53 protein-coding genes and 1 rRNA gene are annotated in these 57,357 nt (G+C 55.7%); 21 read left to right on the top strand and 33 right to left on the bottom strand.

All coding sequences use genetic code 11. From position 1 onward, the window contains the following. The first annotated feature begins 1 nt into the window (after position 1). Positions 2 to 334 (top strand): YceK/YidQ family lipoprotein, encoded by a 333-nt coding sequence (locus FHC52_RS13810; protein ID WP_021242679.1) that lies wholly within the window; start codon positions 2 to 4, stop codon positions 332 to 334. Here the strand turns inward: FHC52_RS13810 and FHC52_RS13805 are convergent. The 3 genes from FHC52_RS13805 to FHC52_RS13795 form a co-directional block, all read right to left on the bottom strand. Continuing rightward, entirely contained in the window at positions 331 to 1,560 is a 1,230-nt protein-coding gene (locus tag FHC52_RS13805; RefSeq protein ID WP_126288243.1) for a DUF3748 domain-containing protein, read from the bottom strand. The genes FHC52_RS13810 and FHC52_RS13805 overlap by 4 nt on opposite strands. Before the next feature lie 50 nt (positions 1,561 to 1,610). After that, on the bottom strand, positions 1,611 to 2,423 hold the full coding sequence (yidA, locus tag FHC52_RS13800; RefSeq protein WP_008500165.1) for a sugar-phosphatase: 813 nt from the start codon (positions 2,421 to 2,423) through the stop codon (positions 1,611 to 1,613). Between the two features lie 114 nt (positions 2,424 to 2,537). Beyond that, positions 2,538 to 3,563, bottom strand: coding sequence for an NAD(P)-dependent alcohol dehydrogenase (locus FHC52_RS13795; protein ID WP_008500166.1), 1,026 nt, complete (start codon positions 3,561 to 3,563; stop codon positions 2,538 to 2,540). Positions 3,564 to 3,672: 109 nt separating this feature from the next. Here FHC52_RS13795 and FHC52_RS13790 point away from each other — a divergent pair, with 109 nt between their 5' ends. Then, a complete protein-coding gene (locus tag FHC52_RS13790) occupies positions 3,673 to 4,608 on the top strand; it encodes a LysR family transcriptional regulator (protein WP_023293694.1) in 936 nt (311 codons plus the stop codon). Positions 4,609 to 4,642: 34 nt separating this feature from the next. Here FHC52_RS13790 and gyrB read toward each other — a convergent pair whose 3' ends face one another. From gyrB to dnaA, 4 genes are read right to left on the bottom strand one after another with little or no spacing between them, the layout of a single operon-like run. Further along, a complete protein-coding gene (gene gyrB / locus FHC52_RS13785; RefSeq protein WP_220420117.1) occupies positions 4,643 to 7,054 on the bottom strand; it encodes a DNA topoisomerase (ATP-hydrolyzing) subunit B in 2,412 nt (803 codons plus the stop codon). A 28-nt stretch (positions 7,055 to 7,082) separates the two neighbouring features. Continuing rightward, the gene (recF, locus tag FHC52_RS13780; protein WP_008500169.1) at positions 7,083 to 8,156 is read right to left on the bottom strand and encodes a DNA replication/repair protein RecF; all 1,074 of its coding nucleotides are present in this window, start codon (positions 8,154 to 8,156) and stop codon (positions 7,083 to 7,085) included. Then, the gene (gene dnaN, locus FHC52_RS13775) at positions 8,156 to 9,256 is read right to left on the bottom strand and encodes a DNA polymerase III subunit beta (protein WP_126288245.1); all 1,101 of its coding nucleotides are present in this window, start codon (positions 9,254 to 9,256) and stop codon (positions 8,156 to 8,158) included. Before dnaN ends, recF begins: the two co-directional genes overlap by 1 nt. 4 nt (positions 9,257 to 9,260) lie before the next feature. Then, positions 9,261 to 10,655, bottom strand: a complete 1,395-nt coding sequence (gene dnaA, locus FHC52_RS13770) for a chromosomal replication initiator protein DnaA (protein WP_010426558.1) — start codon at positions 10,653 to 10,655, stop codon at positions 9,261 to 9,263. A 599-nt stretch (positions 10,656 to 11,254) separates the two neighbouring features. On the opposite strand from dnaA, the gene rpmH reads away from it, so the two are divergent. The 9 genes from rpmH (at position 11,255) to FHC52_RS13725 (ending at position 18,774) form a co-directional block, all read left to right on the top strand. Continuing rightward, positions 11,255 to 11,395 (top strand): 50S ribosomal protein L34, encoded by a 141-nt coding sequence (rpmH, locus tag FHC52_RS13765; protein WP_000831330.1) that lies wholly within the window; start codon positions 11,255 to 11,257, stop codon positions 11,393 to 11,395. Between the two features lie 16 nt (positions 11,396 to 11,411). Then, positions 11,412 to 11,771: a ribonuclease P protein component gene (rnpA, locus tag FHC52_RS13760; protein WP_024907873.1), complete on the top strand. Its 360-nt coding sequence runs from the start codon at positions 11,412 to 11,414 to the stop codon at positions 11,769 to 11,771. Further along, positions 11,735 to 11,992, top strand: a complete 258-nt coding sequence (gene yidD, locus FHC52_RS13755) for a membrane protein insertion efficiency factor YidD (RefSeq protein WP_001307474.1) — start codon at positions 11,735 to 11,737, stop codon at positions 11,990 to 11,992. The genes rnpA and yidD overlap by 37 nt, the downstream gene beginning before the upstream one ends. A gap of 2 nt (positions 11,993 to 11,994) precedes the next feature. Further along, positions 11,995 to 13,638: a membrane protein insertase YidC gene (yidC, locus tag FHC52_RS13750; protein WP_008500173.1), complete on the top strand. Its 1,644-nt coding sequence runs from the start codon at positions 11,995 to 11,997 to the stop codon at positions 13,636 to 13,638. 72 nt (positions 13,639 to 13,710) lie between these two features. After that, on the top strand, positions 13,711 to 15,075 hold the full coding sequence (gene mnmE / locus FHC52_RS13745) for a tRNA uridine-5-carboxymethylaminomethyl(34) synthesis GTPase MnmE (protein ID WP_032654291.1): 1,365 nt from the start codon (positions 13,711 to 13,713) through the stop codon (positions 15,073 to 15,075). 111 nt (positions 15,076 to 15,186) lie between these two features. Beyond that, the gene (locus FHC52_RS13740) at positions 15,187 to 16,362 is read left to right on the top strand and encodes an MFS transporter (protein ID WP_126288247.1); all 1,176 of its coding nucleotides are present in this window, start codon (positions 15,187 to 15,189) and stop codon (positions 16,360 to 16,362) included. Continuing rightward, entirely contained in the window at positions 16,331 to 17,302 is a 972-nt protein-coding gene (yidZ, locus tag FHC52_RS13735) for an HTH-type transcriptional regulator YidZ (protein ID WP_008500176.1), read from the top strand. Before FHC52_RS13740 ends, yidZ begins: the two co-directional genes overlap by 32 nt. A 122-nt stretch (positions 17,303 to 17,424) precedes the next feature. Further along, positions 17,425 to 18,171, top strand: coding sequence for a 4'-phosphopantetheinyl transferase superfamily protein (locus tag FHC52_RS13730; protein WP_023293689.1), 747 nt, complete (start codon positions 17,425 to 17,427; stop codon positions 18,169 to 18,171). Between the two features lie 36 nt (positions 18,172 to 18,207). After that, positions 18,208 to 18,774: an NADPH-dependent FMN reductase gene (locus tag FHC52_RS13725; RefSeq protein ID WP_126288251.1), complete on the top strand. Its 567-nt coding sequence runs from the start codon at positions 18,208 to 18,210 to the stop codon at positions 18,772 to 18,774. Positions 18,775 to 18,865: 91 nt separating this feature from the next. Here FHC52_RS13725 and adeP read toward each other — a convergent pair whose 3' ends face one another. Next, the gene (adeP, locus tag FHC52_RS13720; protein WP_021242668.1) at positions 18,866 to 20,203 is read right to left on the bottom strand and encodes an adenine permease AdeP; all 1,338 of its coding nucleotides are present in this window, start codon (positions 20,201 to 20,203) and stop codon (positions 18,866 to 18,868) included. A gap of 165 nt (positions 20,204 to 20,368) precedes the next feature. Between adeP and yieH the strand changes: the two genes are divergently transcribed. After that, positions 20,369 to 21,034, top strand: coding sequence for a 6-phosphogluconate phosphatase (yieH, locus tag FHC52_RS13715; RefSeq protein ID WP_047748097.1), 666 nt, complete (start codon positions 20,369 to 20,371; stop codon positions 21,032 to 21,034). 31 nt (positions 21,035 to 21,065) lie between these two features. Here the strand turns inward: yieH and FHC52_RS13710 are convergent, their stop codons facing one another. The 21 genes from FHC52_RS13710 to asnC all read right to left on the bottom strand — a co-directional run bounded on the left by FHC52_RS13710 (position 21,066) and on the right by asnC (position 42,344). Then, positions 21,066 to 22,214, bottom strand: a complete 1,149-nt coding sequence (locus tag FHC52_RS13710; RefSeq protein WP_087450469.1) for an esterase — start codon at positions 22,212 to 22,214, stop codon at positions 21,066 to 21,068. Positions 22,215 to 22,374: 160 nt separating this feature from the next. Then, on the bottom strand, positions 22,375 to 23,100 hold the full coding sequence (gene phoU / locus FHC52_RS13705; protein WP_008500182.1) for a phosphate signaling complex protein PhoU: 726 nt from the start codon (positions 23,098 to 23,100) through the stop codon (positions 22,375 to 22,377). 26 nt (positions 23,101 to 23,126) lie between these two features. Further along, positions 23,127 to 23,900: a phosphate ABC transporter ATP-binding protein PstB gene (pstB, locus tag FHC52_RS13700; RefSeq protein WP_008500183.1), complete on the bottom strand. Its 774-nt coding sequence runs from the start codon at positions 23,898 to 23,900 to the stop codon at positions 23,127 to 23,129. 47 nt (positions 23,901 to 23,947) lie between these two features. After that, a complete protein-coding gene (pstA, locus tag FHC52_RS13695) occupies positions 23,948 to 24,838 on the bottom strand; it encodes a phosphate ABC transporter permease PstA (protein ID WP_008500184.1) in 891 nt (296 codons plus the stop codon). Then, positions 24,838 to 25,797: a phosphate ABC transporter permease PstC gene (pstC, locus tag FHC52_RS13690; RefSeq protein ID WP_008500185.1), complete on the bottom strand. Its 960-nt coding sequence runs from the start codon at positions 25,795 to 25,797 to the stop codon at positions 24,838 to 24,840. Before pstC ends, pstA begins: the two co-directional genes overlap by 1 nt. 128 nt (positions 25,798 to 25,925) lie before the next feature. After that, a complete protein-coding gene (pstS, locus tag FHC52_RS13685) occupies positions 25,926 to 26,966 on the bottom strand; it encodes a phosphate ABC transporter substrate-binding protein PstS (protein ID WP_008500186.1) in 1,041 nt (346 codons plus the stop codon). A 321-nt stretch (positions 26,967 to 27,287) separates the two neighbouring features. Further along, positions 27,288 to 29,117 (bottom strand): glutamine--fructose-6-phosphate transaminase (isomerizing), encoded by a 1,830-nt coding sequence (glmS, locus tag FHC52_RS13680; RefSeq protein ID WP_008500188.1) that lies wholly within the window; start codon positions 29,115 to 29,117, stop codon positions 27,288 to 27,290. A 224-nt stretch (positions 29,118 to 29,341) separates the two neighbouring features. Next, the gene (glmU, locus tag FHC52_RS13675) at positions 29,342 to 30,712 is read right to left on the bottom strand and encodes a bifunctional UDP-N-acetylglucosamine diphosphorylase/glucosamine-1-phosphate N-acetyltransferase GlmU (RefSeq protein WP_058653733.1); all 1,371 of its coding nucleotides are present in this window, start codon (positions 30,710 to 30,712) and stop codon (positions 29,342 to 29,344) included. A 138-nt stretch (positions 30,713 to 30,850) separates the two neighbouring features. Continuing rightward, the gene (locus tag FHC52_RS13670; RefSeq protein WP_006177560.1) at positions 30,851 to 31,270 is read right to left on the bottom strand and encodes a F0F1 ATP synthase subunit epsilon; all 420 of its coding nucleotides are present in this window, start codon (positions 31,268 to 31,270) and stop codon (positions 30,851 to 30,853) included. Positions 31,271 to 31,290: 20 nt separating this feature from the next. Further along, positions 31,291 to 32,673 carry a F0F1 ATP synthase subunit beta gene (gene atpD / locus FHC52_RS13665; RefSeq protein WP_003862362.1) on the bottom strand — a complete coding sequence of 461 codons (1,383 nt, stop codon included), beginning with the start codon at positions 32,671 to 32,673 and terminating at the stop codon, positions 31,291 to 31,293. 31 nt (positions 32,674 to 32,704) lie between these two features. Then, entirely contained in the window at positions 32,705 to 33,568 is an 864-nt protein-coding gene (atpG, locus tag FHC52_RS13660) for a F0F1 ATP synthase subunit gamma (protein WP_008500191.1), read from the bottom strand. Between the two features lie 51 nt (positions 33,569 to 33,619). Further along, positions 33,620 to 35,161 carry a F0F1 ATP synthase subunit alpha gene (atpA, locus tag FHC52_RS13655; protein ID WP_003862367.1) on the bottom strand — a complete coding sequence of 514 codons (1,542 nt, stop codon included), beginning with the start codon at positions 35,159 to 35,161 and terminating at the stop codon, positions 33,620 to 33,622. Positions 35,162 to 35,173: 12 nt separating this feature from the next. Continuing rightward, positions 35,174 to 35,707: a F0F1 ATP synthase subunit delta gene (atpH, locus tag FHC52_RS13650; protein WP_008500192.1), complete on the bottom strand. Its 534-nt coding sequence runs from the start codon at positions 35,705 to 35,707 to the stop codon at positions 35,174 to 35,176. A 14-nt stretch (positions 35,708 to 35,721) separates the two neighbouring features. Further along, positions 35,722 to 36,192, bottom strand: a complete 471-nt coding sequence (atpF, locus tag FHC52_RS13645) for a F0F1 ATP synthase subunit B (protein ID WP_003862370.1) — start codon at positions 36,190 to 36,192, stop codon at positions 35,722 to 35,724. Between the two features lie 48 nt (positions 36,193 to 36,240). Continuing rightward, positions 36,241 to 36,480, bottom strand: coding sequence for a F0F1 ATP synthase subunit C (gene atpE, locus FHC52_RS13640; protein WP_000429386.1), 240 nt, complete (start codon positions 36,478 to 36,480; stop codon positions 36,241 to 36,243). A 49-nt stretch (positions 36,481 to 36,529) separates the two neighbouring features. Then, positions 36,530 to 37,345, bottom strand: a complete 816-nt coding sequence (atpB, locus tag FHC52_RS13635; RefSeq protein ID WP_008500193.1) for a F0F1 ATP synthase subunit A — start codon at positions 37,343 to 37,345, stop codon at positions 36,530 to 36,532. Between the two features lie 8 nt (positions 37,346 to 37,353). Beyond that, positions 37,354 to 37,734 (bottom strand): F0F1 ATP synthase subunit I, encoded by a 381-nt coding sequence (gene atpI, locus FHC52_RS13630; RefSeq protein ID WP_008500194.1) that lies wholly within the window; start codon positions 37,732 to 37,734, stop codon positions 37,354 to 37,356. Between the two features lie 616 nt (positions 37,735 to 38,350). Continuing rightward, the gene (gene rsmG / locus FHC52_RS13625) at positions 38,351 to 38,974 is read right to left on the bottom strand and encodes a 16S rRNA (guanine(527)-N(7))-methyltransferase RsmG (protein ID WP_220420116.1); all 624 of its coding nucleotides are present in this window, start codon (positions 38,972 to 38,974) and stop codon (positions 38,351 to 38,353) included. A gap of 107 nt (positions 38,975 to 39,081) precedes the next feature. After that, complete coding sequence (gene mnmG / locus FHC52_RS13620; RefSeq protein ID WP_014072433.1) at positions 39,082 to 40,971, bottom strand: tRNA uridine-5-carboxymethylaminomethyl(34) synthesis enzyme MnmG; 1,890 nt, start codon at positions 40,969 to 40,971, stop codon at positions 39,082 to 39,084. A gap of 374 nt (positions 40,972 to 41,345) precedes the next feature. Next, positions 41,346 to 41,795, bottom strand: a complete 450-nt coding sequence (gene mioC / locus FHC52_RS13615; protein WP_220420115.1) for an FMN-binding protein MioC — start codon at positions 41,793 to 41,795, stop codon at positions 41,346 to 41,348. A 90-nt stretch (positions 41,796 to 41,885) separates the two neighbouring features. Further along, positions 41,886 to 42,344: a transcriptional regulator AsnC gene (gene asnC, locus FHC52_RS13610; protein WP_008500198.1), complete on the bottom strand. Its 459-nt coding sequence runs from the start codon at positions 42,342 to 42,344 to the stop codon at positions 41,886 to 41,888. A gap of 151 nt (positions 42,345 to 42,495) precedes the next feature. Here asnC and asnA point away from each other — a divergent pair, with 151 nt between their 5' ends. Then, positions 42,496 to 43,488 (top strand): aspartate--ammonia ligase, encoded by a 993-nt coding sequence (gene asnA, locus FHC52_RS13605; protein ID WP_023345140.1) that lies wholly within the window; start codon positions 42,496 to 42,498, stop codon positions 43,486 to 43,488. On the opposite strand, the gene viaA is transcribed toward asnA, so the two are convergent. Both viaA and ravA read right to left on the bottom strand, forming a co-directional pair. Beyond that, a complete protein-coding gene (gene viaA / locus FHC52_RS13600) occupies positions 43,489 to 44,940 on the bottom strand; it encodes an ATPase RavA stimulator ViaA (RefSeq protein WP_220420114.1) in 1,452 nt (483 codons plus the stop codon). Continuing rightward, positions 44,934 to 46,430, bottom strand: a complete 1,497-nt coding sequence (gene ravA / locus FHC52_RS13595; RefSeq protein WP_220420113.1) for an ATPase RavA — start codon at positions 46,428 to 46,430, stop codon at positions 44,934 to 44,936. The genes viaA and ravA overlap by 7 nt, the downstream gene beginning before the upstream one ends. A gap of 222 nt (positions 46,431 to 46,652) precedes the next feature. On the opposite strand from ravA, the gene kup reads away from it, so the two are divergent. The 7 genes from kup (at position 46,653) to rbsR (ending at position 54,590) form a co-directional block, all read left to right on the top strand. Further along, positions 46,653 to 48,521 carry a low affinity potassium transporter Kup gene (kup, locus tag FHC52_RS13590; RefSeq protein ID WP_021242659.1) on the top strand — a complete coding sequence of 623 codons (1,869 nt, stop codon included), beginning with the start codon at positions 46,653 to 46,655 and terminating at the stop codon, positions 48,519 to 48,521. 216 nt (positions 48,522 to 48,737) lie between these two features. Further along, positions 48,738 to 49,157, top strand: a complete 420-nt coding sequence (rbsD, locus tag FHC52_RS13585; RefSeq protein ID WP_023345137.1) for a D-ribose pyranase — start codon at positions 48,738 to 48,740, stop codon at positions 49,155 to 49,157. A 7-nt stretch (positions 49,158 to 49,164) separates the two neighbouring features. Next, positions 49,165 to 50,670 carry a ribose ABC transporter ATP-binding protein RbsA gene (rbsA, locus tag FHC52_RS13580; RefSeq protein WP_008503496.1) on the top strand — a complete coding sequence of 502 codons (1,506 nt, stop codon included), beginning with the start codon at positions 49,165 to 49,167 and terminating at the stop codon, positions 50,668 to 50,670. Positions 50,671 to 50,674: 4 nt separating this feature from the next. After that, positions 50,675 to 51,640 (top strand): ribose ABC transporter permease, encoded by a 966-nt coding sequence (gene rbsC / locus FHC52_RS13575; protein ID WP_021242657.1) that lies wholly within the window; start codon positions 50,675 to 50,677, stop codon positions 51,638 to 51,640. Between the two features lie 27 nt (positions 51,641 to 51,667). Continuing rightward, positions 51,668 to 52,558, top strand: a complete 891-nt coding sequence (gene rbsB / locus FHC52_RS13570) for a ribose ABC transporter substrate-binding protein RbsB (RefSeq protein ID WP_008503498.1) — start codon at positions 51,668 to 51,670, stop codon at positions 52,556 to 52,558. Between the two features lie 106 nt (positions 52,559 to 52,664). Beyond that, positions 52,665 to 53,594 carry a ribokinase gene (gene rbsK / locus FHC52_RS13565; protein ID WP_039267138.1) on the top strand — a complete coding sequence of 310 codons (930 nt, stop codon included), beginning with the start codon at positions 52,665 to 52,667 and terminating at the stop codon, positions 53,592 to 53,594. A 3-nt stretch (positions 53,595 to 53,597) separates the two neighbouring features. Continuing rightward, entirely contained in the window at positions 53,598 to 54,590 is a 993-nt protein-coding gene (gene rbsR, locus FHC52_RS13560) for a ribose operon transcriptional repressor RbsR (protein WP_021242654.1), read from the top strand. On the opposite strand, the gene mdtD is transcribed toward rbsR, so the two are convergent. Next, complete coding sequence (gene mdtD, locus FHC52_RS13555) at positions 54,556 to 55,989, bottom strand: multidrug transporter subunit MdtD (protein ID WP_021242653.1); 1,434 nt, start codon at positions 55,987 to 55,989, stop codon at positions 54,556 to 54,558. The two genes, rbsR and mdtD, sit on opposite strands and share 35 nt — an antisense overlap. Beyond that, positions 55,986 to 56,693 (bottom strand): FadR/GntR family transcriptional regulator, encoded by a 708-nt coding sequence (locus FHC52_RS13550; RefSeq protein ID WP_021242652.1) that lies wholly within the window; start codon positions 56,691 to 56,693, stop codon positions 55,986 to 55,988. Before FHC52_RS13550 ends, mdtD begins: the two co-directional genes overlap by 4 nt. A gap of 453 nt (positions 56,694 to 57,146) precedes the next feature. Here FHC52_RS13550 and FHC52_RS13545 point away from each other — a divergent pair. Further along, positions 57,147 to 57,357 (top strand): 16S ribosomal RNA (locus tag FHC52_RS13545); the annotation flags it as partial.

Below are 57,357 nucleotides of genomic sequence, written 5' to 3'. Positions count from 1 at the left end.
GATGATGAAAAATGTTCTGATAAAGCTGACGACGTTCAGCGGGGTAGTTTTACTTTGCGGGTGTTCGAGCGTGATGTCTCACACCGGCGGTAAAGAAGGAACATATCCGGGGACGCGCGCCAGCGCGGCGATGATCTCCGATGACGATACAAACTGGGGCACCAAATCCCTGGTTATCCTGGATATGCCGTTTACGGCTGTGGCGGACACGCTTCTGCTGCCGTGGGATTTATTCCGTAAGGACGACTCCGTGCGCTCACGGGTAGAGAAAAGCGAGCAGGAAAATCTGGCGACAAACGCCGTCATTCCGCCCGCAGAGATGCCGCCGCGCTAGTTCTGCGCGGTTTCCGCTAACCAGAGCTGACGGAAACCGTCCGTCTCTTCCATCCACACAATAAAGCGCCCGTCCGGGGAAAATACGACGGCATCCGCAGACGGCGGATTGCCGTGATCGGACGTCAAAAACGTCACTTGTCCGGTCTGCGCGTCACAGCAGGCGATCCGGTTTTCGAGCACAAACCCCAGCCGATCACCCGCCGGATGCCAGTTAAACGCAGACTGAATATCGCTCCCGTTACGCGTCAGCTGGCGCGGCTCGCCGCCATCAGGTGAGATCAGCCACAGCTGCACAATGCCGTTATCGTCGCGCATCAGAAACGCGACCTGTGTCCCCTCCGGGTTGCTGCGAACCCAGTGACGCGGCACGTTCACCAGGCCCGGATAGGCCCTTTGATGCGTAAAGGTCAAACGACGCTGCTTCACCCCAGCAGGCGGGGCTGGCAGGGTCTCTGCGGTGCCCTGAAGCGGCGCATCGCCCGCCCGTTTCCAGCTCTGTTCATCTTCTGGCAGGTTAACAATAAACAGTTCAGGCACTTTCTCGCCCGTTGCAGACAGGGTATCGCCGATAAACGCCAGTCTGTCGTTGCCCACCCAGCCCTCTTCGTAGGCGCGGTTAATCTCGTCGCTGCCCGGCTGCGGGTTGGGCGTCGTGCGGCTGACCAGCACGCTCCAGTAAGTCCCCGGGTATTCACGAGGATGGTTTCCCGGCGGATTCACCGGGCCATAAGGCGCTGCCACGCCGACGTTGCGTAAATCGAGCTTCGCATCGCGCACGTGCAGCACGTGGTCGTTATAGGTAAAGCTGACAAGCTGGCCGTTCGGGCTGAAGACATGGACGTGGCTGCCGCCGCGCAGCGCGCCCGGGGTGAACGGTGAAGTGATATCCATTGCGTCCAGGTTGCTCACCTGCCCGTGATGCGCAATTACCCCCTGGCGATGATGAAAATCGTAGTGCCACTCCGCATCCGGGTTTTTCGGGCCGTGGATAAAGACGTATTTCTCCTGCGCGGGATGAACGGTCACCACGCCAACGTGCGCACCGTCAGTGGCGCGATAAATCACCTCGACCTCGCCCGTAACAACATTAACCCGCTCGATGGTTTCACCGGTGAACGATGCACCTGACGGGCGCACGTCATAGACCAGCCACTGGCTGTCCGGCGTCCAGGTATTGATGTTAGTAAGCTGGTGGTTGCGGGAAGCGAAGGTGATTTGTTTCATGAGGATACCCTGATGCGCAGTTATCGCATCAGGGTATCGCAAGCGGGTGTTTAGTTCAGCACAAACTTCTCAATGGCGTAAGCCACGCCGTCTTCGAGGTTGGATTTGGTGACAAAATTAGCCACTTCTTTCACTGACGGAATAGCGTTATCCATCGCTACGCCCATGCCCGCGAATTCAATCATCGCGATGTCGTTTTCCTGATCGCCCAGCGCCATGATTTCGTCTGGTTTGATGCCCAGCGCGTCGGCCAGCGATTTCACGCCGGTGCCTTTATTGACGCGTTTATCGAGGATTTCAAGGAAGTACGGCGCACTTTTCAGCACGGTGTATTTCTCTTTCACTTCGGCCGGAATGCGCGCAATCGCTTTATCCAGGATCTCCGGCTCGTCGATCATCATCACTTTCAGGAACTGGGTGGCCGGATCCATCTTCTCGGCTTCGCAGAACACCAGCGGAATGGTCGCCACGTAGGATTCATGTACCGTGTAGTAGCTGATATCACGGTTGGCGGTGTAAAGCGTATTGCGATCGAGAGCGTGGAAGTGGGAACCCACCTCACGGGACAGTTTTTCCAGGAACCGGTAGTCATCGTAGCTTAGCGCGGTTTGCGCAACCGTACTGCCATCTGCGGCTTTCTGCACCAGCGCGCCGTTATAGGTAATGCAGTAGTCGCCGGGCTGATTCATGTGCAGCTCTTTCAGGTAGCTGTGCACGCCCGCATACGGACGCCCCGTGGTGAGGACCACATTCACGCCCTTTGCGCGTGCCGCGGCGATCGCGTTCTTAACGGCTGGAGAGATAGTGTGGTCTGGCAGCAACAGCGTGCCGTCCATATCGATTGCAATAAGTTTGATAGCCATGAGTTCCCCGGGATAAATGAGTGCTGCCTCATGCTAACGCGATTAAACACACAAAAATAGAGCTACCTTGCGCAACAAAAGCCCCCTTTTACGCCTATCCCGAGGAACAAAGACCTACTCGCGAGTGAGAACGATTTTACCAAACGCACCGCGATCCAGATGCTCAAGAGCCTGTTTAAGCTCGTTAAAACGGTAGCGATGCTCAATCACGGGTTTCAACCCGGTGACATCCACGGCGCGGACGAAATCCTCCAGCGCCCGGCGGTGCCCCACGCCGATCCCCTGAATGACGGGAGATTTCAGCAACAGTTCGCCAGCAGAGAGCGAAATGTCAGACCCGGCCAGCACGCCAATGACCGAGATACGTCCATGAACGGCAACGGCGCGCAGGGAGTGCTTCAGGTTCTCGCCCCCCACGGTTTCGATAATATGGTCGATGCCGCGATCCTGAGTCAGCGCCAGCGCCTCTTCAGCCCAGTCGCCTTTCAGGCGGTTGATGCCCTGGCTGGCCCCCAGCTTTTTGGCCAGCGCCAGCTTTTCATCGCTCCCGGACGTAACAATGACCTCTGCGCCGTGCGCTTTTGCGATTTGCAGGGCGAAAATCGCCACGCCGCCCGTCCCCTGTACCAGCACCGATTGCCCGGCGCGCAGCTGACCGCGTTCCACCAGTGCGAACCAGGCGGTAAGCCCCGCGCAGGGTAAGGTGCTGGCCTCTGCGTCATCCAGGGTTTCCGGCGATGCCGCCAGCGCGTCTTCCTTCACAATCACGTACTCGGCCAGCATTCCCTGGAAGTATCCACCGGACGTTCTATAGGGCAAATTGCGCGCGTCCGCCTGCGGTTTACCGTCGATCCACTCCGGAAAGAAGGTTGAGATGACGCGCGCGCCGGGCTGGAAACGCGTGACGCCTTCACCAATGCTGTCGACGACGCCCGCCATGTCAGACGCCGGGGTAAACGGGAAGGAAAGCGGAATCGGCATCGTGCCTTCTATCACCATTTTATCGCGATAGTTGAGCGCAACGGCATTCACCCTTACGCGCACTTCACCCGGACCTGGCTGTGGAATGGGCTCCTGAATAAGCGTGAGGCTCTCGCGCCCGAGGGCGCTCATCGTCCAGCGTTGCATTGTCTCGGTCATTTTTTTCTCCGGCCATCAAGTAAGCTTTAGTACTGACAGTCTACCGTTGACGCATGGTCGCCAGTGGCGATAAGTTTTCTCTATATTGACGCCAAAAAAGATACAATTCATGACCGACACGCTGAAGGATATCCCTGTTTTTGTGGCTGCCGTAGAGGCGGGAAGTTTCGCTCAGGCCGCCATTCGTCTGCATTTGTCACGCTCGGCGGTAGGAAAAAGCATCGCTCGTCTCGAGGAGCGACTGGGGGTACGGCTGTTTCAGCGCACCACCCGCAGCCAGAGCCTGACCGATAACGGCGCCCTTTTTTATGAACGGTGCCTGCTTGCGCTGGAGGAAATTCGGGGCGCGGAATCGCTGCTTGAAACGGGGAAACAGCAGGTTAGCGGCCGCCTGCGCGTTGCCATGCCGGTACTGTTTGGCCGCCAGTGCGTCGCGCCGCTGTTGATTGAACTGGCGCAGGAACACCCCGGGCTTGAGCTTGAAATGTCGTTCAGCGACCGCGTGGTGGATCTGGTGGAGGAAGGGTTTGATATGGCGGTGCGTAACGGCAGGCTGCAGGACAGCAGCATGCTGGTCGCCAGAAAGCTGGGCGAACACCGCATGGTGCTGTGCGCTGCGCCGGATTATCTGCAGAACAAAGGCCAGCCGCAAAGCGTGGCTGACTTACCCCATCATACGGCCATTAACTATCTGCGCGCAGGCAGAGTGTTACCCTGGCAACTGATGGATAACGAAGGGACCTCGCACACCTTTACTCCCCGTTCATCGCTCAATATGGATGATTTGCAGGCCATCTGCGACGCGGCGCTGGCCGGACACGGGATTGCCTGGCTCCCCTGCTGGATGGCCATTAAAGAAATTCATCAGGGAAAGCTCGTCCCGCTCCTGAAACAGGCGCCCGATGTCCATTTTGACGTTCATGCCGTCTGGCAGCAAACGCCGCACCTGCCGCTGAGGGTGAGGATTGCCGTCGATACGCTCGCCAGTCGCTTACCGTCAGTGCTGTCGCAGGATATGCCCGCGCCCATAAAAAAGCCGCGCTAAACGCGCGGCCAGTTATTGTGCGGTATCACGTCGATTAAATATCGATATTTACCGCTTTCAGGGCGTTCTCTTCGATGAAAGCACGACGTGGTTCAACCGCATCGCCCATCAGGGTGGTGAACAGCTGGTCTGCAGCAATCGCGTCTTTAACGGTCACGCGCAGCATGCGACGGCTTTCCGGATCCATGGTGGTTTCCCACAGCTGCTCCGGGTTCATTTCGCCCAGACCTTTATAGCGCTGGATCGCGAGGCCGCGACGGGACTCTTTCACCAGCCAGTCCAGCGCCTGCTCGAAGCTGGCTACCGGCTGACGACGTTCGCCACGTTCGATGAACGCATCGTCTTCGATCAGGCCGCGCAGCTTCTCGCCGAGCGTGCAGATACGACGGTATTCCGGACCGGTGACAAACTCGTGCTCCAGCGGGTAGTCGGTGTCGACGCCGTGGGTACGCACGCGAACGATCGGCTCGAACTGCCCGTCAGCGTTCTGCTGAACATCGCATTTCCACTGGCTGCCGTGCTGCTCTTTTTCGTTCAGATCGGTCACCAGAGCGTTCACCCAGCGGGTGACGGTCTGCTCGCTGCTCAGATCGGCTTCGGTCAGGGTTGGCTGATAAACCAGCTCCTTCAGCAGCGTTTTCGGATAACGGCGTTCCATACGCGTAATCATTTTCTGCGTGGCGTTGAACTCGGACACCAGACGCTCCAGCGGCTCACCGGCCAGTGCAGGGGCGTGCGAGTTCGCGTGCAGGGTCGCGCCATCAAGCGCGATTGCGATTTGGTACTGATCCATCGCTTCGTCGTCTTTGATGTACTGTTCCTGCTTGCCTTTCTTCACTTTGTACAGCGGCGGCTGGGCAATGTAGACGTGACCACGCTCAACGATTTCAGGCATCTGACGATAGAAGAAGGTCAACAGCAGCGTACGAATGTGCGAGCCGTCGACGTCCGCATCGGTCATGATGATGATGCTGTGGTAGCGCAGCTTGTCCGGGTTGTACTCGTCACGGCCAATGCCGCAGCCCAGCGCGGTGATGAGCGTCGCCACTTCCTGAGAAGAGAGCATCTTGTCGAAACGGGCTTTCTCAACGTTGAGGATTTTACCCTTCAGCGGCAGAATCGCCTGGTTCTTGCGGTTACGGCCCTGCTTCGCAGAACCGCCCGCGGAGTCCCCTTCCACGAGGTACAGTTCGGACAGCGCCGGGTCGCGTTCCTGGCAGTCAGCCAGCTTGCCCGGCAGGCCGGCTAAGTCCAGCGCGCCTTTGCGACGGGTCATTTCACGGGCTTTACGCGCCGCTTCACGGGCACGCGCCGCATCAATAATTTTGCCCACCACGATTTTCGCGTCGGACGGGTTTTCCAGCAGGTATTCGCTCAGCAGTTCGTTCATCTGCTGCTCAACCGCCGATTTCACCTCGGAAGAGACCAGCTTGTCTTTGGTCTGTGAGGAGAACTTCGGATCCGGCACCTTCACGGAAACCACGGCAATCAGGCCTTCACGGGCATCGTCACCGGTGGCGCTGACTTTCGCTTTCTTGCTGTAGCCTTCTTTGTCCATGTAGGCGTTCAGGGTACGGGTCATCGCCGCACGGAAGCCTGCAAGGTGGGTACCACCGTCACGCTGTGGAATGTTGTTGGTAAAGCAGTAGATGTTTTCCTGGAAACCGTCGTTCCACTGCAGCGCCACTTCAACGCCGATACCGTCTTTTTCGGTGGAGAAATAGAAGATATTCGGGTGAATAGGCGTTTTGTTCTTGTTCAGATACTCAACGAACGCCTTGATACCGCCTTCGTAGTGGAAGTGGTCTTCTTTGTTGTCACGCTTGTCGCGCAGGCGAATCGAGACGCCGGAGTTCAGGAACGACAGTTCACGCAGGCGTTTCGCCAGGATGTCGTACTCGAACTCGGTGACGTTGGTGAAGGTTTCGAGGCTCGGCCAGAAACGCACCATGGTACCGGTTTTGTCGGTTTCGCCGGTAACGGCCAGCGGTGCCTGCGGCACGCCGTGCGTGTAAAGCTGACGGTGAATTTTGCCTTCGCGCTGGATAACCAGCTCCAGCTTCTGCGAGAGGGCGTTTACTACCGAAACACCTACGCCGTGCAGGCCGCCGGAAACTTTATAGGAGTTATCGTCGAACTTACCGCCTGCGTGCAGGACGGTCATGATCACTTCCGCCGCGGAGACGCCCTCTTCCGGGTGAATACCGGTTGGGATGCCACGGCCGTCATCGGTGACGGAGACGGAGTTATCCGCATGGATGGTGACCACGATGTCTTTACAGTGACCCGCGAGCGCTTCGTCGATAGCGTTATCTACCACCTCGAATACCATGTGGTGCAGACCGGTGCCGTCATCCGTGTCGCCGATATACATACCCGGGCGCTTACGCACCGCATCCAGCCCTTTCAGGACTTTGATACTGGAGGAGTCATAAGAATTCGACATCAACGTTTCTCGCTCATTTCAACTTGGGTTAATCCGTTATTTTACCCTTTTCCACGGTAAACATCTTCGAATTTTCGTCCGACATGTCCATAACGTGTTCAGCGCTAATGGCGCTGACGAAAACCTGCGACTGCGTGGCTTTTAAGCGGCTGGCAAGCAGCCCGCGCCGCGCGTCGTCAAGTTCCGAGGCAAAATCATCTATCAGGTACAGGCAGCGTCGCCCGCTCTCGCGGGTAAGGAACTCCCCCTGCGCCAGGCGCAACGCACACATCAGGAGCTTGAGCTGCCCGCGCGACAGCGTGTCTTCCACCGGCGCACCGTCGGCACGAATGCGGAAATCCGCCTTGTGCGGGCCGTGCGCGGTGTAGGTCAACATGCGGTCGCGCTCGAAGCTTCTCTCTAACACCTCGGCATAGTCCGTCTCTTTCTCCCAGCCGCGCTGGAAGGAGAAGGTGAGAGAGAACTCGGGTAAAAACTGTTTGCAGGTGTCGGCCATGTCTTCGGCAATACCTGCGCTGTATTCGGCACGCCAGTTGCTGATTTGTTCCGCAAGAGGGATTAACTCCATGTCCCACGGACGCAGCTGGGCGTAGCGCGTCACCTGGCGCAACGCGGCGTTACGCTGCTTGAGCAGACGCTTCAGGTTGCTCCAGGCGTTAAAGAATCCGGCTTCGTTGTGAAAGCATCCCCAGTCGAGGAACGCTCTTCTGTATTTGGGGCCGCCGTTGAGTAAAGTAAACCCCTCGGGCGTGATCAGCTGCATCGGCATCAGCAGCGCCAGCTCGGCCACCTTGTGGCCGTCGGTACCGTCGATGCGCACCTTGCTGTCGCCCTGCTTGTCTTTGGTCAGGCCGATGGCGGTCTCCCGCTCCTCGCCCTGCAAACGCCCGTGCAGAACAAAAGATTCCTGCTCGTGGCGAATCACGCGACCAATCTGCAAACTGCGAAACGCCCGGCCGTGGCCGAGCGTATAGATGGCTTCCAGCACGCTGGTTTTGCCGCTACCGTTCGCGCCAACCAGGAAATTAAAGCCAGGGGATAAAGCGAGATCCGCGCTTTCGATGTTGCGAAAGTCGCGGATCAACAGACGGGTGAGCGACATTACAGTCTCATTGGCATGACAACATAGGCAGCCGACTGTGATGCGGCATCTTCAATCTGTACGCTCGAAACGGAGTCGGTCAGCAGGATGCGCACGCTCTCGCATTTCAGCGCGTTCAGCACATCCAGCACGTAGCTAACGTTGAAGCCGATTTCCATCTCAGCCCCGGCGTAGGTGACGTCCAGAATCTCTTCTGCCTCTTCCTGCTCCGGGTTGTTGGCGGTGATTTTGATCTGGTTTTCACTCACGTACAGGCGCACGCCGCGGAATTTCTCGTTAGAGAGAATAGCCGCACGGGCAAAGGCCTGCTTGAGGCTATCGCAACCGGCTTCCAGCGTTTTGTCCGGGTTCTTCGGCAATACGCGGCGATAATCCGGGAAACGGCCGTCAACCAGCTTCGATGTGAAGACAAAATCGCCCACGTGGGCGCGGATGTTATTGCTGCCGATCTGCACGCGCAGCGGCGTGTCGCCGCCGTCGAGCATACGCATCAGCTCAATCACCCCTTTACGCGGCACGATCACCGAATGGTTTGGCAGCGAGTCGCCAATCGGCATGGAACAGACCGCCAGACGGTGGCCGTCGGTCGCCACGGTACGCAGCTCTTCACCTTCGGTTTCGAACAGCATGCCGTTTAAGTAGTAACGCACGTCCTGATGCGCCATGGAGAACTGGGTGGCTTCAATCAGACGCTTCATCGTCGCCTGCGGCAGGGTGAATTCCACTTCGCTCTGCCAGTCGTCCAGGTTCGGGAAGTCCGCTGCAGGCAGCGTGGAGAGCGAGAAACGGCTGCGGCCAGAGCGCACCAGCATACGGTCGCCTTCCAGCTGCACGGCGATTTCAGCGCCTTCCGGCAGCCCGCGGCAGATATCAAAGAATTTACGTGCCGGAACCGTGGTCGCGCCCGCGTCGTGCGGCTGCGTCAGCGTAACGCGCGCGATCATTTCCATTTCCAGATCTGTACCGGTCAGCGACAGCGTACCGTCCGCGACCTGAAGCAGCAGGTTTCCGAGAATAGGCAGCGTTGGGCGGCCGCCTAATGGGCCACTCACCTGTTGCAGCGGTTTTAATAAATGTTCACGTTCAACGGTAAATTTCATAGCGTCACGATGATAATGTTCTGATTAGATTGGAAAAATCTTCTTTTATGTCGTGGCTTTCTTCGCGTAACTGCTCAATCTTGCGACAGGCGTGCAGCACGGTCGTATGGTCACGGCCACCAAACGCATCCCCGATTTCCGGCAGACTGTGGTTGGTTAACTCCTTTGCCAGCGCCATCGCCATCTGACGCGGGCGCGCCACCGAGCGGGAACGACGTTTAGACAGTAAATCTGCCACTTTGATCTTGTAATACTCAGCCACCGTCTTTTGAATATTGTCGATAGTGACCAGTTTTTCCTGCAATGCCAGCAAATCACGCAGCGCTTCACGCACAAAATCGATGGTGATCGCACGACCGGTAAAGTTGGCATTGGCGATAACACGGTTCAGTGCCCCTTCCAGCTCACGCACGTTGGAGCGCAGACGCTTGGCAATGAAGAACGCCACTTCACCCGGCAGGCGAATGTCGTTTTCATCGGCTTTCTTCATCAGGATCGCGACGCGGGTTTCCAGCTCCGGTGGCTCGATCGCCACGGTCAGGCCCCAGCCGAAGCGGGATTTCAGACGATCTTCAACGCCGTTGATCTCTTTTGGATAACGATCCGAGGTCAAAATGATCTGCTGATTGCCTTCCAGCAGGGCATTGAAGGTGTGGAAAAATTCTTCCTGCGATCGTTCTTTATTGGCAAAGAACTGAATGTCATCGATCAGCAGCGCGTCAACGGAACGGTAGTAGCGTTTAAACTCTTCGATCGCATTGTTTTGCAGGGCTTTTACCATGTCCTGAACGAAGCGCTCGGAGTGCATATACACCACTTTGGCATTGGGCTTGCGCGCCATAATGCCGTTGCCAACCGCGTGCAGCAGGTGCGTTTTACCGAGACCCGTGCCGCCATACAGGAACAGCGGGTTGTAGGCCCCACCGGGGTTATCAGCAACCTGGCGAGCCGCCGCGCGCGCCAGCTGGTTCGACTTACCTTCAACGAAGTTATCGAACGTGTGTTTGACGTTTACGTTAGAGCGGTAGGTTGGCTCAGCCGGTGCAGGAACATTATCCCAACCCTGACGAGCAGGAGCGACGCGAGGGGCCGGCGCGGGTGCGGCCTGAGCAGGCGCAGCCACATTCACGGTTTCACGTACGGTTTGGGTGACCGGCTTTGTGCCCACTTCAAAGCGCAGCTGTGGGGCATCTGACCCGCAGAAATCGTTCAGCAGTCCATTGATGTTATTAAGGTACTTGTCCCTTACCCAATCGAGCACAAAACGGTTTGGCGCGTACAAAGCCAGCGTGTTATCGCTCAGTTCCGCCTGCAACGGGCGGATCCACATACTGAATTCTGTGGCTGGTAACTCATCCTGCAATCGGGCAAGACACTGCTGCCAAAGCGAAAGTGACACGGCGGACTCCACTCGAACAATAAAAGAAAACTATTGAATATTCATGATTGTTGGCGCACATCGGCATGACCCTGTGTAAAGGGGGACGTGCGAATTGCTATCTGCAATTTATCCTGACCAGGATCCTGGGATCCCGATCGGGACCGCGGATCATAGCCTAAACTGAGCCAGAGATCTTCTGTTTCTCACAGATTCTTCCCGATTTATCCACAGGAAGATCAGAAACCGGTTAAGTGTAAACGATCCTGGCGCGAGTGCCCCACGATTTAGCCCGCATATTGGAAAAATTAATGAGCACAGCCAATTTATTGCTTAAATGATCTAACGAAGATCCGGGACGATCCTTGCGCTTTATCGGTGAGCCCGTATAATCCTCGACCCGGCGCGTGATGCTCATCTTCCTGCGTCGTCCGTTGCTCATTTTCCACGCGAAAACGTGCGGAAATACGCGGGAAATAAGGAAAGAGAATTGACTCCGGAGTGTACAATTATTACAATCCGGCCTCTTTAATCACCCACGCTGAGGCGTTAGTCGTTCGAAACTCGTTCGGGTATACGCAAAAGTCAGTGAATTTATTCAAGTTTAGGTAGAAATCGCCATGAAACGCACTTTTCAACCGTCTGTACTGAAGCGCAACCGTTCTCACGGCTTCCGTGCTCGTATGGCTACTAAAAATGGTCGTCAGGTTCTGGCACGTCGTCGTGCTAAAGGCCGCGCTCGTCTGACCGTTTCCAAGTAATAAAGCTAACCCCTGAGTGGTTAAGCTAGCATTTCCCAGGGAGTTACGTTTGTTAACTCCCGCTCATTTCACTTTCGTCTTCCAGCAGCCACAACGGGCTGGCACGCCGCAAATCACCATCCTCGGCCGCCAAAATTCGCTGGGGCATCCCCGCATCGGTCTCACAGTCGCCAAGAAAAATGTTAAGCGTGCGCATGAACGCAATCGGATTAAACGTCTGACGCGTGAAAGCTTCCGTTTACGTCAGCACGAACTGCCTTCAATGGATTTCGTGGTGGTGGCGAAGAAAGGGGTTGCCGACCTCGATAACCGTGCTCTCTCGGAAGCGTTGGAAAAATTATGGCGCCGCCACTGTCGCCTGGCTCACGGGTCCTGATAGCCCTCATTCGGGTCTATCAACGCCTGATTAGTCCGCTACTCGGGCCGCACTGCCGTTTCACACCAACATGCTCAAGCTACGGAATTGAGGCATTGCGCAGGTTTGGAGTGATAAAAGGCAGTTGGTTGACGGTGAAACGCGTATTAAAATGCCACCCTTTACACCCCGGTGGAGACGACCCCGTCCCCCCAGGACCCTTTGATACCAGAGAACACTAACGATGGATTCGCAACGCAATCTTCTTATCATCGCTTTGTTGTTCGTGTCTTTCATGATCTGGCAGGCATGGGAGCAGGATAAAAATCCTCAACCCCAGCAGCAGACCACGCAGACTACGACCACCGCAGCGGGTAGCGCCGCCGACCAGGGCGTACCGGCCAGTGGCCAGGGGAAACAGATTACGGTTAAGACCGATGTGCTTGAGCTGACAATCAACACCCGTGGTGGTGATGTTGAGCAGGCGCTGCTGTTGACCTACCCGAAAGAGCTGAAGTCTAACGAACCGTTCCAGTTACTGGAAACCACGCCTGAGTTTATCTACCAGGCGCAGAGCGGCCTGACCGGTCGTGATGGCCCGGATAACCCGGCTAACGGTGCGCGTCCACTGTATAACGTCGAGAACGACACCTTTGTGCTGGCTGATGGCCAGAACGAACTCGTTATCCCGATGACCTATACCGACGCCGCAGGCAACACCTTCACCAAAACCTTCACCCTGAAGCGCGGTGAGTATGCGGTGAACGTGGGCTACAGCGTACAGAACGCCAGCGCGAAACCGCTGGAGCTGTCGACCTTTGGCCAGCTGAAGCAATCCATCAATCTGCCGTCTCACCGTGACACCGGAAGCAGCAACTTTGCGCTGCACACCTTCCGTGGCGCGGCGTACTCCACGCCTGACGCGAAGTACGAGAAATACAAATTCGACACCATTGCCGATAACGAAAACCTGAACGTCAGCGCTAAAGGCGGTTGGGTGGCGATGCTGCAGCAGTATTTCGCGACGGCGTGGGTGCCAAATAACGACGGTACCAACAACTTCTATACCGCGAACCTGGGTAACGGCCTTGCAGCCATCGGCTACAAATCTCAGCCGGTTCTGGTACAGCCGGGTCAAACCGGTAAGCTGGCCAGCACCCTGTGGGTTGGCCCGGAAATTCAGGACAAAATGGCCGCTGTTGCGCCGCACTTGGATCTGACCGTGGATTACGGTTGGTTGTGGTTCATCTCTCAGCCACTGTTTAAGCTGCTGAAGTTCATCCACAGCTTCCTGGGTAACTGGGGCTTCTCCATCATCGTTATCACCTTCATCGTTCGTGGCATCATGTACCCGCTGACTAAAGCGCAGTACACCTCCATGGCGAAGATGCGCATGCTGCAGCCGAAGATTCAGGCAATGCGTGAGCGTCTGGGCGATGACAAACAGCGTCAGAGCCAGGAAATGATGGCCCTGTACAAAGCAGAGAAAGTGAACCCACTGGGTGGTTGCTTCCCGCTGCTGATTCAGATGCCAATCTTCCTTGCGCTGTACTACATGCTGATGGGTTCCGTTGAGCTGCGCCACGCGCCGTTCGCACTCTGGATCCATGACCTGTCCGCACAGGACCCGTACTACATCCTGCCGATCCTGATGGGCGTGACGATGTTCTTCATCCAGAAGATGTCGCCGACCACCGTGACCGACCCGATGCAGCAGAAGATCATGACCTTTATGCCGGTCATCTTCACCGTGTTCTTCCTGTGGTTCCCGTCAGGTCTGGTGCTGTACTATATCGTCAGCAACCTGGTGACCATCATCCAGCAGCAGCTGATTTACCGTGGTCTGGAAAAACGTGGCCTGCATAGCCGCGAAAAGAAAAAGTCCTGATCCGATAAGTTAACGCTAAAATAAGGGCGGTCGATTGACCGCCTTTTTTATTTGTATTGAACGAGAGCAACCATGAGCCATAACGACACTATCGTCGCCCAGGCAACCCCACCGGGACGCGGTGGTGTTGGCATTCTGCGTATCTCCGGCCTGAAGGCACGCGAGGTGGCCGAAGCGGTGCTGGGTAAACTGCCAAAGCCGCGCTACGCTGATTACCTGCCGTTTAAAGATGCCGACGGCACGCCGCTGGACCAGGGCATTGCGCTGTGGTTCCCCGGCCCGAACTCCTTTACCGGTGAAGACGTGCTGGAGCTTCAGGGCCACGGCGGCCCGGTTATCCTCGACCTGCTGTTAAAACGTATCCTGACCCTGCCGGGCCTGCGCATTGCGAAGCCGGGCGAGTTCTCCGAGCGTGCCTTCCTCAACGACAAGCTCGACCTGGCGCAGGCGGAGGCCATTGCTGACCTGATCGACGCCAGTTCTGAACAGGCGGCCCGCTCCGCCCTTAACTCCCTGCAGGGGGCATTCTCCGCGCGTGTGAATCACCTCGTGGAAGCACTTACTCACCTTAGGATCTACGTGGAAGCGGCTATCGACTTCCCGGACGAGGAGATCGACTTCCTCTCTGACGGCAAAATCGAAGCCCAGCTCAACCAGGTGATGGCCGATCTCGACGCCGTTCGTGCAGAAGCGCGCCAGGGCAGCCTGCTGCGTGAAGGGATGAAGGTGGTGATTGCCGGACGCCCGAACGCCGGTAAATCGAGCCTGCTGAACGCCCTGGCGGGCCGTGAAGCAGCGATCGTGACCGACATTGCCGGCACCACTCGCGACGTGCTGCGCGAGCACATCCACATCGACGGCATGCCGCTGCACATCATCGATACCGCCGGTCTGCGCGATGCCAGCGACGAGGTTGAGCGCATCGGTATCGAACGCGCCTGGCAGGAGATCGAGCAGGCCGACCGCGTGCTGTTTATGGTGGACGGTACCACGACCGACGCCGTTGACCCGGCAGAGATCTGGCCGGACTTTATTGCCCGTCTGCCGGCCAAACTGCCGATCACCGTGGTGCGTAACAAAGCGGACGTGACCGGCGAAACGCTCGGTATCAGCGATGTGAATGGTCACTCACTGATTCGCCTGTCGGCGCGGACCGGTGAAGGCGTGGACGACCTGCGTAACCATCTCAAGCAGAGCATGGGCTTTGACACCAGCATGGAAGGCGGCTTCCTGGCGCGTCGCCGTCACCTGCAGGCGCTGGAAGAGGCGGCACGCCATCTTGACCAGGGCAAAGCGCAGCTGATTGGCGCGTGGGCAGGTGAACTGCTGGCGGAAGAGCTGCGTCTGGCGCAGCAGAATCTGAGCGAGATCACCGGGGAGTTTACGTCGGACGATCTGCTGGGACGGATCTTCTCGAGCTTCTGTATTGGCAAGTAATTCCCGCTAATCCATGGTGATTTCCTCCTGGGAAATCACCATTGTCCAAATGGCAACTCGCCTAATCCCTTTTCACCCCCTATCCTGCATGCCTGCATCTATGGGGGGTTTATGGCGCGTTTTCTGTTTTGTAGTTTCGCATTAGTTCTGCTTTATCCGTCCGGTATTGATATGTATCTGGTGGGATTACCGCATATCGCCCGCGATCTGGGCGCCAGCGAAGCGCAGCTGCATATTGCGTTTTCGGCCTACCTCGCGGGGATGGCATCGTCGATGGTCTTTGCCGGGAAGATTGCGGATAAAGCAGGCCGTCAGCCTGTCGCAATCGCCGGTGCCATCGTTTTTGCCCTGGCATCCCTTATCTGCTCACAGGCGCAAAACAGCACCGTGTTCCTGACCGGGCGCTTTATCCAGGGCATCGGTGCGGGCGGTTGCTACGTGGTGGCGTTTGCCATTTTGCGCGACACCTTAAGCGCCCAGCGTCGCGCCAAAGTGCTGTCGATGCTGAACGGCATTACCTGCATCATCCCGGTGCTGGCCCCGGTCGTGGGCTATCTGATCATGCTGAAGTTCCCGTGGCAGAGCCTGTTCTGGACCATGGCGGCGATGGGCGCGCTGGTGTTTGTCCTGTCGATTGCCGTGCTGAAAGAGACCCACCCGGGCTCGCAGAATACCGGCCATACCGCGACCATTCACCCGGCAGAGAAGCTTCTAAACCGCTTTTTCCTCAGCCGTCTGACCGTGACCACGCTAAGCGTGGCGGTGATCCTGACCTATGTAAACGTTTCCCCGGTGTTGCTGATGGAGACCATGGGCTTCGATCGCGGTGAGTATTCAACGGTGATGGCATTAACCGCGATGGTCAGTATGGCTGTGTCGTTCTCCACCCCGTTTGCGCTGAATATCTTCCGCCAGCGCACGCTGATGGTGACCTCACAGGTTTTATTCCTTGCCGCAGGCGCGATCCTGGCGACCGCCAGCTCACATGCGGTGATGCTGGTGGGCATTACGCTCATTTGTGCCGGGTTCTCGGTTGGCTTTGGCGTGGCGATGAGCCAGGCGCTTGGTCCCTTCTCGCTGCGGGCAGGCGTGGCGAGTTCGGTGCTGGGGATCGCGCAGGTCTGCGGCTCGTCGCTGTGGATTTGGCTGGCGGCAGTCATCGGGCTTAACGCGCTGAATATGCTGATCGGGGTTCTGATTGGCTGTAGCATAGTCTGCATTACCTTACTTATGGTCATCCAGCCCGCGGCGCACTATGAAGAAGCCCATCAGCAGTCTCGATCTTAACCTGTTGCTGTGCCTGCAGCTTTTGCTGCAGGAGCGCAGCGTTACCAAAGCGGCGAAGCGGATGAACGTGACGCCGTCGGCGGTGAGTAAATCGCTGGCCAAGCTGCGCGACTGGTTCGATGACCCGCTGTTTGTCAAAACGCCGCTAGGGCTACTGCCGACGCCGCTGACGGTGAGCCTGGAGCAGGATCTGGCTGACTGGATGCAAATCGGCAACCAGATCCTCGATAAATTCCATCATGATTCTCCGGGCGGGCTGACGTTCGTGCTGGCCGCGGAAACGCCGCTGATGCTGATCCGCTTCAATACCCTGCTGGAGCAGGTGAACCAGCGCTATCCGCAGGCGACGGTGAAAATGCGCCAGTGGGATTACGACTCGCTGGACGCGATTACGCGTGGCGAGGTGGATTTGGGCTTCACCGGGCGTGAAACGCATCCGCGATCCCGCGAGCTGCTTAAGCTGATGCCGTGGTTTATCGACTACGAAATCCTGTTCAGCGACCGCCCCTGCGTCTATCTGCGCGAGGATCATCCGGCGCTTCAGCAAGAGTGGAATCTGGAGACCTTCCTGCGCTATCCCCACATCAGCATCTTCTGGGAACGCAGCGATACCTGGGCGCTTGATGAGGTGTTAAAGGAGATGGGACGCGATCGCACTATCGCCATGAGCCTGCCGGGCTTCGAACAGGCGATGTTTATGGCGGCGCAGCCCGGCCATCACTATATCGCCACCGCCCCGCACTACTGTCACCACTACAATGAACTCCACCAGCGTAAGCTGATCGCGCTTCCGATCCCCATTGATGAGGAGCAGGCGGATAAATTGACCGTGCCCTTCACGCTGATCTGGCATAAACGGAACAGCCATAATCCCAAAATTCTCTGGCTGCGGGAGACCATCAAGGCGCTGTACGGTGCGAGCGATCCAATTTTTGCCTAAGAAAATGTAAAGTTCGGTCCTAAGGCTTCTCTTACTTCCATTTACTGATTAAAACAGGAGGCAAGTTAAGCGATAATCATGTAACCGTTTAACCGATTACGACCATTATCAAGGAGCGAAAAATGGCTACGCACTTTGCAAGAGGGATACTTACAGAAGGACGTCTCGTATCGGCAAGAATTTCTTCAGCCTGTCACCGTGAAGCACTCACTCTTCCGGAGCATCGCAGGTCGCGGTTTTTAGCGTCCCGAGCGCTTCTCGCAGAACTGATGTTTATGCTGTACGGCACCAGCGAGCTGCCGGACATCATTACCCAGCCAGAAGGCCGCCCGGTCTTTGCCGACCCGGATCTCCCTCGTTTTTCCATTGCCTACACGGGCAATATCATTGGGGTCGCGCTGACCACCGAAGGGGACTGTGGGCTTGATATGGAGCTTCAGCGCGCGACGCGCAGCTTCCACGGTGGTAACGCGCATGAAGACTATCCGCTCTCCAGCAATGAGAAGCTGTGGGTACGCAACCAGAACGATCCTGTTGAAGCCAGAGCCCAGCTCATTACCCTGCGCCAGAGCATTCGCAAGCTCTGCGGATGCGCCTCAGACGACGCCAGCCTGCTGCAACTGTTGCCTGGCTCCGGACGTCTGCGCGCCACCCAGGCCACGCTGGTAGAAGCGCTCTGCGACGCGGAGGATGTGCTCATCTGGTCCATCGCGGTGACCCCCGCCATCGAACGCATGAAAATCTGGGAATTTGACAGTCAACAGGGATGGCGTAGCCTTCCTGATGTGCCCGAGCGCGCCAACGAGCCCGCCGCACGTCTGATGCGATTAACCAGTTTACCGGCAGAAAAAGCATTCACCCTTAGCTGATCCAATCAGGGTCATCATGATGAAACAGGAGTAATCATGTCTGATACGTTGAAAGTTGTTACGTTACTGGGAAGCCTGCGCAAAGGTTCATTTAACGGGATGGTAGCCCGCACGCTGCCACAGCTGGCGCCTGCAGGTATGGAAATTAGCGCCCTGCCGTCTATTGGCGATATTCCGCTTTATGATGCTGACGTACAGCAGGAAGAAGGGTTCCCGCAGAGCGTTGAGGCGCTGGCAGAGCAGATTCGCCAGGCTGACGGCGTGGTCATCGTCACGCCAGAGTACAACTACTCTGTACCCGGTGGTCTGAAGAATGCCATCGACTGGCTGTCCCGTTTACCTGAGCAGCCGCTGTCAGGCAAACCGGTGCTGATCCAGACCAGCTCCATGGGCGCGATTGGCGGCGCGCGCTGCCAGTATCACCTGCGTCAGATCCTGGTCTTCCTCGATGCGATGGTGATGAACAAGCCGGAATTTATGGGCGGAGTGATTCAGAACAAGGTCAACCCGCAAACGGGTGAGGTGGTGGATCAGAGCACGCGCGACCATCTCTCTGGCCAGCTGACGGCGTTCGGGGATTATATTAAGCGGGTTAAAGCCTGATAAAAAAGCCCGGTGGCGCTAGCGCTTACCGGGCCTACACTCGTCAGTAGGTCAGGTAAGCGAAGCGCCACCTGACACCACAAACCGCACCTTAGTGCGCGTCAATAAACACAATCTTCAGTACAAACAGCAGCGCCACAACGATGACGCACGGGCTGAGGTCGCGGAAGCGGCCGGTACCGATCTTCATTACGCAGTAAGAGATAAAGCCCAGCGCGATACCTTCGGTAATCGAGAAGCTGAACGGCATCATCACGGCGGTAATAAACGCCGGCACCGCTTCGGTTAAATCATCCCACTTCACGCGCGACAGGCTGGAGGTCATCAGCACACCCACGTAGATCAGCGCACCCGCTGCAGCGTACGGAGGCACCATGCCCGCCAGCGGAGAGAGGAAGATCACCAGCAGGAACAGAATACCCACTACAACCGCCGTCAGGCCGGTACGGCCACCCACAGAAACCCCGGAAGAGGATTCGATGTAAGCGGTCACAGACGAGGTCCCGATAAATGAGCCGGTCACAGAGGAGATACTGTCCACAAACAGCGCCTGCTTCATGCGCGGGAATTTGCCTTTCTCATCTGCCAGACCCGCTTTGTCGGTCACGCCGATCAGCGTACCGGAGGAGTCGAAGAGGTTCACCAGCATGAAGGAGAAAATCACGCCCGCCAGGCCCAGGTTCAGGGAACCCGCCAGATCAACATGGCCAACAACGGTAGAGACGCTCGGTGGCGCGGAAACGATGCCGTTATAGTGAACATCGCCCAGCATCCAGCCCAGCAGCGTGGTCACCACGATGGAGACCAGCACCGCCGCATGAATATTGCGGGAAGCCAGGATAGCGATGATAAAGAAGCCCAGCACGCCCAGCAGCACGTTATGCGAGGTCAGGTGACCGATGCTCACCAGCGTATCCGGGTTCGCCACGATCACGCCGGCGTTTTTCAGCCCCATCATCCCGATAAACAGACCGATACCGCTGGTGATGCCCACGCGCAGGCTCACGGGAATGTTCGCAATCATCCAGTAACGCACGCGGAAAATGGTCAGCAGCAGCAGGCCAACCGCGCCCCAGAAGATGGCGCCCATACCCACCTGCCACGGCAGCCCCATCGCCTGAACCACCACGAAGGCAAAGAACGCATTCAGACCCATCGCCGGGGCCAGCGCGACCGGCAGGTTAGCGAACACACCCATCAGAATGCTGCCGAGGGCCGCGATCAGACAGGTAGTCACGAAGACGGCGCTGGTATCCATGCCAGCAACGCCCAGAATTTGAGGGTTAACAAAAACGATATAGACCATCGTCAGGAAGGTGGTGAAACCGGCGATCACTTCGGTGCGTGCCGTCGTGCCGTGCTCGCGCAGTTTAAACACGCGCTCAAGCAGACCCTGACCAGATGTCTGGGTAGTGTGTTGTTGACTCATCATCAATTTCCGAACAAGGAGGGAAAATTCGTCGCTATCCTATACCAAAATGCGACAATAGTGGCGGTTACGTGATACTTTTTTCATTGAATTTGCTTATACGGCAACGATTGCGTTCCGGTGAACTGCCGTACGTAAACGTTAAACTGGTTAAAAGGGAAAGGCATGTCCGGAATTGAAGCGGTATTTTTCGACTGCGACGGTACGCTGGTCGACAGTGAGGTCATTTGTTCCCGCGCGTATGTGGCCATGTTCCAGGAATTTGGCATTACGCTGGAACTCGACGAGGTGTTTAAACGCTTTAAGGGCGTGAAGCTCTACGAGATCATCGACATCATTAACGAAGAACACGGCGTCGTCCTGGAGAAGGCGGCTCTGGAACCGGTGTACCGCGCCGAGGTTGCACGCCTGTTCGATTCGGAGCTGGAGGTGATTCCGGGCGCAAACGCGCTGCTGGATGCCATGACGGTGCCGATCTGCGTGGTCTCCAACGGACCGGTCAGCAAAATGCAGCACTCGCTCGGCAAGCTTGAGATGCTGCACCACTTCCCGGAAAAACTGTTCAGCGGCTACGATATCCAGCGCTGGAAGCCGGACCCGGCACTGATGTTCCATGCGGCAAAGGCGATGAACGTTAACGTAGAGCACTGCATTCTGGTGGATGACTCGTCTGCGGGCGCGCAGTCGGGGATTGATGCGGGAATGGAGGTGTTTTACTTCTGCGCCGACCCGCACAACAAGCCGATCGATCATCCAAAAGTCACGACCTTCACCGATCTGGCGCAGCTACCCGCGCTGTGGAAGGCGCGCGGGTGGAATATTACGCGTTAAGCCGCCCCTCCCGGCAGGGAGGGCGACAGGTTTATCTGAAGAGCTTTTGAACAAACTCAGCATAGGCCGGACGCCAGACGTCCATTTCGTGGTTCAGACCGGGGTACATTTTATAGTCGAATTTGATGCCCTGCTTTTCCAGCTCCGCTTTCAGACCGGCGATATCTTTGCCGGTCACCGAATCGCGCTCTCCCACAACGACGGTGAAGTTATGCAGCTGCCGGTTAATGGCCTCAGGCTGCTTAAAGCGTGCGGCCACGCCTTCGTCAGGCACGGTTGTCGTGGTAACGCCGCTGAACGTTCCCAGCCAGCCGAAGCTCTCCAGATGATTCATCCCGGAGACCAGCGCCTGATAACCGCCCTGTGACAATCCCGCCAGCGCCCGGCCTGCCGCATCTTTACGCACGTTGAAGCGTGTATCCACCAGCGGAATAATCTCGCTCATCAGTTCACGGTCTGCGGCTTTCGCATTGAGCGGATAGAAAGACTTCCGTCGTTCTGCCGGTGGGAAGTTCTCGGGGATGGCCTCAGTGCTCTCCGTCTCGGTGTCGGGTACCACCACCAGCATCGGTTTGATTTTCCCTTCGGCCATCAGGTTATCCATGATTTGCGGCAAACGGCCCTGGTCGATGGCCGAAAGCCCGGTATCCCCAAAACCATGGTAGAAGTAGAGCACCGGTAAGGGTTCCCCTGTGCCGTTGTAGCCAGGGGGAGTCCATACATAGACGCGGCGCTCTGACTTGAGCGACGGCGAGTGCCAGGTCAAGGTCGTCAGATCGCCATGCGGTACAGGACGATCGTCGAGAATACTGCCCGGAACCAGAATCAGGCTGGTGTTCACCTGCCGCTGGGGTTTTTGATAGCGGCTTCCCGTGTCAACTGAACGGAAACCATCGATGTCGAAATAATATTCGTAGAGATTCGGGGCCATCGGCTCGCTTTTCCATGACCAGACGCCATTTTTCTCTTTCGTCATATCATGGGAAACCTGGCTTTCAGGCATTGACCCCGTCACCACGGAGACTCGCGTTGCGCCGGGTGCAAACAGGCGAAACGTAATGCTTTTATCCGCATTAACCTGGGTCACATAGTGGCTGACCGGGGTAGTCTGGTCAGGTGTGACCGGCAACGGTGCGGCAATAACGTCTGTTCCAGTACCGATCCCGATGCTGATGGCCATCGCCAGGCACGCTAATGAATTTTTCATATACCATCCTTTGCTGTTTTTTCGTCTCACGTTAGCGCGTTTCGAACGTCAGGCAACGGATGAAGGGGAAAATTGTGATTACACTAGAAATAACAACGCCGGTGAGTACCGGCGTTGTTATCAGATGACAGGATTACTCTTTCGGATCTTTACCCGCCAGCAGCTTGTCCAGCTCGTCGCCGCCCACGTGACGGAAGTCCTGACCCTTCACGAAGTAGAAAATGTATTCGCAAATGTTCTGGCAGCGGTCACCGATACGCTCGATAGAACGCGCGCAGAACAGGGCCGTCAGCACGCTCGGGATCGTACGGGAATCTTCCATCATGTAGGTCATCAGCTGGCGCACGATGCCTTCATACTCCTGATCGACCTTCTTGTCTTCACGGTAGATACGCACCGCTTCGTCCAGATCCATCCGCGCAAAGGCATCCAGCACGTCGTGCAGCATCTGCACGGTGTGGCGGCCCAGTGACTCCAGGCTGACCAGCAGCGGCTGATGCTGCTGCGAAAACTTCTCCAGCGCGGTGCGGCAGATTTTATCGGCGACGTCACCAATACGTTCCAGCTCGGCGATGGTTTTGATGATCGCCATCACCAGACGCAGGTCGCTCGCCGTCGGCTGACGTTTCGCGATAATGCGCACGCAGGCTTCGTCGATAGCCACTTCCATCATGTTGACGTTTTTATCGCCTTCAATGACGCGCTTCGCCAGCTCGCTGTCCTGGTTGTGCATCGCCGTAATCGCATCAGAAAGCTGCTGCTCGACCATGCCGCCCATGGTCATCACCTGGGTGCGAATGCTTTCCAGCTCTGCGTTGAACTGGCCGGAAATGTGTTTATTAAGATTGAGGTTGTCCATGGTTTCTCCACATGCACTAAGGCAAATCAACCGTAGCGGCCAGTAATATAATCTTCGGTTTGTTTCTTCGCGGGCTTAGTGAACAGATCGTCCGTGTTACTGAACTCAATCAATTCACCCAGGTACATAAACGCCGTGTGATCGGAGCAACGCGCAGCCTGCTGCATGTTGTGGGTCACGATAACCACGGTGTAATCCTGCTTCAGCTCGGTGATCAGTTCTTCAATACGACCGGTTGAAATCGGGTCCAGCGCTGAACACGGCTCATCCAGCAGCAACACTTCCGGGCGGATCGCAATACCGCGCGCAATGCACAGACGCTGCTGCTGACCACCGGAGAGAGAGTACCCGCTCTGGTGCAACTTATCTTTGGTTTCGTTCCATAATGCGGCCTTGGTCAAAGCCCACTGCACGCGCTCATCCATATCGGCACGGGAGAGCTTTTCAAACAGGCGAACGCCAAAGGCGATGTTGTCATAAATGGACATCGGGAATGGCGTGGGTTTCTGGAACACCATCCCCACTTTCGCGCGCAGCAGGGCAATATCCTGAGCCTGGGTCAGAATGTTTTCACCGTCGAGGATGATTTCCCCTTCAGCACGCTGCTCCGGATAGAGCGAATACATTTTGTTAAAGGTACGCAGCAGCGTGGATTTCCCACAGCCGGACGGACCGATAAATGCCGTGACCTGGTTCTTCGCGATATCCAGGTTGATGTTCTTCAGGGCATGGAATTTGCCGTAGTAGAAGTTCAAATCACGAACCTGAATCTTACCCGGGGCAGTATCAACCATACTCATTGACTCATTTCCTCATTCGGCGCCGCGAGCTGCCGCGCCGTAAAAAATTAACCGTGTTTCTTCTTCGCGAAAATGACGCGCGCCAGAATGTTCAGCAACAGTACGCAAAGGGTAATGATCAGCACCCCGGCCCAGGCCAGCTGCTGCCATTCCGCGAAGGGGCTCATCGCAAATTTAAAGATCGTCACCGGTAGGTTGGCGATCGGCTGCATCATGTCCGTGCTCCAGAACTGGTTGGAGAGGGACGTAAACAGCAGCGGTGCCGTTTCACCCGCAATACGCGCCACCGCCAGCAGGATACCGGTCATGATCCCGGAGACCGACGCCTTCAGCGTAATCGCAGAGATCATCTTCCATTTTGGCGTACCCAGCGCGTAAGCCGCTTCACGCAGGCTGTCCGGCACCAGTTTTAGCATGTTCTCGGTGGTTCGAATCACAATCGGCACCTGCAGCAGCGCCAGCGCAATGACGCCCGCCCAGCCGGAGAAGTGTTCCATCTGCGCCACCACGACGGTATAAACGAACAGACCTACGACGATAGACGGGGCTGACAGCAAAATGTCGTTAATGAAACGAATGACTTCCGCCAGCAAGGATTTACGACCGTATTCCGCCAGGTAGATGCCCGCCATGATGCCCAGCGGCGTGCCGAAGACCGTGGCCCAGAGGATCAGCAACCCGCTGCCCGCCAGGGCATTCGCCAGGCCACCACCCGCCGTGTTCGGCGGCGGCGTCATTTCGGTGAACAGCGAGAGTGACATTCCGTCAATCCCGCGAACGACCGTTGAGAAGAGGATCCAGACAAGCCAGAACAGACCGAATGCCATCGTCGCCATAGAGAGCGTCAGGGCAATGCGGTTTTTCATGCGGCGTCTGGCCTGCATTTTGCGGCGGGATTCCGCCAGTTCAGCAGTAGCTTGCATTTCGAGAGTGGCCATTAGCGTGCTCCCTCATTTTTAGCGAGACGCATAATCATCAGCTTGGAAATCGCCAGAACAATGAAGGTAATAACGAACAGAATCAGACCCAGCTCCATCAGCGCCGCGACGTGCAGACCCGATTCCGCTTCCGCAAATTCGTTTGCCAGCGCAGAGGTAATACTGTTACCCGGCATATAAAGCGACGCGCTGTCGAGCTGATAGGTGTTACCGATGATGAAGGTGACCGCCATGGTTTCACCCAGTGCACGACCCAGGCCCAGCATCACGCCCCCGATCACCCCATTTTTGGTGAACGGAAGAACAATGCGCCAGATCACTTCCCAGGTGGTGCAGCCGATGCCGTAGGCCGACTCTTTCATCATCACCGGCGTTTGTTCGAAGACATCGCGCATGACCGCCGCAATGTACGGAATAATCATGATGGCGAGGATCACACCCGCCGCCAGAATGCCGATACCGAAAGCCGGGCCAGAGAACAGGGCCCCCACAAACGGAATGGCAGAGAGGACGTTACCCACCGGTTCCTGGAAGTACGTGGCGAACAGCGGCGCAAAGATAAACAGACCCCACATGCCGTAGACGATACTTGGGATGGCCGCCAGCAGTTCGATGGCGATACCCAATGGGCGACGCAGCCAGCCCGGCGCCAGCTCCGTCAGGAACAGGGCGATACCGAAACTTACCGGAACCGCAATCAGCAGGGCGATGAACGAGGTCACCAGCGTGCCGTAAATCGGCACCAGTGCACCGTAGATATCGTTCGGCGCATCCCACTCTTTACTCCACAGGAAGGAGAAACCGAATTTCTGGATGCTCGGCCAGGAGGAGAAAATCAGAGACACGATAATGCCGCCCAGCAGCAATAGCACAATCAGCGCAGCCAGTTTGACCAGCGCGCTGAAAATCATGTCACCTTTTTTACCCGGAGGGTTAAATGCAGGCTTGGTTGCAGCCATAAATTACTCTTCTGTTTGAGACGTTTTTACGAATATGCCCGGTGGCGCTGACGCTTACCGGGCCTACAGAGTAAACCGTAGGGCGGGTAAGCGCAGCGCCACCCGCCATCTTCGTTAAATATATCCTGTTAGTACAGCGCTTTACCGCTGCTGTCTTTCACGTTGGTTTTCCATGCAGCGCGAATCTGCTCAACCACGTTGTCTGGCAGGGTGGCGTAATCCAGAGCGTTAGCCTGTTTGCCGCCGTTTTTGTATGCCCAGTCGAAGAACTTCAGCACTTCAGCGCCCTGTTCAGGTTTCTTCTGCTCTTTGTGCACCAGGATGAAGGTGGTAGAGGTGATTGGCCACGCTCCTTCGCCCTTCTGGTTAGTCAGATCCTGCGCGAAGGATTTGCTCCAGTCAGCGCCTTTGGCGGCGTTAGCAAAGTTCTCTTCGGTCGGGCTAACCGGTTTGCCGTCGGCAGACACCAGTTTGGTGTAGGACAGGTTGTTCTGCTTCGCGTACGCATACTCTACGTAGCCAATGGAGCCAGGCAGACGCTGTACGAACGCGGCGATACCGTCATTACCTTTACCGCCCAGACCGGTAGGCCAGTTAACGGTAGAGCCGGAGCCGACTTTAGATTTCCACTCTTCGTTCACTTTCGCCAGGTAGCTGGTGAACACGAAAGAGGTACCAGAACCATCCGCGCGGCGAACCACGGCGATGTTCTGGGAAGGCAGCTTCAGGCCTGGGTTGAGTTTGGCGATCGCTTCGTCATCCCATTTTTTGATTTTGCCCAGGTAGATGTCACCCAGGGTTTTGCCGTCCAGCACCAGCTCACCCGACTTCACGCCCGGCAGGTTGATCGCCAGAACCACGCCACCGATCACGGTAGGGAACTGGAACAGGCCTTCCTGAGCCAGTTTGTCATCAGACAGCGGAGCATCTGATGCGCCGAAATCAACCGTGTTCGCGGTAATTTGTTTTACGCCACCGGAGGAGCCGATACCCTGATAGTTAACCTTGTTACCGGTTTCTTTCTGGTAGGTATCCGCCCATTTGGCATACACCGGCGCAGGGAAGGTTGCACCAGCGCCAGTCAGGCTTGCTTCTGCAAATACAGAGAACGCGCTCAGAGATAAGGTCGCGGCGACAACAGTTGCGACAGTGGTACGCATAACTTTCATAATGTCTCCTGCAAGATTTTCGTAAATCGTTGTTTAGTGGCTACGATGAGCAAAATAGGACAAACAGGTGACAGATAAATGTACGAATTATGACAGTTTTATGACAATGAAAATTTCACTTAAAAATAAGCAAAATAAAGCTTAATTTTCATCGTGTTAGCCACTTTTATGACGAACCGTTTTCAGAAATATTTTCTTTATGTGACACTGAAAAAAGTAGCTGAAGATAACAAATTGTCATTATTAAAAACGTGAACGAATTGATTAAAAACAAACCAGGCGGGATAAAAAAGCTCCACCCGAAGGTGGAGCCTGAAGGGATTATTCTACAGTAACCGATTTCGCCAGGTTACGCGGCTGGTCAACGTCGGTGCCTTTGATCAGCGCCACGTGATAGGCCAGTAGCTGCAACGGAACGGTGTAGAAGATCGGCGCAATCACCTCTTCCACATGCGGCATCTCGATGATGTGCATGTTGTCGCTGCTGGCGAAACCGGCATCTTTATCAGCAAAGACGTACAGCACGCCGCCACGGGCGCGGACTTCTTCGATGTTGGACTTCAGTTTTTCCAGCAGTTCGTTGTTCGGTGCCACGACGATAACCGGCATATCCGCGTCAATCAGCGCCAACGGACCGTGCTTCAGCTCGCCTGCCGCATAGGCTTCAGCGTGAATGTAAGAGATCTCTTTCAGCTTCAGCGCGCCTTCCAGCGCAATCGGATACTGATCGCCACGGCCCAGGAACAGGGCGTGATGTTTGTCAGAGAAATCTTCCGCCAGAGCTTCAATGCGTTTGTCCTGAGACAGCATCTGCTCAATACGGCTCGGCAGCGCCTGCAGACCGTGAACGATGTCATGCTCAACAGAGGCATCTTCACCTTTCAGACGCGCCAGTTTCGCCACCAGCATCAGCAGAACCGTCAGCTGAGTGGTAAACGCCTTGGTGGAGGCCACGCCGATTTCGGTACCCGCTTTGGTCATCAGCGCCAGATCGGATTCACGCACCAGCGATGAGCCCGGGACGTTACAGATGGCCAGAGAACCCAGATAACCCAGCTCTTTAGAGAGACGCAGCGCCGCCAGGGTATCTGCCGTTTCACCTGACTGGGAAAGGGTGATCATCAGGCTGTTACGACGCACGGCAGATTTGCGATAGCGGAACTCAGACGCAATTTCTACGTCGCACGGCACGCCCGCCAGAGATTCAAACCAGTAGCGAGAGACCATACCGGAGTTGTAGGAGGTGCCGCAGGCCACGATCTGAATATGCTCGACCTTGCTGAGCAGTTCGTTCGCGTTTGCGCCCAGCTCGCTCAGATCCACTTCACCATGGCTGATGCGCCCGGTCAGGGTGTTTTTGATGGCGTTTGGCTGCTCGTAAATCTCTTTCTGCATGTAGTGACGGTAAGCGCCTTTGTCGCCCGCGTCGTACTGCAGATTCGATTCGATCTCCTGACGTTTCACCTGCTCGCCTTTGGTATCGAACACGGTTACGCTGCGGCGAGTCACTTCGGCGATATCCCCCTCTTCGAGGAAGATAAAGCGACGCGTTACCGGCAGCAGTGCCAGCTGATCGGAAGCGATAAAGTTTTCACCCATGCCCAGGCCGATAACCATCGGGCTACCGGAACGCGCGGCCAGCAGCGTTGACGGGTCGCGGGAATCCATGATCACCGTACCGTACGCACCGCGCAGCTGAGGAATAGCACGCAGCACCGCATCACGCAGCGTACCGCCCTGCTCAAGTTCCCAGTGCACCAGGTGAGCAATCACTTCGGTGTCAGTTTCAGAGACGAAGGTGTAGCCGCGCGCTTTCAGTGCTTCACGCAGCGGTTCGTGGTTTTCGATAATGCCATTGTGCACGACCACGATGTGTTCAGACACATGCGGGTGCGCGTTGCCTTCAGACGGTTCGCCGTGCGTCGCCCAGCGGGTGTGCGCAATACCGGTTCCCCCGTGCAGCGGATGTTCTTCCGCGGCCTGGGCCAGCATCTGCACTTTACCGAGACGACGCAGACGGGTCATATGACCTTCTGCATCGACGACAGCCAGACCGGCAGAGTCGTAACCACGGTATTCCAGACGACGTAAACCTTCGAGAAGGATTTCAGCAATATCACGCTGCGCAACTGCGCCAACAATTCCACACATAATTTATATTCCGAATTTAGGCATTATGCCTGCGTTGTCGCTGACCTGTATTTGCCCTTTCCGGGCACCCCGAGCCTTGTAGAGAGTGGGGTTATTTTTATGGGTACTGCTTGTGGGGGGAGATATATATTTATCTCCTCTCCCGGGTTTGCCTGATGACGGCTACGCCTTATCAGGCCTACTCAATCGTAGGGCGGGTAAGCGTAGCGCCCCCCGCCTTGTTGTTACTTTTTCTTCACCGGGCGTTTCCAGCCCTGCTTGCTGACCTGCGGAACGCGGCTTAATACCAGCTCGTTCTCGGCCACATCGCGCGTTACGGTTGTTCCAGCGGCAATGGTCACCCCGTTACCCACGGTAACAGGCGCCACCAACTGCGTATCGGAGCCAACGAACACGTCATCACCAATGATCGTTTTAAACTTATTGGCGCCGTCATAGTTACAGGTAATCGTCCCTGCACCAATATTCACGTTATTGCCAATTTCCGCGTCGCCCAGATAGGTCAGATGACCGGCTTTAGAGCCTTTACCCAGACGCGCTTTTTTCATCTCCACGAAGTTACCCACGTGAGCGCCTTCCAGCAGCTCAGCACCCGGGCGCAAACGCGCAAACGGGCCGATGGTACAGGCCACATCCAGACGGGCATCTTCCACCACGCTGTACGGGCTGATTTCACAGTCGTCACCAATGACGCTGTTTTTGATCACGCAGCCAGCGCCAATTTTGACGCGGTTGCCCAGCGTGACGTGACCTTCGAGGATAACGTTAGTATCAATTTCAACGTCGCGCCCGTGAGATAACGTGCCACGCAGATCGAAACGCGCCGGATCGCGCAGCATCACGCCAGCCAGAAGGAGTCTCTCGGCCTGTTCGGACTGATAAACGCGCTCAAGACGGGAGAGTTGAAGACGGTTGTTCACCCCTTCGGTTTCGCTGATGCGCGCCGGATGGACCGCCGCAATCTCGCGCCCTTCCAGGTATGCCATCGCAATAATGTCGGTGATGTAGTATTCACCCTGGGCGTTATTGTTATTGAGCTTCGACAGCCAGCGCTTCATATCCGCACCATTGGCAATCAGGATACCGGTGTTGATCTCCTGAATCTGACGCTGCGCCTCGCTGGCATCTTTATGCTCAACAATACCCGTAACGTTGCCGTTTTCACGGGTGATACGGCCATAACCGGTTGGATCGTCCAGCACGACGGTTAATAAACCGATGCCGCCCTGCGGTTTGGCTTCACGCAGGCGAGTCAGCGTTTCAACGGAGATCAGCGGGACATCGCCGTAGAGCATCAAAATGTCTTCGTCATCCGCAAAGAAGGGCGCTGCCTGCTGCATGGCATGGCCTGTACCCAACTGCTCGGCCTGAAGCACCCAGTTGAGCTTGTCGTCGCTCAGCGTCTTTTTAAGCAGATCGCCGCCGTGGCCGTAGACCAGGTGGACCTGACTGGCGCCCAATTCATTCGCTGCATCAATGACGTGCTGCACCATTGGCTTTCCTGCAAGCGTGTGAAGCACTTTAGGCAGGTCGGAATACATGCGGGTCCCTTTGCCTGCGGCAAGGATCACCACGCTCATCGCACTGTTTGACATACGCATCCTGACGGTTGTTTGAGTGAGAAGTAAAAACGTTTGATGCTTAAAATTCTACATCTTTTTCATCATGAATTAAGGCCGAAAAAAAAAGCCAGCCTGGTATCCAGACTGGCTTTTGTGCTTTTCAAGCCGGTGTTACATCGCTTTTTTGGTCAACTCGATAACGCGCAGTTTCGCGATCGCTTTGGCCAGCTCCGCAGACGCCTGAGCGTAATCCACGTCGCCATGAGAGCTGCTAATGTGCTCTTCAGCCTTACGCTTCGACTCCAGGGCTCGCGCTTCGTCGAGATCCTGGCCACGAATAGCGGTATCGGCCAGAACGGTCACACTGCCAGGCTGCACTTCAAGAATGCCGCCGGACAGATAGATAAACTCTTCGTGACCGAACTGTTTAACGATGCGGATCATACCAGGCTTAATGGCGGTGAGCAGCGGTGCGTGACCCGGGAAGATACCCAGTTCACCTTCACTACCCGTTACCTGGATTTTCTCGACCAGACCAGAGAACATTTGTTGCTCTGCGCTGACGACGTCCAGGTGGTAAGTCATTGCCATATCACCCTCCGATTAAGGCGTTAAAGTTTTTTGGCTTTTTCCACAGCTTCTTCGATGGAACCAACCATGTAGAACGCCTGCTCTGGCAGGTGATCGTATTCGCCTTCCATGATGCCTTTAAAGCCACGGATGGTGTCTTTCAGGGAAACGTATTTACCCGGAGAACCGGTGAATACTTCCGCAACGAAGAACGGCTGGGACAGGAAGCGCTGGATCTTACGCGCACGTGCTACCACCAGTTTGTCTTCTTCAGACAGTTCATCCATACCCAGGATGGCGATGATGTCTTTCAGTTCCTGGTAACGCTGCAGCAGGGACTGTACGCCACGCGCGGTGTCGTAGTGTTCCTGACCAACAACCAGTGGATCCAGCTGACGGCTGGTGGAGTCCAGCGGGTCAACGGCTGGGTAGATACCCAGAGACGCGATCTGACGGCTCAGTACCACGGTTGCATCTAAGTGCGCAAAGGTGGTGGCTGGAGATGGGTCAGTCAAGTCATCCGCAGGTACGTATACCGCCTGAACGGAGGTGATAGAACCGGTTTTGGTAGAGGTGATACGTTCCTGAAGAACACCCATCTCTTCCGCCAGCGTTGGCTGATAACCTACCGCTGAAGGCATACGACCCAGCAGTGCAGATACTTCAGTACCGGCCAGGGTGTAACGATAGATGTTATCAACGAACAGCAGAACGTCACGGCCTTCGTCACGGAACTTCTCAGCCATCGTCAGGCCGGTCAGCGCAACGCGCAGACGGTTTCCAGGTGGCTCGTTCATCTGGCCGTAAACCAGGGATACTTTGTCCAGAACGTTGGAGTCGGTCATTTCGTGGTAGAAGTCGTTACCCTCACGAGTACGTTCACCTACGCCCGCAAACACAGAGTAACCGGAGTGCTCGATCGCGATGTTACGGATCAGCTCCATCATGTTTACGGTTTTACCTACACCCGCACCACCGAACAGACCCACTTTACCGCCCTTCGCAAACGGACACATCAGGTCGATAACTTTGATACCGGTTTCCAGCAGTTCCTGAGAGCTGGACAGCTCTTCGTAGGAAGGTGCCGCGCGGTGGATAGCCCAACGCTCTTCTTCACCGATGTCGCCTTTCATGTCGATTGGCTGACCCAATACGTTCATGATACGACCCAGTGTTGCTTTACCTACCGGGACTTCGATCGGGTGCTCAAGGTCTTTGACTTCCAGACCACGACGCAGACCGTCGGAAGAACCCATCGCGATGGTACGCACGATACCGCCGCCGAGCTGCTGCTGAACTTCCAGCACCAGGCTCTCGTTACCATTCTGTACCTCAAGCGCGTCGTACACGCGTGGTACGGCGTCCTGAGGGAACTCGACGTCCACCACGGCGCCGATTACCTGGACAATCTTTCCAGTAGCCATCTTGAATCCTCTACGTAATTCGTAAACCTGGTTAAACCGCGGCGGCCCCCGAGACGATCTCGGTGAGTTCCTGAGTAATGCTGGCCTGACGAGCTTTGTTGTAAACCAACTGCAGCTCTTTAATCAGGCTGCCGCCATTATCGGTCGCGGCTTTCATCGCCACCATTCGTGCGGCCTGCTCGCTGGCCAGGTTTTCTACAACGCCCTGATAAACCTGAGATTCAACGTAACGACGCAGCAGGGTATCCAGCAGCGGTTTCGGATCGGGTTCATACAGGTAATCCCAGGCTTTTTGCTTCAGCTCGTCATCTTCTGATGCCGGTAACGGCAGCATCTGAGTGAGCGTTGGAACCTGAGACATGGTGTTAATGAATTTGTTGCTGACAACGTACAGTCTGTCCAGACGGCCTTCATCATAGGCCTGCAACATCACTTTAACCGGTCCGATCAGTTCGGACAGGGACGGGTTATCACCCATACCGGTCACCTGAGCGACAATGTTGCCACCAACGGAGTTAAAGAAAGAGACGCCTTTAGAGCCGATCATTGCGATATCGCACTGAACGCCTTTTTCAGACCATGCTTTCATATCCGCCAGCAGTTTTTTGAACAGGTTAATGTTCAAGCCGCCACACAGACCACGGTCGGTCGACACCACCAGGTAGCCCACGCGCTTAACGTCGCGTTCTTCCAGGTAAGGGTGCTTATATTCCAGATTACCGTTTGCAAGGTGACCAATCACTTTGCGCATGGTTTCTGCATAAGGACGGCTGGCCGCCATGCGATCCTGCGATTTACGCATTTTGGAAGCGGCGACCATCTCCATCGCTTTAGTGATCTTTTGCGTGTTCTGGACGCTTGCGATCTTACTACGTATCTCTTTTGCGCCGGCCATGAGCTTCTCCTCAATGCCAGGCGGCTTGTCCTGAGACAAGCCGCCGGACGATTACCAGGATTGGGTTGCTTTGAAGGAATCGAGGATAGCTTTCAGCTTGCCTTCGATTTCGTCGTTATAGCCACCGGTCTGGTTGATCTCTTGCATCAGCGGAGCGTGATCACGGTCGACGTAAGCCAGCAGAGCGGCTTCGAAGCTACCGATTTTCGCCAGTTCCACATCTTCGAGGTAACCGCGTTCAGCCGCGAACAGTACCAGGCCCTGCTGAGCAACAGACATTGGTGCGTACTGTTTCTGCTTCAGCAGCTCGGTCACTTTCTGACCGTGGCTCAGCTGTTTACGGGTTGCTTCGTCCAGATCGGATGCGAACTGAGAGAACGCAGCCAGTTCGCGATACTGTGCCAGCGCGGTACGGATACCACCGGACAGTTTCTTGATGATCTTGGTCTGAGCAGCACCACCCACACGGGATACGGAGATACCCGGGTTAACCGCCGGACGAATACCGGAGTTAAACAGGTTGGTTTCCAGGAAGATCTGACCATCGGTAATGGAGATTACGTTGGTCGGAACGAACGCAGAAACGTCACCCGCCTGGGTTTCAATGATCGGCAGCGCGGTCAGAGAGCCCGTTTTACCCTTCACTTCACCTTTGGTGAAGTTCTCGACGTATTCCGCGTTAACGCGGGAAGCACGCTCCAGCAGACGAGAGTGGAGGTAGAATACGTCGCCAGGGAACGCTTCACGTCCAGGTGGACGACGGAGCAGCAGGGAAACCTGACGATAAGCAACAGCCTGTTTAGACAGGTCATCGTATACGATCAGCGCATCTTCACCGCGGTCACGGAAGTATTCGCCCATTGCGCAACCGGCGTATGGTGCCAGGTATTGCAGTGCAGCAGATTCAGACGCGGTCGCCACAACAACAATGGTGTTAGACAACGCGCCGTGCTCTTCCAGTTTACGAACCACGTTAGAAATGGTGGACGCTTTCTGGCCGATGGCCACGTACACACATTTGATGCCGGAGTCACGCTGGTTGATGATGGCGTCGATTGCCATCGCGGTTTTACCGGTCTGACGGTCACCGATGATCAGTTCACGCTGACCACGACCGATTGGGATCATGGCGTCAACGGACTTATAACCTGTCTGAACAGGCTGATCTACGGACTGACGGTCGATAACGCCTGGTGCGATAACTTCGATTGGGGAGAAGCCATCGTGCTCAACCGGACCTTTACCGTCGATTGGCGCACCCAGGGTGTTAACAACGCGACCCAGCAGGCCACGGCCAACCGGTACTTCCAGAATACGGCCAGTACACTTAACCTTCATGCCTTCGGCGAGGTCAGCGTATGGACCCATCACAACTGCACCAACGGAGTCGCGCTCCAGGTTCAGTGCGATAGCGTAACGGTTACCCGGCAGGGAAATCATCTCACCCTGCATACAATCGGCCAGGCCGTGGATGCGGATAACACCGTCACTTACAGAAACAATAGTACCTTCGTTGTGAGCTTCACTCACAACATTGAACTGAGCAATGCGCTGCTTGATCAGTTCGCTGATTTCGGTGGAATTCAGTTGCATGCTCCAGTCCCCTTAAGACTGCAAGACGTCTGCAAGGCGCTCAAGACGGCCGCGTACGCTGCCATCAATGACCATATCACCCGAGCGGATGATTACGCCTGCCATTACAGACTTATCGATTTTGCAATTCAGCTTAACTTTGCGTGACAGACGTTTTTCCATCGCGGCGGTAATTTTCGCAAGCTGTTCGTCACTCAGTTCAGTCGCAGAAGTCACTTCGACTTCAGCGGTAGCTTCACTAAGGGCACGTAAGTGCTCAAACTGCTCGAGAACATCCGGGAGCACACGGAGACGACCATTCTCTGCCATCACCTTAATCAGGTTCTGGCCGTTGGCATCCAGTTGCTCTCCGCACACGGCGATAAACGACGCGGCGAGGGTTTCAGGTGCTAACGCACCGGAAAGCAACTCGGCCATTTGTTCGTTTTTCGTCACCTCAGCGGCAAACGCCAGCATATTCTGCCAGCGATCGACATTTTGGTGTTCGATAGCAAAGTCAAAAGCTGCTTTGGCGTAGGGGCGAGCTACCGTAACAAATTCAGACATCAGCCCCTCCCTCCTTACAGTTCAGCGACAAGTTTGTCCACGATGTCGCTGTTAGCAGCTTCATCCACGGAACGTTCGATGATCTTCTCGGCGCCAGCAACAGCCAGAATCGCAACCTGCTTACGCAGTTCTTCACGAGCACGTTTACGCTCAGCTTCAATTTCAGCCTGAGCCTGTGTCACGATCTTAGTACGTTCCTGTTCTGCTTCAGCTTTCGCTTCGTCCAGGATCTGCGAACGGCGTTTGTTAGCCTGTTCGATGATAACCTGAGCTTCCGCTTTCGCTTTTTTCAGCTGGTCTGTCGCGTTGGCCTGTGCAAGGTCCAAATCTTTCTTAGCGCGTTCTGCAGAAGCCAGACCGTCAGCAATTTCTTTCTGACGTTTTTCGATGGCTGCCATTAAAGGCGGCCATACATACTTCATGCAGAACCAGACAAAGAGAATAAACGCGATGGCCTGGCCGAGGATTGTTGCGTTCATGTTCACAGCACAATACCTCTTTAATATCTGTGGCTTAGGGTTTTAAAACTACTACTACGCGACAGCAAACATCACGTACAGACCCAGACCTACAGCGATCATTGGGATAGCATCCACCAGACCCATAACGATAAAGAACTGAGTACGCAGCAGAGGAATCAGATCAGGTTGACGCGCAGCGCCTTCCAGGAATTTGCCCCCGAGGATGCCGATACCGATCGCAGCACCGATAGCCGCCAGACCCATCATCACAGCGGCAGCCATGTACAGCAGATCCATATTCAGGTTTTCCATGACAGTCTCCAGTTTGTTTCAATTAAAACGTAGTAGTGTTGGTAAAAAATCAGTGCTCTTCAGACGCCATCGACAGATAGACGATCGTCAGAACCATGAAGATAAAGGCTTGCAGCGTAATGATCAGGATGTGGAAAATGGCCCACGGCACATTCAGAACCCACTGTGACCACCACGGCAGAAGACCCGCGATCAGAATGAAAATCAGCTCACCCGCATACATGTTGCCGAACAGTCGCAGACCCAGTGAAACAGGTTTGGACAGCAGGCTAACGCCTTCCAGGATCAGGTTGACCGGAATAAACGCCCAGTGGTTGAACGGCTGCAAGGTAAGCTCTTTCACAAAGCCGCTTACGCCTTTCATTTTGATGCTGTAGAAAAGAATCAGGATAAACACGCCCAGCGCCATCGACAGGGTGATGTTCACGTCCGCAGACGGTACAACACGCAGTGCAGGCAGGCCGAAGATGTGCTCGCCAATAAACGGCAGCAGATCGATTGGCAGCAGGTCCATCAGGTTCATCAGGAAGACCCAAACGAACACGGTCAGCGCCAGCGGAGCAATCAGCTTGCTCTTGCCATGGTACATGTCTTTGACGCTGCCATGGACGAAGCCGATGATCATTTCGATGAAGGTCTGGAATTTCCCTGGTACACCGCTGGTCGCTCGTTTAGCAACACCGCGGAACATGGCCAGGAACAGAAGACCCAAAACCACCGAGAAGAACATGGAGTCGATGTTGATCGTCCAGAAGGTGGCCGGGGGGTTATGTGGATCCACCAGCGAGAATGTACGCAGGTCCAGCTGAAGGTTATTCAGATGGTGACCTATGTAATCCTGCGGCGTCATATTTTCTGAAGCCATGATGCCTTTTACCCTTTGTTATTGATTACAGCTGGAGCCAGAACTTGTACCACCAGCACCAAAACCCACGTTGCTATCAGCGGCATGAAGACCACTTTCAAAACCGCCAGCGCCATCACCAGTAGAGCAAAGGTCAGCAACACCTTACACACTTCGCCGAGGGCGAAGGACCAGGCCACGCGGCCTTTGGCAGGTGTATGCGCCTGATGACGCCAGGCAAAAATCATAAACAACACGTTTGGCAGCACAACCGCCAAACCCCCGCACACGGCGGAGATGCCCCAGAAGGGGTCTTTGAGGCTAAACAGCAGTCCACTTGCTATCACAGCCAGAAACTGAATGAACAGAAGCTTACGAGCAACGTTTCTACTCAAGAGCGACACAGACATCACGTTTTTACTCCTGCTCCCTTCGAGGTATGCCGCGTGTCGTATAAAACGTCCTTTAAGGCTCAGAGTCAAGCATCAAAAAGCGGTCAAATTATACGGTGCGCACCCGTGATTTCAAACATTAAGTAGCGAAAAGGTGAATAAATGTTTAAATATTTTTCCCCACCGCTATTTTTTAACTTTCGCTGAAAGCGTCAACCTTCGACCAAAACTGCAAACAGCGCGAAAACGTTGTCGATAAAGCGTGCACGAGATCACAAAACACACATTTGCGATAAGGTTGTATTTATCAAAGGCGCAAATCGCAGAAATTTATCTTTATGAAATTAAACGCAAAATGTCGCAACTATTTTCAAAACAGCCCAGTACACAATAAAAACCTTTTATTGACATTCTTAATAAATAATTAACATTGCGTTCTGGTTACTGCCTTCCACTTTTAGCAGACTTATATTTTCAAAGATGACTATCTTCTCGGTGAATAACGATTGCTTCGTTAACCGGAAGAAAAACCTTAGTGAAGCAGAGGTTAAAAGCTCCTCGGTAAATCCCCGGTAGTTGTGCTGTTTTTTAACATGATAAGAACAGCACGAATTCCACATTTTTTATTAATTTTTTAAAAATTGTTTGGCTTAATTATCACCAGGTGTCGTTCGCCTTCGAGCTGAGGAATCTGTAATTTCTCAATAGACTCGACAGCAAAACCGTCCGGAAGCTGTTCAATCTCATCGCCTGGCAACTGCCCTTTCAGTGCATAAAAGCGGCCATTCTCCGCAGGTAAGTGCTTGCACCAGCTCACCATATCGTTGAGCGACGCAAATGCGCGGCTGATAACCCCGTCAAACGGCGGCTCTGCCGGGAACTCCTCTACCCTGCTCTGCACGGGCGTGATGTTTTCAGGCTTTAGCTCATGCTGTACCTGGCGTAAAAAGCGCACGCGTTTTCCAAGGCTGTCCAGCAGCGTGAAATGGCTCTCAGGGCGAACAATCGACAGCGGAATACCCGGCAGACCAGGTCCCGTCCCCACGTCGATAAAGCGTTCACCTTTCAGCCAGGGAGCAACCACGATGCTGTCGAGAATGTGGCGAACGAGCATCTCGTTGGGGTCGCGAACAGACGTCAGGTTGTACGCTTTGTTCCATTTGTTCAGCATATCGACATAGGCCACCAGCTGATTTTTCTGGTGATCGGTGAGCGAAATACCTGCCTGATCCAGCAGACGAGAGAGTTTGTTGAGCACGGTGAATACCTGTTGAGAGTTTTTTTGCCCGGTGGCGCTGCCGCTTACCGGGCCTACGAATAAGTAGGGCGGGTCAGCGAAGCGCCACCCGCCAAAAGCAATGTCAATTACGCGCTACGGCGCAGCATGCCCTGCTTTTTCAGCCACACCAGCAGGATCGAAATCGCCGCCGGGGTCACGCCCGAGATGCGGGATGCCTGACCGATCGACACCGGTTTGTGATCGTTCAGCTTGGCGATCACTTCGTTGGAAAGGCCCGTCACCTGGCGGTAGTCCAGCATTTCCGGCAGCAGCGTGTTTTCGTTACGCTGCTGTTTTTCGATCTCATCCTGCTGACGCGCGATGTAACCTTCGTACTTCACCTGGATCTCAACCTGCTCCGCCGCTTCAGCATCTTCCAAGCCCGGCGCGAACGCGGTCAGTTTGACCAGGTTCTCGTAGGTGACTTCTGGACGGCGCAGCAGATCTTCACCGCTGGCCTCGCGCGACAGCGGCGCGGTTAAGTGAGCGTTTACTTCAGCCGCGGTTTCCGCCTGCGGATTCACCCAGGTGGTTTTCAGACGCTGACGTTCCTGTTCAATGCGCTCCAGCTTCTCGTTGAAGCGCGCCCAGCGTTCGTCATCGACCAGACCGAGCTCGCGGCCCATTTCGGTCAGACGCAGGTCGGCGTTATCTTCACGCAGCATCAGGCGATATTCTGCGCGAGAGGTAAACATACGGTACGGTTCTTTGGTACCCAGCGTGCAGAGATCGTCAACCAGCACGCCCAGGTACGCCTGAGAACGGCCGGGTGCCCAGCCTTCTTTCTCGGCAGAGAAGCGCGCAGCGTTCAGGCCGGCAAGCAGGCCCTGTGCAGCCGCTTCTTCGTAGCCGGTGGTGCCGTTAATCTGACCCGCGAAGAACAGACCGTGGATGAATTTGCTCTCCAGAGTCGGCTTCAGGTCACGCGGATCGAAGAAATCGTACTCAATAGCGTAGCCAGGGCGAACGATTTTTGCGTTCTCCATACCCTGCATTGAGCGAACAATTTGCATCTGCACGTCGAACGGCAGGCTGGTGGAGATGCCGTTCGGGTAAATTTCGTTTGAGGTCAGCCCTTCCGGCTCCAGGAAGATCTGGTGCTGGTTGCGATCGGCAAAGCGCATCACTTTGTCTTCGATCGACGGGCAGTAGCGCGGACCGATCCCTTCGATCACGCCAGCGTACATCGGGCTACGATCGAGGTTATTGCGGATCACATCGTGGGTTTTCTCGTTGGTATGCGTGATATAGCACGGCACCTGCTGCGGATGCTGTGCCGCATTGCCCATGAACGAGAAGACCGGCATTGGGTTGTCACCGTGCTGTTGCGCCAGCACGCTGAAATCAATGGTACGCGCATCAATACGCGGCGGCGTACCGGTTTTCAGGCGGCTAACGCGCAGCGGCAGTTCGCGCAGACGGCGAGACAAGGGAATAGACGGCGGATCGCCAGCACGACCACCGCTGTAGTTATCCAGGCCGATATGAATTTTACCGTCCAGGAATGTCCCCACGGTCAACACCACGGCTTTGGCGCGGAATTTGAGGCCCATCTGGGTCACGGCGCCCACGACGCGATCGTTCTCAACGATAAGATCTTCGACCGCCTGCTGGAAGATCATCAGGTTCGGCTGGTTCTCCAGCGCGGTACGTACCGCCTGACGATAAAGTACGCGGTCTGCCTGTGCACGGGTCGCTCGAACAGCAGGCCCTTTGCTCGCGTTTAGTATCCTAAACTGGATGCCGGCATGATCGATCGCTTTCGCCATCAGGCCGCCAAGTGCATCCACTTCTTTTACCAGGTGTCCTTTCCCAATGCCGCCAATCGCCGGATTACAGGACATTTGTCCCAGCGTGTCGATATTGTGTGTCAAAAGCAGGGTCTGCTGACCCATTCGCGCTGCGGCCATTGCGGCCTCAGTGCCTGCGTGACCCCCGCCAATGATGATGACGTCAAAAGGATCCTGATAAAACATGGTGGTCTGCCTCGCGTAAAGCGGTAAGAAAATGGATTGAAGCCCGGGCCGTGGATTCTACTCAACTTTAGTCTTTCGAGAAAGCATTGGGATCCTGGGCTATTAAAAAGAAGATCTTTTTATTTAGAGATCTGTTCTATTGTGATCTCTTATTAGGATCGCGAACCCGTGTGGATAAGTCCGATCTCATAAAGAAGATCATGCAGTTAGAAAGGATCGTTTGCTGTGAATGATCGGTGATCCTGGACCGTATAAGCTGGGATCAGATCGCGACTTTATACACAGGTCAAAAACGGCGCTACGGTTGTTCTTTGGATAACTACGGGTTAATACGAGCTTTTAACCAGAGTTATCCACATCTGTTCGCGCGATCTTTAATCGTTTTTGAGTAAATTTTTCCATTCCGCGAGCCAGATCTCGGCTGGATCCTCCGGAATGTCATGATCGAGGGTGTTGATCTTGAGCGTTTCACCCAGCTGTTTTGCTCCGCAGGAGGTCACAGCGGCTTCGACTTTCTCTATTGCCCCGCAAAAGGTGTCATATTCACGACTGCCGATCCCTACTGCGCCAAAACGGACGTTTGACAGGTCGGGCTGCTGTTCCAGCAGTTCGTCATATAAAGGTTGCAGGTTATCCGGCAGATCGCCCGCGCCGTGCGTGGAGGTGATCAGCAGCCAGACCCCGTCAGTCGGGAGATCTTCCAGCAACGGGCCGTGCAGGGTTTCCGTAGAAAAGCCCGCCTCTTCCAGCTTTTCAGCCAGATGTTCCGCTACGTATTCTGCACCACCCAGGGTGCTGCCGCTGATAAGGGTAATGTCCGCCATTGATCGCTCGCTCAGATAAAGAGACGGCCATTGTACGCTGTGAACGAGTTGGGATCTACCTGTGGAAAATGTGGGAATGAATTTGCCCGATCACGGGCGGATGGTACGCATGATCGGGTTTTGCAGGGAGATCAGTGTCTCGGTGGACTGAATTTCATCGATTGTTTGGATCTTGTTGATAAGTACCTGCTGAAGGGCGTCGATGGAGCGGCACATGACCTTAATAAAGATGCTGTAGTGCCCGGTGGTGTAGTACGCCTCGGTGACTTCATCCAGCGCGTTCAGTTTCGCCAGGGCGGAGGGGTAGTCTTTGGCGCTTTTTAGAATGATGCCGATGAAGCAGCAGACGTCGTAACCCAGCTGCTTCGGGCTGACGTCAATGCGCGCGCCGGTAATGATCCCCGCCTGCTTCATCTTCTCTACGCGAACGTGAATGGTTCCCGGGCTGACGCCAAACTGTTTCGCCAGTTCGGCGTAGGCGGTACGGGCATTGGCCATTAACGCCTCCAGAATGCCGCGGTCGAGATTGTCGATCTGATAATTTTCCATAGCTTTTTCTTATGAAGATTAATGAATCACTCTATTCTAACGCCTTATTTTATCGAATCAAAAGTGAAGACGGCTTTTTGTTGATGGGTTATTGAATAAGGTGCCATTTCTGTTGCTTAATCAATATCAACAGGACGCAGGAGTATAAATAATGAAAACCGCTTACATCGCAAAACAACGCCAGATCAGTTTCGTAAAATCCCATTTTTCCCGCCAGCTTGAAGAGAAGCTTGGGCTGATTGAAGTCCAGGCCCCGATCCTCAGCCGCGTGGGTGACGGGACGCAGGATAACCTCTCTGGATGCGAAAAAGCGGTACAGGTGAAAGTGAAAACGCTGCCAGACGCCCAGTTCGAAGTGGTTCATTCACTGGCGAAGTGGAAGCGTCAGACCCTGGGACAACATGACTTCAGCGCGGGCGAAGGGCTCTACACGCACATGAAAGCCCTTCGCCCCGATGAAGACCGCCTGTCTCCCATTCATTCCGTTTACGTTGACCAGTGGGACTGGGAGCGCGTGATGGGCGACGGCGAGCGTCACGTCGGCACGCTGAAGTCTACCGTTGAGGCGATCTACGCCGGGATCAAAGCGACCGAAGCGGCCGTAAGCAAAGCGTTTGGTCTGGCACCGTTCCTGCCGGAAACGATCCACTTTGTACACAGCCAGGAATTGCTGACCCGTTTCCCGGATCTGGATGCCAAAGGCCGCGAGCGGGCGATCGCCAAAGAGCTCGGGGCGGTGTTCCTGATTGGGATCGGCGGCAAACTGTCTGATGGCAAACGCCACGACGTTCGTGCGCCGGATTATGATGACTGGAGCACCACCGGTGAGGGCGAATTTGCCGGGCTGAACGGCGATATTCTGGTCTGGAACCCGGTGCTGGAAGACGCATTCGAGCTTTCTTCTATGGGGATCCGCGTGGATGCTGAGGCGCTGAAGCGCCAGCTGGCGGTGACCGGCGATGAAGATCGTCTCAAACTGGAGTGGCACCAGGCGCTGCTGCGTGGGGAAATGCCGCAGACGATTGGCGGCGGTATCGGCCAGTCCCGTCTGACCATGCTGCTGCTTCAGCTGCCCCATATTGGTCAGGTGCAGTGTGGCGTCTGGCCGCAGCAGGTACGTGAAAGCGTCGGTTCTCTTCTGTAATTAACGCTGCCAGCGTCTGAGCAGGCGGCTACGCAACCCGGTATCAAAGCGCCAGATATGATCGAAGATGCGCATGATGCCGGGTTTTCCATGGGCGGACATCGCCACCGCATGAAAACGGTGCTGATGCACACGCTGTAATTCCTTCACTTTATTGACCACGTCATCCGGCAGCCGCTGGGCAATAAAATCGGATATCACTACCGCGTCAGCGTCATACCAGTCGCCGCCCTGCATCCGCTCTACGATGCTGCGAAAACAGCTGGCCAGATCGGTGCCGCCGCGAAAGCGCTGGCTCAGGAAGCGGATTGCCTGCTCGATCCCCTGCTGGTTCGTCAGCTCATAGCCCACGACTTCGCTGGAGAACAGCATGATGAAGCAGCGGCGGCGATCGGCGAGCGCCACGCGCATCAGCGCCAGACAGAACGCCTTTGCACACTGCTCGTTAAACCCCCCCATGGAGCCGGACGTATCCACGCTGACAATAAATGGCCCGCGCGGCTGTTCGTCGAAATCCTGATGAATGACCGGCCGCTGGCTGATTTTCTCGCGCCAGGCTTCACCGTGCAGCCGGTAGGTGAGGAGCTGCTTTTCCACCAGCCGACGGTAAAACTCGTACTCCAGCTCGGTCATCCCGAGCGTGCTCAGCTCGGTGGGCAGCAGGCGCAGGATGTCATCGCTCTGCTGGAGCCCGTCGACCTGCTCTGGAACGGTGGCCGGCTCACGCACCAGGGTGCGGAAGGTTTCCATCGGGGCATCTTTCTTTGGAACCGACTTTGCCTCCCTTGAACGTCCCAGCTGTTCTGCAAGCTTCATCAGCTCGGGCTGCTGCGCCAGAAAATCGCCGTACTTGACGATCAGCTGATAGTCCCCGCGCCGAAGCTGGCCGGCGCTCATATCCCAGAGACGCCCTGCCGCGTTCTCATTTTCCACCAGCACCTGCTCAAGCTGGCCGCTTAAGGTCATGCGTTCCTGAACTTCACTGAGCAGCTGTTCGCGCTCTTCATCCAGCAGCTGCTGGTTTAGCGTCGTGGCCTGCACCACCAGGCTGAGACGCCAGCGCTGTAAGAAGAGGGTGTGCAGTGCGGGAGTGAACGTGGCGTTGTCCGTGACCAGCCCCCGGGCCTGGCTGGCAAACGGGGAGTGGACCTTGTCGAGCAACGTCAGGGTTTGCGGAAGCTGGACGATAAACTGCGACGTGGAAAGTCGCTGGCACTGCTGATAGCAGGCCACTTCTTCCGTTAACTCAGGGGGGACTTCGGTCTCTTTAAACCGTTGACGCAGGTTATCCCGCCAGCGCGGAAGATCGTCGGTCATCGCCTTTTTGAGCTTCGGAAATTTTTCAAAGAAGGCCGCCAGCTGCGGTGAAGCCAGAAGGGTGATCACCACTTCTTCGATCAACCCTTCCTCGCTGACGGCCAGCATGACGTTAAGCGTATCCAGGGTTAGCATTGACGCGCCTGTTTGATCTGCGCGCTGACGTCCTGCAGGCTGGCTTCGATGCGGCCTAACCAGTCGCTATGGATAAAGAGGCATTTTTGCTGCTCGCTAAAGCGGGTGTGCTGCTGGTGCCATTCGGTGTCCAGCGCGTCCAGCTGCTGCTTAATCTCTTCAGGGACGCTCTCAGAGGCGGTTCCCGGAAGCGCAAGACGCGAGCCCTGCAGGCTGACGTCGCGGATCACCAGGTGCTGGCTGCTGTCTACTTCCATATTCAGCGGCTGCGCAAAACCGATGCCGTTGAGCTTTCCGCGGATCTCTCCGCCCTTATCCAGCCACTGCGCCAGCGTCTCGCGCTCAATCGTCACGTGCACCACCTGCATGTCATGCAGCTTGAGCGGCTGCTGGAGCAGCAGGGTCAGCGTCGTGCTGGTGAGTTCGGCGGGTAATTCATAGTGCGGTTTGCGGGCGAACATCCCCCCCAGGCGAATCACTTTCAGCGCGGTTTTATCACTTTGCTGCTGCTGAAGCTGGATGCGCCGCTGGGCAATCGCCCCCAGCTGATTGAGCATCGCCTGCTGTCCCCAGGCGTGTCCGGTCATCAAAACGTCGAGCTGCTGCTGCATCAGATTCATGCCTTCCGCGTCGTGCCAGAGGCAGTCTTTCAGCAGGATCAGATCGATGGGCGCAACGGCATCGCGACCGCTGAACAGGGCGCTGGCCTGCAGCAGGCGGATCGCTTTTTTCCAGCGGCGATCGGAGACATAGGGGGCAGAGGGCAGTAAATCAAGCTGCTGGCGCAGCATGAAGATCAGCTCGAAGACGGAATCAGGCAGCTTAATTTTACCGATCTCTTCCTGCCACTGGTAATACTCCTCGTCTGATACCTGCAATGACGCTGCTACCGGGTTCTCGTTCTCATCCTGCTGGCTGACCAGCATGGAACGGAAATTGGACTTATCCTGCACTTTGTCCAGCCACAGGCGGATCAGCATACGGTCATACAGCGCTTCCAGGCTGCTGTCGGCTTCAGGCAGTTCGTTTGAGGCGGCCACCAGCAGGCGCATCGGGATTTTCTCTTCACTGGCGCCGTTGCGGAACCGACGTTCGTTTATCGCCGTGAGCAGGGTGTTCAGAATGGCCGGGCCGGCTTTCCAGATCTCATCAAGGAAGACAATTTCTGCCTCAGGCAGATACCCCGTCGTCAGGCGCTCGTAGCGTCCTTCATCTTTCAGCGCCTGAATGGAAAGGGGGCCAAACACCTCTTCCGGGGTGGAAAAGCGGGTCATCAGGTATTCAAACGCGCGGGCGTTCTTAAAAGCAAACTTAAGCCTGCGGGCAATCAGGCTTTTGGCGATGCCCGGCGGCCCAAGCAGAAACACGCTTTCACCGCTCAATGCTGCCAGTAAACAGAGGCGAATGGCGTGGCTACGCTCGAAAAGGCCTTTCTCCAGCGCGCTGCTGAGGCGGGAAATTCTTTCTGCTAATAAATGTGAGTGAGCCATAATAGTTTTGCATCCTTTCGCCGTCGTGGCGGCCAATTGAAGCGAGTATAGACGTTTCAGTCAGGGCTGGTAATAGGCTGAAGTGCGGCGCAATTTTCTTTGCGCTACATTAATGCGGTTGCATTTAGGGGTACGATTTTGCAATGAATCGTGCATACTGTGCGCTTTTTGTGGGCCAAGGGACCAGGAACACATTTGTTATTTAAACGAAAAGACTAGTCTATGAGCACTGATAATAAGCAATCATTACCCGCAATTACGCTTGCGGCGATCGGGGTTGTCTACGGTGATATCGGCACCAGCCCGCTTTATACGCTTCGTGAATGTTTGTCCGGCCAGTTTGGCTTTGGTGTTGAGCGCGATGCCGTGTTTGGCTTCCTGTCCCTCATCTTCTGGCTGCTGATTCTGGTCGTTTCCGTTAAGTATCTCTCCTTCGTTATGCGCGCTGATAACGCGGGCGAAGGCGGTATCCTGACCCTGATGTCCCTTGCAGGGCGCAACACCTCCGCCAGAATGACCTCCGTGCTGGTGATTATCGGCCTGATTGGCGGCAGCTTCTTCTACGGAGAGGTGGTTATCACGCCCGCGATTTCGGTCCTCTCGGCGATAGAGGGGCTGGAGATCATCGCGCCACAGCTTGATACGTGGGTGGTCCCGCTGGCGATAATCGTGTTGACGCTGCTGTTTGTGATCCAGAAGCACGGTACCGGGCTGGTGGGAAAACTGTTTGCGCCGATTATGCTGGCCTGGTTCCTGATCCTGGCGGCGCTCGGTTTACGCAGCATTATCGCGAACCCGGAAGTGCTGCATGCGCTGAACCCATACTGGGCCGTGCATTTCTTCCTCGAATACAAAGTAGTTTCCTTCGTGGCGCTGGGGGCGGTCGTGCTCTCCATCACCGGTGTGGAAGCGCTGTATGCGGATATGGGTCACTTCGGAAAGCTGCCTATCCGCGTGGCCTGGTTTTTGGTTGTGCTGCCGTCGCTGGTGCTCAACTACTTCGGCCAGGGCGCGCTGTTGCTCAAAAATCCGGAAGCGATCAAGAACCCGTTCTTCCTGCTGGCACCTGACTGGGCGCTGGTGCCGATGCTGATCCTGGCGACGCTGGCGACCGTCATTGCCTCTCAGGCGGTGATTTCCGGCGTGTTTTCTCTGACGCGTCAGGCCGTGCGTCTGGGGTATCTCTCACCGATGCGCATCATTCATACCTCAGAGATGGAGTCGGGCCAGATCTACATCCCGTTCGTTAACTGGCTGCTCTACTTCGCTGTTGTGATTGTGATTGTCAGCTTCGAGCACTCCAGCAACCTGGCGGCGGCGTACGGTATTGCGGTAACCGGCACCATGGTGCTGACATCGCTTCTCTCCACCACGGTGGCATACCGTAACTGGCACTGGAATAAGTTCCTCGTGGCGATGATTCTGGTGGGCTTCCTGTGCATTGACGTGCCGCTGTTCTCCGCGAACCTCGACAAAATTGTCTCCGGCGGCTGGCTTCCGCTGACGCTGGGTCTGGTGATGTTCATTGTCATGACCACCTGGAAAAGCGAGCGTTTCCGCCTGCTGCGGCGCATGCATGAGCACGGGAATTCTCTGGAGGCGATGATTGCTTCTCTGGAGAAATCTCCGCCGGTCCGCGTGCCGGGCACCGCGGTGTACATGTCTCGCGCCCTGAACGTGATCCCGTTCGCGCTGATGCATAACCTCAAGCACAACAAAGTGCTGCACGAGCGCGTGATCCTGCTGACGCTGCGTACCGAAGATGCGCCATATGTTCACAACGTACGCCGCGTGCAGATTGAGCAGCTCTCCCCGACCTTCTGGCGCGTGGTGGCAAGCTACGGCTGGCGCGAAACGCCGAACGTGGAAGAGGTGTTCCACCGCTGCGGTCTGGAAGGCTTAAGCTGCCGCATGATGGAGACGTCGTTCTTTATGTCCCACGAGTCGCTGATCATCGGTAAGCGCCCGTGGTACCTGCGCCTGCGCGGTAAGCTGTATCTCATCCTGCAACGTAACGCCCTGCGTGCGCCTGACCAGTTTGAGATCCCGCCTAACCGCGTGATAGAGCTGGGTACGCAGGTCGAGATTTAAGTCCTTTCGAAAATGCCGGGTGGCGCTGCGCTTACCCGGCCTACCAAACCCGTAGGCCCGTGCAAGCGAAGCGCCGCCGGGCAATTTCTCCCATCAATATTTCACTTAGCGAAACGTTTCGACGTCGATCACAAATCTGTTACGTCATGGTGGTTTTCTGAACATTTCTGAGGCTACACTCTTTTTAGCGAAACGTTTCGCTAGTGGAGCAAGAAAATGAAGAAAGGCACTGTACTCAACTCAGAAATCTCGTCGGTTATTTCCCGTCTTGGGCATACCGATACGCTGGTGGTTTGCGATGCAGGCTTACCGGTTCCGCGCAGCACAACCCGTATCGATATGGCGTTAACGCAGGGCGTACCTTCGTTTATGCAGGTACTGGACGTGGTGACCGCGGAGATGCAGGTTGAGACGGCCATTCTCGCGGCGGAAATCAAACAACATAATCCGCAGCTCCATGAAACGTTGCTCAGCCATCTTGAGCAGCTGCAACAACACCAGGGAAACACCATCGAAATTCGTTACACAACGCACGAACAATTCAAACAACAAACCGCAGACAGTCAGGCGGTGATTCGCAGCGGGGAGTGTTCCCCGTATGCGAATATCATTCTCTGTGCTGGCGTCACCTTCTGAGGCCATCATGGACGCATTACTGCAACTCAAAGGGATCGATAAGTCGTTCCCGGGCGTAAAAGCCCTCTCCGGCGCGGCGCTGAACGTTTACCCCGGGCGCGTAATGGCGCTGGTGGGCGAAAACGGCGCCGGCAAATCCACCATGATGAAAGTGCTGACCGGTATCTATCAACGCGATGCCGGTTCCCTCCTCTGGCTGGGTAAAGAAACCACCTTCACTGGCCCGAAATCTTCTCAGGAAGCGGGTATCGGCATTATTCACCAGGAGCTGAACCTGATCCCGCAGCTCACCATTGCGGAGAACATCTTCCTCGGCCGTGAGTTCGTGAACCGCTTCGGCAAGATCGACTGGAAAACCATGTATGCCGAAGCCGACAAGCTGCTGGCGAAACTGAACCTGCGCTTTAAGAGCGACCGGCTGGTCGGCGATCTCTCCATCGGCGATCAGCAGATGGTGGAAATCGCGAAGGTGCTGAGCTTTGAGTCGAAGGTCATCATTATGGATGAACCGACCGACGCCCTGACCGATACCGAAACCGAATCCCTGTTCCGCGTTATTCGCGAGCTGAAATCGCAGGGGCGCGGGATTGTCTATATCTCTCACCGCATGAAAGAGATCTTTGAAATCTGCGATGACGTCACCGTCTTCCGCGACGGGCAGTTTATTGCCGAGCGACAAGTGGCCACGCTGACGGAAGATACGCTCATCGAAATGATGGTGGGACGCAAGCTTGAAGATCAGTATCCGCATCTGGATAAAGCGCCGGGTGAGATTCGCCTGAAGGTGGATAACCTCTGCGGCCCGGGTGTGAACGACGTGACCTTTACCCTGCGCCAGGGCGAGATCCTGGGCGTGGCGGGTCTGATGGGCGCGGGACGTACCGAGCTGATGAAAGTGTTGTACGGCGCACTGCCGCGCACCAGCGGTTATGTCACCCTCGACGGCCATGAAGTGGTCACCCGCTCCCCGCAGGATGGTCTGGCGAACGGCATCGTCTATATCTCCGAAGACCGCAAACGCGACGGCTTAGTGCTGGGCATGTCGGTAAAAGAGAACATGTCCCTCACCGCGCTGCGCTATTTCAGCCACAGCGGCGGCAGCCTGAAGCATAAAGACGAGCAGCAGGCGGTCAGCGATTTTATCCGTCTCTTTAACGTTAAAACGCCGTCGATGGAGCAGGCGATTGGCCTGTTGTCCGGCGGGAATCAGCAGAAAGTGGCAATTGCTCGCGGGCTGATGACGCGCCCGAAAGTGTTGATCCTCGACGAGCCAACCCGCGGCGTAGACGTGGGAGCGAAGAAAGAGATCTATCAGCTGATTAACCAGTTCAAGGCCGATGGTCTGAGCATCATTCTGGTCTCTTCCGAGATGCCAGAAGTATTAGGCATGAGCGATCGCATTATCGTCATGCATGAAGGGCATCTCGGCGGTGAATTCACTCGCGAGCAGGCCACCCAGGAAGTTCTGATGGCTGCCGCTGTGGGCAAGCTTAATCGCGTGAATCAGGAGTAAGAAGATGACTACCCAGGCTGTTTCTGGTCGCCGCTATTTCACAAAGGCGTGGCTGATGGAACAAAAATCGCTCATTGCCCTGCTGGTGCTGATCGCGATTGTGTCGACCATGAGCCCGAATTTCTTCACCGTAAATAACCTGTTCAACATTCTGCAGCAGACGTCGGTGAACGCCATTATGGCGGTCGGCATGACGCTGGTGATTTTGACCTCAGGGATCGATCTGTCCGTCGGTTCCCTGCTGGCCCTCACCGGCGCGATCGCCGCTTCGCTGGTCGGGATTGAAGTCAACGCGCTGGTGGCCGTGGCCGCGGCCCTGGCGGCAGGCGCGGCGATTGGCGCCGTCACCGGCGTGATTGTGGCAAAAGGCCGCGTTCAGGCGTTCATCGCGACGCTGGTGATGATGCTGCTGCTGCGCGGTGTGACCATGGTGTATACCAACGGCAGCCCGGTCAATACCGGCTTCACCGATAACGCCGATCTGTTTGGCTGGTTCGGTATCGGTCGCCCGCTGGGTGTCCCGACCCCGGTCTGGATCATGGCTATCGTCTTCCTGGCGGCGTGGTACATGCTGCACCATACCCGTCTGGGTCGTTATATCTATGCGCTGGGCGGTAACGAAGCGGCAACGCGCCTGTCCGGGATTAGCGTTAATAAAGTCAAAGTTATCGTGTACTCCCTGTGCGGTCTGCTGGCGTCACTGGCGGGCATCATCGAAGTGGCGCGCCTCTCTTCCGCGCAGCCGACGGCGGGTACGGGGTATGAGCTGGATGCTATTGCAGCAGTGGTTCTGGGCGGTACGAGTCTGGCGGGCGGTAAAGGTCGCATTGTTGGGACATTGATCGGCGCACTGATTCTCGGTTTCCTGAATAATGGTTTGAATTTGTTAGGTGTTTCCTCCTATTACCAGATGATCGTTAAGGCAGTGGTGATTTTGCTGGCGGTACTGGTAGACAACAAAAAACAGTAACTGACGACACTACAGGACATCTTAGATATGAACATGAAAAAACTGGCTACCCTGGTTTCTGCTGTCGCGCTGAGCGCAACCGTAAGTGCTAACGCCATGGCGAAAGATACCATCGCGCTGGTTGTCTCTACGCTGAACAACCCGTTCTTCGTCTCCCTGAAGGATGGAGCGCAGAAAGAAGCGGATAAACTGGGCTACAACCTGGTGGTACTGGATTCACAGAACAACCCGGCGAAAGAGCTGGCTAACGTTCAGGACTTAACCGTTCGTGGCACCAAAATTCTGCTGATCAACCCAACCGATTCTGATGCCGTAGGCAACGCCGTGAAGATGGCAAACCAGGCGAAAATTCCTGTGATCACCCTGGACCGTCAGGCAACCAAAGGCGACGTAGTGAGCCATATCGCGTCTGACAACGTGCTGGGCGGCAAAATTGCGGGTGACTACATTGCGAAGAAAGCCGGTGAAGGCGCGAAAGTCATCGAACTGCAGGGGATTGCCGGTACGTCTGCCGCCCGCGAGCGTGGCGAAGGCTTCCAGCAGGCGGTTGCAGCGCACAAATTCAACGTGCTGGCTAGCCAGCCGGCAGACTTCGACCGTACTAAAGGTCTGAACGTCATGCAGAACCTGCTGACCGCACATCCTGACGTGCAGGCGGTATTCGCGCAGAACGACGAAATGGCGCTGGGTGCGCTGCGCGCTCTGCAGACTGCAGGTAAATCTGATGTGATGGTTGTCGGATTTGACGGCACGCCGGATGGTGAAAAAGCAGTAAACGATGGCAAACTGGCTGCGACCATCGCTCAACTGCCTGAGCAGATTGGCGCGACTGGCGTTGAAACTGCCGACAAAGTGCTGAAGGGCGAAAAAGTTCAGGCTAAATACCCTGTTGACCTGAAACTGGTTATCAAGCAGTAAAAGGCGAATCAGGCCGTCACTGGCGGCCTGAGGGACACCAATAAAGAAAAGTGTGGCATACGCCACCGGGTAACACCGGTGGCGCTCTCAGATGGACAACCCAACCATGAAAACCGCAGGCAACCTCGTCGTCCTTGGCAGTATCAATGCCGATCACATTCTTAACCTTGAATCGTTCCCTGCACCGGGCGAAACCGTCACGGGTAACCAGTATCAGGTCGCATTCGGTGGTAAAGGGGCAAACCAGGCCGTCGCTGCCGGTCGCAGCGGGGCGAATATTGCGTTTATCGCCTGCACGGGTGATGACGATACCGGCGAGCGCGTACGCAAGCAGCTGGCGAGCGACAACATCGATATCGCACCGGTCAGCGTTGTTGCAGGGGAATCTACCGGCGTGGCGCTGATTTTCGTCAACGCAGAAGGTGAGAATGTCATCGGTATTCATGCTGGCGCTAACGCAGCGCTGACGACGGAGCGCGTGGAAGCGCAACGTGCAATCATTGGCGGCGCCGAGGCCCTGCTGATGCAGCTGGAGTCGCCGGTTGAAAGCGTGCTGGCCGCGGCCAAAATTGCGCATGAAAATCATACCACTGTCGTACTTAACCCGGCCCCAGCCCGTGTATTATCAGACGAGCTGCTGGCGCTGGTGGATATCATCACGCCGAACGAAACCGAAGCCGAAAAGCTGACGGGCATTCGCGTAGAAAACGATGACGATGCCGCGAGAGCCGCGCGTGCGCTGCACGACAAAGGCATCGGAACCGTGATCATCACCCTGGGCAGCCGTGGGGTATGGGCAAGCGTAAACGGTGAAGGCCGTCGCGTGCCGGGCTTTAAGGTGAAGGCGATTGATACCATCGCAGCGGGAGACACCTTCAATGGTGCGCTGGTGACCTCGCTGCTGGAAGGCAAGAAAATGGATGATGCGATCCGCTTCGCGCATGCCGCTGCCGCGATTGCGGTGACGCGCAAGGGCGCTCAGCCTTCCGTTCCGTGGCGTAAAGAGATCGATGAATTCTTAAGTCAGCAGGGGTAACGCTTGGCCACAATGAAAGATGTCGCCCGCCTGGCGGGCGTTTCTACCTCGACGGTGTCTCACGTCATTAATAACGATCGCTTCGTCAGCGAGGCGATTCGGGAAAAAGTCGAAGCGGCAGTAAAAGATCTCAACTATGCGCCGTCTGCACTGGCGCGCAGCCTTAAGCTCAACCAGACGCGTACGATCGGTATGCTGATCACCGCCAGTACCAACCCCTTTTATTCTGAGCTGGTTCGCGGCGTGGAGCGCAGCTGCTTCGAGCGTGGCTACAGCCTGGTGCTGTGCAATACCGAAGGGGACGAGCAGCGCATGAACCGTAACCTGGAAACGCTGATGCAAAAACGCGTCGACGGGCTACTGCTGCTGTGTACCGAAACGCACCAGCCGTCGAAAGAGATTATCCAGCGCTATCCCTCCATTCCCACGGTGATGATGGACTGGGCGCCGTTCGACGGCACCAGCGACCTCATTCAGGATAACTCTCTGCTGGGGGGCGATATGGCCACCCAGTATTTGATCGATAAAGGCTATACCCGCATTGCCTGCATTACCGGTCCGCTGGACAAAACCCCGGCGCGTTTGCGTCTGGAAGGATATCTCGCCGCGATGGCGCGGGCGGGACTTTCCGTGCCGGAAGGGTATCGTATTACCGGTGATTTTGAGTTTCACGGTGGTTTTGAAGCGATGCAGACGCTGCTGGCGCAACCGCAGCGTCCGCAGGCGGTGTTTATCGGCAACGACGCCATGGCGTTTGGCGCCTATCAGGCGTTATATCAGGCCGGTTTGCGCGTTCCCCATGATATGGCGGTAATCGGCTACGATGATATCGAGCTGGCCAGCTATATGACGCCGCCGCTCACCACCATTCATCAGCCAAAAGATGAACTGGGCGAGCTGGCCATCGATGTGTTGATCCACCGAATGGCTCAGCCCACGCTGCAGCAGCAGCGCCTGCAGCTTACTCCTGTTCTGATGGAACGCGGTTCGGTTTAGCTTTCTCTTTGTGACGCTCTTTAATCAGGTTTCGGCCGTCTTTCGGTTTTAACAGCATAAAGACCAGCGCTGAAACGACGGTGAGTGCGCCCATGGTGATAAAGGTATAGTGGAACTGCTCGACGGTGTTCGCGCTGTCGAAACCTTCATAAAACCGCAGTACCGCCGCGCTCACTGCAACCCCTAAACTGATCGACAGCTGCTGTGTGACTGCCAGCACGCTGTTGCCGCTACTGGCGTTCTCGTCGGTCAGATCCGCAAGGGTGATGGTGTTCATCGATGTGAACTGCGTCGACATCGCCATGCCCAGTACAAACAGCGGCAGGATCAGCATCCAGACGGGAAGCGAGGCGGACTGCAGCGAGAACTGCGCAATCATCAGACCGATAAAGACCGTCACGCCAACCAGCGTTTTGCGATAGCCAAACCAGCGTAGCACCTGCGTCACGGTCGATTTTGCCAGAATCGAGCCCATCGCCGTGGGCGCCATCATGCAGCCGGCAATCAGTGCCGGATAGCCGAAACCAACCTGCAGCATCAGCGGCATCAGGAACGGTACGCAGCCCGTCCCCAGACGCGAGGCAATGTTTCCTGCGATTCCGACGGAAAACGTTCGGGTGTTGAAGAGCCCAAGAGAGATTAACGGCGTCGGATGGCGGCGCGCATGACGTATATAAAGAAGGAAAAGCAGAATCCCGGCGAGGATAACGGAGAGCGCCATCCACGTCGCGACGATCTTCTCGCCAAACAGCTCCATCCCGCTGGAGAAGAGCACCAGGCTCAGGCCAAACAGGAAGAAGCCGCCCATATCGAAACTGCGCCTTGGCGTGGTGAAGTTCGGCATATATTTGCGGGCATACAGCAACCCCGCTACGCCAATCGGAATATTAATCAGGAAGATCCAGTGCCAGCTTGCCCAGGTGACAAACACGCCACCGAGTACCGGGCCAAGTATCGGCCCTACCAGACCCGGCATGGTGACGAAGTTAAGCACGGGAAGCAGTTCGCTTCGCGGGTAGGCTCGCAGCAGGGCAAGGCGCGCCACGGGCATCATCATCGCACCGCCAATGCCCTGTAATACGCGGAAGATAACCAGCTCCGTTAAGGACGAGGAGAGCGCACAGGCCAGCGAACCGAGCGTAAAGAGCGTTACGGCCAGCATGAAAACTCTGCGGGTGCCGAAGCGGTCGGCCAGCCAGCCGCTAACAGGGATCAGCATCGCGACCGTCAGGGTATAGCTGATGATGGCGGACTGCATCGCCAGCGGGGAACGGTTGAGGCTTTGCGCAATAGCGGGAAGCGCGGTGTTGAGGATGGTGGCATCCAGTGCCTGCATAAAAAACGCCATGGCTGCAATCCACGGCAATCCGGCCATGCTGCGCGCTTTTTTCTTTGTCATTTATTTACCTGCTGGTGGGTTGGCGCAGCCAGCAATGCCTGGCACGCACTCAGGGCTCGCTGCCCGTCGCTTTCCTGAATGGCATCCACTATCGCCTGGTGCCATTCCAGTTTTACCACGTCGTCTTGTGTAATAGAGGTAAAGTAAGTGTGGTACACCGAATGGAATAACGAGGCAAAAGAGGTGAGGAACGGATTGGCGCTCATCATATAGATATGTTCATGCCAGGCCATATCGACCTCAACCCAGCGTTCGCGGTTGAAGTGTTTTTTCAGGAACACCATCTCTTCCATCAACGCGTTAAGCTGCGCTTTCTGCTCCGCTGTTCCAAGCGTGGCAGCAAGTAGACATGCCTGAGGCTCAAGGCTGCTGCGCATTACCAGAAAGTGATCGATCACCTGATGAAAGTTGTCTTCCGTCATCCACCAGGAGAGCAACTCCTGATCGAGAAAATTCCAGTTACTTTGTGGCATCACGCGTGTGCCAATACGAGGGCGCGGAAGCACCATACCTTTTGCCGTCAGGGTTTTCACCGCTTCGCGCACGGCGGTACGGCTCACCCCAAACTGCTCACCCAGCTCCATTTCACCCGGCAGGATGCTTCCCGGGGCATATTTACCCGCTAAAATCCGCTGAGCCAGCTTTTCGGCCAGCACATAAGACAGGTTTTTTTGGGCGGCCAGCTGTTGCGCGCTTAATGGCATCGCTTTTATTCCTTAAAGATTCATGCTGATAATTATGCTACCGTGAATGTGATTGTGGTTGCAGATACATCAAATAGAACAATTTGTAGCTTGATTTCACCTCTATTGGTGAAAAAAAACGCGGATGGAAACTTTTTTTAAATTTCCTCTTGTCACATCAGAATAACTCCCTATAATGCGCCTCCACTGACACGGAACAACGGCACACGCGCCGCCGGGTTAGCAGAGAATAGCGAAAATAAACGCTTGACTCTGAAGCGGGAAAGCGTAATATGCACACCCCGCGCCGCAGCGAAAACGAAGCGGCACTGCTCTTTAACAATTTATCAGACAATCTGTGTGGGCACTCAAAGTGACATGGATTCTTAACGTCCTCGGACGAAAAATGAATACCAAGTCTCTGAGTGAACATGCGTAATTCATTACGAAGTTTAATTCACGAGCATCAAACTTAAATTGAAGAGTTTGATCATGGCTCAGATTGAACGCTGGCGGCAGGCCTAACACATGCAAGTCGAGCGGTAACACAGGGAGCTTGCTCCTGGGTGACGAGCGGCGGACGGGTGAGTAATGTCTGGGAAACTGCCTGATGGAGGGGGATAACTACTGGAAACGGTAGCTAATACCGCATAACGTCGCAAGACCAAAGAGGGGGACCTTCGGG

This window comes from Enterobacter sp. EC_64, from assembly GCF_019584165.1.
Taxonomy (GTDB): Bacteria; Pseudomonadota; Gammaproteobacteria; order Enterobacterales; family Enterobacteriaceae; genus Enterobacter; species Enterobacter roggenkampii.
The sequence above is the reverse complement of the archived record's forward strand: the minus strand, read 5'-3'. Positions and strand labels throughout refer to the sequence as shown.

Excerpts from the sequence above, each read along its gene's own strand:
- pstC (WP_008500185.1), bottom strand. The coding sequence starts at position 25,797 with ATGGCTGCAACCAAGCCTGCATTTAACCCTCCGGGTAAAAAAGGTGAC.
- glmS (WP_008500188.1), bottom strand. The coding sequence starts at position 29,117 with ATGTGTGGAATTGTTGGCGCAGTTGCGCAGCGTGATATTGCTGAAATC.
- asnA (WP_023345140.1), top strand. The coding sequence starts at position 42,496 with ATGAAAACCGCTTACATCGCAAAACAACGCCAGATCAGTTTCGTAAAA.
- recF (WP_008500169.1), bottom strand. The coding sequence starts at position 8,156 with ATGTCGCTCACCCGTCTGTTGATCCGCGACTTTCGCAACATCGAAAGC.
- rbsB (WP_008503498.1), top strand. The coding sequence starts at position 51,668 with ATGAACATGAAAAAACTGGCTACCCTGGTTTCTGCTGTCGCGCTGAGC.
- FHC52_RS13810 (WP_021242679.1), top strand. The coding sequence starts at position 2 with ATGATGAAAAATGTTCTGATAAAGCTGACGACGTTCAGCGGGGTAGTT.
- gyrB (WP_220420117.1), bottom strand. The coding sequence starts at position 7,054 with ATGTCGAATTCTTATGACTCCTCCAGTATCAAAGTCCTGAAAGGGCTG.
- FHC52_RS13710 (WP_087450469.1), bottom strand. The coding sequence starts at position 22,214 with ATGGCCATCAGCATCGGGATCGGTACTGGAACAGACGTTATTGCCGCA.
- rbsC (WP_021242657.1), top strand. The coding sequence starts at position 50,675 with ATGACTACCCAGGCTGTTTCTGGTCGCCGCTATTTCACAAAGGCGTGG.
- yieH (WP_047748097.1), top strand. The coding sequence starts at position 20,369 with ATGTCCGGAATTGAAGCGGTATTTTTCGACTGCGACGGTACGCTGGTC.
- atpE (WP_000429386.1), bottom strand. The coding sequence starts at position 36,480 with ATGGAAAACCTGAATATGGATCTGCTGTACATGGCTGCCGCTGTGATG.
- glmU (WP_058653733.1), bottom strand. The coding sequence starts at position 30,712 with ATGTCAAACAGTGCGATGAGCGTGGTGATCCTTGCCGCAGGCAAAGGG.
- atpD (WP_003862362.1), bottom strand. The coding sequence starts at position 32,673 with ATGGCTACTGGAAAGATTGTCCAGGTAATCGGCGCCGTGGTGGACGTC.
- mnmG (WP_014072433.1), bottom strand. The coding sequence starts at position 40,971 with ATGTTTTATCAGGATCCTTTTGACGTCATCATCATTGGCGGGGGTCAC.
- ravA (WP_220420113.1), bottom strand. The coding sequence starts at position 46,430 with ATGGCTCACTCACATTTATTAGCAGAAAGAATTTCCCGCCTCAGCAGC.
- FHC52_RS13550 (WP_021242652.1), bottom strand. The coding sequence starts at position 56,693 with ATGCCATTAAGCGCGCAACAGCTGGCCGCCCAAAAAAACCTGTCTTAT.
- yidA (WP_008500165.1), bottom strand. The coding sequence starts at position 2,423 with ATGGCTATCAAACTTATTGCAATCGATATGGACGGCACGCTGTTGCTG.
- asnC (WP_008500198.1), bottom strand. The coding sequence starts at position 42,344 with ATGGAAAATTATCAGATCGACAATCTCGACCGCGGCATTCTGGAGGCG.
- rpmH (WP_000831330.1), top strand. The coding sequence starts at position 11,255 with ATGAAACGCACTTTTCAACCGTCTGTACTGAAGCGCAACCGTTCTCAC.
- rbsD (WP_023345137.1), top strand. The coding sequence starts at position 48,738 with ATGAAGAAAGGCACTGTACTCAACTCAGAAATCTCGTCGGTTATTTCC.
- FHC52_RS13740 (WP_126288247.1), top strand. The coding sequence starts at position 15,187 with ATGGCGCGTTTTCTGTTTTGTAGTTTCGCATTAGTTCTGCTTTATCCG.
- rbsK (WP_039267138.1), top strand. The coding sequence starts at position 52,665 with ATGAAAACCGCAGGCAACCTCGTCGTCCTTGGCAGTATCAATGCCGAT.
- pstS (WP_008500186.1), bottom strand. The coding sequence starts at position 26,966 with ATGAAAGTTATGCGTACCACTGTCGCAACTGTTGTCGCCGCGACCTTA.
- rbsA (WP_008503496.1), top strand. The coding sequence starts at position 49,165 with ATGGACGCATTACTGCAACTCAAAGGGATCGATAAGTCGTTCCCGGGC.
- yidD (WP_001307474.1), top strand. The coding sequence starts at position 11,735 with ATGGCGCCGCCACTGTCGCCTGGCTCACGGGTCCTGATAGCCCTCATT.
- FHC52_RS13730 (WP_023293689.1), top strand. The coding sequence starts at position 17,425 with ATGGCTACGCACTTTGCAAGAGGGATACTTACAGAAGGACGTCTCGTA.
- dnaN (WP_126288245.1), bottom strand. The coding sequence starts at position 9,256 with ATGAAATTTACCGTTGAACGTGAACATTTATTAAAACCGCTGCAACAG.
- FHC52_RS13670 (WP_006177560.1), bottom strand. The coding sequence starts at position 31,270 with ATGGCAATGACTTACCACCTGGACGTCGTCAGCGCAGAGCAACAAATG.
- mioC (WP_220420115.1), bottom strand. The coding sequence starts at position 41,795 with ATGGCGGACATTACCCTTATCAGCGGCAGCACCCTGGGTGGTGCAGAA.
- yidZ (WP_008500176.1), top strand. The coding sequence starts at position 16,331 with ATGAAGAAGCCCATCAGCAGTCTCGATCTTAACCTGTTGCTGTGCCTG.
- phoU (WP_008500182.1), bottom strand. The coding sequence starts at position 23,100 with ATGGACAACCTCAATCTTAATAAACACATTTCCGGCCAGTTCAACGCA.
- FHC52_RS13795 (WP_008500166.1), bottom strand. The coding sequence starts at position 3,563 with ATGACCGAGACAATGCAACGCTGGACGATGAGCGCCCTCGGGCGCGAG.
- adeP (WP_021242668.1), bottom strand. The coding sequence starts at position 20,203 with ATGAGTCAACAACACACTACCCAGACATCTGGTCAGGGTCTGCTTGAG.
- atpB (WP_008500193.1), bottom strand. The coding sequence starts at position 37,345 with ATGGCTTCAGAAAATATGACGCCGCAGGATTACATAGGTCACCATCTG.
- viaA (WP_220420114.1), bottom strand. The coding sequence starts at position 44,940 with ATGCTAACCCTGGATACGCTTAACGTCATGCTGGCCGTCAGCGAGGAA.
- mdtD (WP_021242653.1), bottom strand. The coding sequence starts at position 55,989 with ATGACAAAGAAAAAAGCGCGCAGCATGGCCGGATTGCCGTGGATTGCA.
- yidC (WP_008500173.1), top strand. The coding sequence starts at position 11,995 with ATGGATTCGCAACGCAATCTTCTTATCATCGCTTTGTTGTTCGTGTCT.
- pstA (WP_008500184.1), bottom strand. The coding sequence starts at position 24,838 with ATGGCCACTCTCGAAATGCAAGCTACTGCTGAACTGGCGGAATCCCGC.
- FHC52_RS13805 (WP_126288243.1), bottom strand. The coding sequence starts at position 1,560 with ATGAAACAAATCACCTTCGCTTCCCGCAACCACCAGCTTACTAACATC.
- atpH (WP_008500192.1), bottom strand. The coding sequence starts at position 35,707 with ATGTCTGAATTTGTTACGGTAGCTCGCCCCTACGCCAAAGCAGCTTTT.
- atpI (WP_008500194.1), bottom strand. The coding sequence starts at position 37,734 with ATGTCTGTGTCGCTCTTGAGTAGAAACGTTGCTCGTAAGCTTCTGTTC.
- kup (WP_021242659.1), top strand. The coding sequence starts at position 46,653 with ATGAGCACTGATAATAAGCAATCATTACCCGCAATTACGCTTGCGGCG.
- atpA (WP_003862367.1), bottom strand. The coding sequence starts at position 35,161 with ATGCAACTGAATTCCACCGAAATCAGCGAACTGATCAAGCAGCGCATT.
- pstB (WP_008500183.1), bottom strand. The coding sequence starts at position 23,900 with ATGAGTATGGTTGATACTGCCCCGGGTAAGATTCAGGTTCGTGATTTG.
- FHC52_RS13725 (WP_126288251.1), top strand. The coding sequence starts at position 18,208 with ATGTCTGATACGTTGAAAGTTGTTACGTTACTGGGAAGCCTGCGCAAA.
- atpG (WP_008500191.1), bottom strand. The coding sequence starts at position 33,568 with ATGGCCGGCGCAAAAGAGATACGTAGTAAGATCGCAAGCGTCCAGAAC.
- mnmE (WP_032654291.1), top strand. The coding sequence starts at position 13,711 with ATGAGCCATAACGACACTATCGTCGCCCAGGCAACCCCACCGGGACGC.
- FHC52_RS13790 (WP_023293694.1), top strand. The coding sequence starts at position 3,673 with ATGACCGACACGCTGAAGGATATCCCTGTTTTTGTGGCTGCCGTAGAG.